Annotated in this window: 52 protein-coding genes and 1 tRNA gene (1 of these 53 only partly in view); 33 read left to right on the forward strand and 20 right to left on the reverse strand. The window is 65.3% G+C overall.

Annotation, left to right across the window (positions count from 1 at the left end; translation table 11 throughout):
* From HV798_RS23020 to HV798_RS23050, 7 genes are all read left to right on the forward strand, one after another.
* Nucleotides 1-478, forward strand: a 478-nt coding sequence (locus tag HV798_RS23020; RefSeq protein ID WP_281360915.1) for a DNA polymerase III subunit gamma/tau C-terminal domain-containing protein, incomplete at its 5' end; no start/stop codon positions are given.
* A 46-nt stretch (nt 479-524) separates the two neighbouring features.
* Nucleotides 525-851 carry a YbaB/EbfC family nucleoid-associated protein gene (locus tag HV798_RS23025; RefSeq protein ID WP_025137446.1) on the forward strand — a complete coding sequence of 109 codons (327 nt, stop codon included), beginning with the start codon at nt 525-527 and terminating at the stop codon, nt 849-851.
* Between the two features lie 67 nt (nt 852-918).
* Nucleotides 919-1,527 (forward strand): recombination mediator RecR, encoded by a 609-nt coding sequence (gene recR / locus HV798_RS23030; protein WP_006385499.1) that lies wholly within the window; start codon nt 919-921, stop codon nt 1,525-1,527.
* A 154-nt stretch (nt 1,528-1,681) separates the two neighbouring features.
* Entirely contained in the window at nt 1,682-2,971 is a 1,290-nt protein-coding gene (locus tag HV798_RS23035) for a CaiB/BaiF CoA transferase family protein (RefSeq protein ID WP_175194355.1), read from the forward strand.
* Entirely contained in the window at nt 2,952-3,992 is a 1,041-nt protein-coding gene (locus HV798_RS23040; protein ID WP_025137449.1) for an ABC transporter substrate-binding protein, read from the forward strand. Before HV798_RS23035 ends, HV798_RS23040 begins: the two co-directional genes overlap by 20 nt.
* Entirely contained in the window at nt 3,985-4,794 is an 810-nt protein-coding gene (locus HV798_RS23045; RefSeq protein WP_175194357.1) for an ABC transporter ATP-binding protein, read from the forward strand. Before HV798_RS23040 ends, HV798_RS23045 begins: the two co-directional genes overlap by 8 nt.
* A gap of 3 nt (nt 4,795-4,797) precedes the next feature.
* Complete coding sequence (locus HV798_RS23050; RefSeq protein ID WP_175194359.1) at nt 4,798-5,592, forward strand: ABC transporter permease; 795 nt, start codon at nt 4,798-4,800, stop codon at nt 5,590-5,592.
* Between the two features lie 102 nt (nt 5,593-5,694).
* Here the strand turns inward: HV798_RS23050 and HV798_RS23055 are convergent, their stop codons facing one another.
* From HV798_RS23055 to HV798_RS23070, 4 genes are read right to left on the reverse strand one after another with little or no spacing between them, the layout of a single operon-like run.
* Complete coding sequence (locus HV798_RS23055; protein WP_175216578.1) at nt 5,695-6,264, reverse strand: biliverdin-producing heme oxygenase; 570 nt, start codon at nt 6,262-6,264, stop codon at nt 5,695-5,697.
* A 19-nt stretch (nt 6,265-6,283) separates the two neighbouring features.
* Entirely contained in the window at nt 6,284-6,931 is a 648-nt protein-coding gene (locus tag HV798_RS23060; protein ID WP_175194360.1) for a hypothetical protein, read from the reverse strand.
* Nucleotides 6,932-6,939: 8 nt separating this feature from the next.
* Complete coding sequence (locus tag HV798_RS23065) at nt 6,940-7,305, reverse strand: response regulator (RefSeq protein WP_025139581.1); 366 nt, start codon at nt 7,303-7,305, stop codon at nt 6,940-6,942.
* Nucleotides 7,302-9,515: an ATP-binding protein gene (locus HV798_RS23070; protein ID WP_175194362.1), complete on the reverse strand. Its 2,214-nt coding sequence runs from the start codon at nt 9,513-9,515 to the stop codon at nt 7,302-7,304. Before HV798_RS23070 ends, HV798_RS23065 begins: the two co-directional genes overlap by 4 nt.
* 146 nt (nt 9,516-9,661) lie before the next feature.
* On the opposite strand from HV798_RS23070, the gene HV798_RS23075 reads away from it, so the two are divergent.
* A complete protein-coding gene (locus HV798_RS23075) occupies nt 9,662-10,189 on the forward strand; it encodes a carboxymuconolactone decarboxylase family protein (protein WP_025139579.1) in 528 nt (175 codons plus the stop codon).
* A 47-nt stretch (nt 10,190-10,236) separates the two neighbouring features.
* Here the strand turns inward: HV798_RS23075 and tal are convergent, their stop codons facing one another.
* The gene (tal, locus tag HV798_RS23080; RefSeq protein ID WP_175194363.1) at nt 10,237-11,190 is read right to left on the reverse strand and encodes a transaldolase; all 954 of its coding nucleotides are present in this window, start codon (nt 11,188-11,190) and stop codon (nt 10,237-10,239) included.
* 165 nt (nt 11,191-11,355) lie between these two features.
* On the opposite strand from tal, the gene carA reads away from it, so the two are divergent.
* From carA to HV798_RS23100, 4 genes are all read left to right on the forward strand, one after another.
* Nucleotides 11,356-12,510 (forward strand): glutamine-hydrolyzing carbamoyl-phosphate synthase small subunit, encoded by a 1,155-nt coding sequence (gene carA, locus HV798_RS23085; RefSeq protein WP_175194365.1) that lies wholly within the window; start codon nt 11,356-11,358, stop codon nt 12,508-12,510.
* A gap of 10 nt (nt 12,511-12,520) precedes the next feature.
* A complete protein-coding gene (carB, locus tag HV798_RS23090; protein WP_175194374.1) occupies nt 12,521-15,763 on the forward strand; it encodes a carbamoyl-phosphate synthase large subunit in 3,243 nt (1,080 codons plus the stop codon).
* 53 nt (nt 15,764-15,816) lie between these two features.
* Nucleotides 15,817-16,713 carry a lipid A hydroxylase LpxO gene (gene lpxO / locus HV798_RS23095; RefSeq protein WP_175194382.1) on the forward strand — a complete coding sequence of 299 codons (897 nt, stop codon included), beginning with the start codon at nt 15,817-15,819 and terminating at the stop codon, nt 16,711-16,713.
* 86 nt (nt 16,714-16,799) lie between these two features.
* Complete coding sequence (locus tag HV798_RS23100; RefSeq protein WP_175194384.1) at nt 16,800-17,576, forward strand: SDR family oxidoreductase; 777 nt, start codon at nt 16,800-16,802, stop codon at nt 17,574-17,576.
* A 46-nt stretch (nt 17,577-17,622) separates the two neighbouring features.
* Here the strand turns inward: HV798_RS23100 and HV798_RS23105 are convergent, their stop codons facing one another.
* The 6 genes from HV798_RS23105 to HV798_RS23130 form a co-directional block, all read right to left on the reverse strand.
* Nucleotides 17,623-18,267, reverse strand: a complete 645-nt coding sequence (locus tag HV798_RS23105) for a histidine phosphatase family protein (RefSeq protein WP_175194385.1) — start codon at nt 18,265-18,267, stop codon at nt 17,623-17,625.
* Nucleotides 18,268-18,306: 39 nt separating this feature from the next.
* Nucleotides 18,307-19,215, reverse strand: a complete 909-nt coding sequence (locus HV798_RS23110) for a LysR family transcriptional regulator (RefSeq protein WP_175194387.1) — start codon at nt 19,213-19,215, stop codon at nt 18,307-18,309.
* Between the two features lie 24 nt (nt 19,216-19,239).
* Nucleotides 19,240-20,325, reverse strand: a complete 1,086-nt coding sequence (locus HV798_RS23115) for an ABC transporter ATP-binding protein (protein ID WP_175194389.1) — start codon at nt 20,323-20,325, stop codon at nt 19,240-19,242.
* Between the two features lie 16 nt (nt 20,326-20,341).
* Nucleotides 20,342-22,048: an ABC transporter permease gene (locus HV798_RS23120; RefSeq protein WP_175194391.1), complete on the reverse strand. Its 1,707-nt coding sequence runs from the start codon at nt 22,046-22,048 to the stop codon at nt 20,342-20,344.
* A gap of 107 nt (nt 22,049-22,155) precedes the next feature.
* A complete protein-coding gene (locus tag HV798_RS23125; protein WP_175194392.1) occupies nt 22,156-23,481 on the reverse strand; it encodes an ABC transporter substrate-binding protein in 1,326 nt (441 codons plus the stop codon).
* Nucleotides 23,482-23,636: 155 nt separating this feature from the next.
* Nucleotides 23,637-24,065 (reverse strand): hypothetical protein, encoded by a 429-nt coding sequence (locus HV798_RS23130; protein ID WP_175194394.1) that lies wholly within the window; start codon nt 24,063-24,065, stop codon nt 23,637-23,639.
* Nucleotides 24,066-24,196: 131 nt separating this feature from the next.
* Here HV798_RS23130 and HV798_RS23135 point away from each other — a divergent pair, with 131 nt between their 5' ends.
* On the forward strand, nt 24,197-25,513 hold the full coding sequence (locus HV798_RS23135; RefSeq protein ID WP_025139568.1) for a solute carrier family 23 protein: 1,317 nt from the start codon (nt 24,197-24,199) through the stop codon (nt 25,511-25,513).
* Between the two features lie 99 nt (nt 25,514-25,612).
* On the opposite strand, the gene HV798_RS23140 is transcribed toward HV798_RS23135, so the two are convergent.
* On the reverse strand, nt 25,613-27,232 hold the full coding sequence (locus HV798_RS23140) for a methyl-accepting chemotaxis protein (protein WP_175194396.1): 1,620 nt from the start codon (nt 27,230-27,232) through the stop codon (nt 25,613-25,615).
* 677 nt (nt 27,233-27,909) lie between these two features.
* On the opposite strand from HV798_RS23140, the gene greA reads away from it, so the two are divergent.
* The gene (gene greA / locus HV798_RS23145; RefSeq protein WP_025139566.1) at nt 27,910-28,386 is read left to right on the forward strand and encodes a transcription elongation factor GreA; all 477 of its coding nucleotides are present in this window, start codon (nt 27,910-27,912) and stop codon (nt 28,384-28,386) included.
* A gap of 131 nt (nt 28,387-28,517) precedes the next feature.
* On the opposite strand, the gene HV798_RS23150 is transcribed toward greA, so the two are convergent.
* Nucleotides 28,518-29,129 (reverse strand): YhbY family RNA-binding protein, encoded by a 612-nt coding sequence (locus tag HV798_RS23150; protein WP_175194398.1) that lies wholly within the window; start codon nt 29,127-29,129, stop codon nt 28,518-28,520.
* An 18-nt stretch (nt 29,130-29,147) separates the two neighbouring features.
* Here HV798_RS23150 and HV798_RS23155 point away from each other — a divergent pair, with 18 nt between their 5' ends.
* The 5 genes from HV798_RS23155 to HV798_RS23175 all read left to right on the forward strand — a co-directional run bounded on the left by HV798_RS23155 (nt 29,148) and on the right by HV798_RS23175 (nt 35,131).
* Nucleotides 29,148-29,780 (forward strand): RlmE family RNA methyltransferase, encoded by a 633-nt coding sequence (locus HV798_RS23155; protein ID WP_025139564.1) that lies wholly within the window; start codon nt 29,148-29,150, stop codon nt 29,778-29,780.
* Nucleotides 29,781-30,008: 228 nt separating this feature from the next.
* Nucleotides 30,009-31,907 carry an ATP-dependent zinc metalloprotease FtsH gene (gene ftsH, locus HV798_RS23160; RefSeq protein ID WP_175216579.1) on the forward strand — a complete coding sequence of 633 codons (1,899 nt, stop codon included), beginning with the start codon at nt 30,009-30,011 and terminating at the stop codon, nt 31,905-31,907.
* A gap of 18 nt (nt 31,908-31,925) precedes the next feature.
* On the forward strand, nt 31,926-32,771 hold the full coding sequence (gene folP, locus HV798_RS23165; RefSeq protein WP_175194402.1) for a dihydropteroate synthase: 846 nt from the start codon (nt 31,926-31,928) through the stop codon (nt 32,769-32,771).
* Entirely contained in the window at nt 32,768-34,111 is a 1,344-nt protein-coding gene (gene glmM, locus HV798_RS23170) for a phosphoglucosamine mutase (RefSeq protein WP_175194404.1), read from the forward strand. Before folP ends, glmM begins: the two co-directional genes overlap by 4 nt.
* Nucleotides 34,112-34,327: 216 nt before the next feature.
* The gene (locus HV798_RS23175) at nt 34,328-35,131 is read left to right on the forward strand and encodes a GNAT family N-acetyltransferase (protein WP_175194406.1); all 804 of its coding nucleotides are present in this window, start codon (nt 34,328-34,330) and stop codon (nt 35,129-35,131) included.
* Between the two features lie 183 nt (nt 35,132-35,314).
* Here HV798_RS23175 and ppx read toward each other — a convergent pair whose 3' ends face one another.
* Nucleotides 35,315-36,802: an exopolyphosphatase gene (gene ppx, locus HV798_RS23180; RefSeq protein ID WP_025139559.1), complete on the reverse strand. Its 1,488-nt coding sequence runs from the start codon at nt 36,800-36,802 to the stop codon at nt 35,315-35,317.
* A 221-nt stretch (nt 36,803-37,023) separates the two neighbouring features.
* Between ppx and ppk1 the strand changes: the two genes are divergently transcribed.
* The 5 genes from ppk1 to pstB all read left to right on the forward strand — a co-directional run bounded on the left by ppk1 (nt 37,024) and on the right by pstB (nt 43,341).
* A complete protein-coding gene (ppk1, locus tag HV798_RS23185; RefSeq protein ID WP_175194408.1) occupies nt 37,024-39,099 on the forward strand; it encodes a polyphosphate kinase 1 in 2,076 nt (691 codons plus the stop codon).
* 343 nt (nt 39,100-39,442) lie between these two features.
* Nucleotides 39,443-40,483, forward strand: coding sequence for a phosphate ABC transporter substrate-binding protein PstS (gene pstS / locus HV798_RS23190; protein ID WP_175194410.1), 1,041 nt, complete (start codon nt 39,443-39,445; stop codon nt 40,481-40,483).
* 136 nt (nt 40,484-40,619) lie between these two features.
* Nucleotides 40,620-41,636, forward strand: coding sequence for a phosphate ABC transporter permease subunit PstC (pstC, locus tag HV798_RS23195; protein WP_175194411.1), 1,017 nt, complete (start codon nt 40,620-40,622; stop codon nt 41,634-41,636).
* Nucleotides 41,637-41,662: 26 nt separating this feature from the next.
* Nucleotides 41,663-42,517: a phosphate ABC transporter permease PstA gene (pstA, locus tag HV798_RS23200; protein WP_175194414.1), complete on the forward strand. Its 855-nt coding sequence runs from the start codon at nt 41,663-41,665 to the stop codon at nt 42,515-42,517.
* A gap of 47 nt (nt 42,518-42,564) precedes the next feature.
* Entirely contained in the window at nt 42,565-43,341 is a 777-nt protein-coding gene (pstB, locus tag HV798_RS23205) for a phosphate ABC transporter ATP-binding protein PstB (protein WP_006221056.1), read from the forward strand.
* A 69-nt stretch (nt 43,342-43,410) separates the two neighbouring features.
* Here the strand turns inward: pstB and HV798_RS23210 are convergent, their stop codons facing one another.
* The gene (locus tag HV798_RS23210; RefSeq protein WP_175194416.1) at nt 43,411-44,766 is read right to left on the reverse strand and encodes an MFS transporter; all 1,356 of its coding nucleotides are present in this window, start codon (nt 44,764-44,766) and stop codon (nt 43,411-43,413) included.
* A gap of 155 nt (nt 44,767-44,921) precedes the next feature.
* On the opposite strand from HV798_RS23210, the gene HV798_RS23215 reads away from it, so the two are divergent.
* Nucleotides 44,922-44,998: transfer RNA gene (locus HV798_RS23215), tRNA-Pro, on the forward strand.
* A 110-nt stretch (nt 44,999-45,108) separates the two neighbouring features.
* Here the strand turns inward: HV798_RS23215 and argE are convergent.
* The 4 genes from argE to HV798_RS23235 all read right to left on the reverse strand — a co-directional run bounded on the left by argE (nt 45,109) and on the right by HV798_RS23235 (nt 48,513).
* Nucleotides 45,109-46,296, reverse strand: coding sequence for an acetylornithine deacetylase (gene argE / locus HV798_RS23220; protein ID WP_175194455.1), 1,188 nt, complete (start codon nt 46,294-46,296; stop codon nt 45,109-45,111).
* A 47-nt stretch (nt 46,297-46,343) separates the two neighbouring features.
* Nucleotides 46,344-47,312 (reverse strand): LysR substrate-binding domain-containing protein, encoded by a 969-nt coding sequence (locus HV798_RS23225; protein ID WP_025139552.1) that lies wholly within the window; start codon nt 47,310-47,312, stop codon nt 46,344-46,346.
* A 95-nt stretch (nt 47,313-47,407) separates the two neighbouring features.
* Nucleotides 47,408-48,079: a DUF1028 domain-containing protein gene (locus HV798_RS23230; protein ID WP_175194457.1), complete on the reverse strand. Its 672-nt coding sequence runs from the start codon at nt 48,077-48,079 to the stop codon at nt 47,408-47,410.
* A 20-nt stretch (nt 48,080-48,099) separates the two neighbouring features.
* Entirely contained in the window at nt 48,100-48,513 is a 414-nt protein-coding gene (locus HV798_RS23235; RefSeq protein ID WP_175194459.1) for a RidA family protein, read from the reverse strand.
* 269 nt (nt 48,514-48,782) lie between these two features.
* Here HV798_RS23235 and HV798_RS23240 point away from each other — a divergent pair, with 269 nt between their 5' ends.
* The 8 genes from HV798_RS23240 (at nt 48,783) to HV798_RS23275 (ending at nt 55,557) form a co-directional block, all read left to right on the forward strand.
* A complete protein-coding gene (locus HV798_RS23240; RefSeq protein ID WP_175194461.1) occupies nt 48,783-49,580 on the forward strand; it encodes a maleate cis-trans isomerase family protein in 798 nt (265 codons plus the stop codon).
* A gap of 42 nt (nt 49,581-49,622) precedes the next feature.
* Nucleotides 49,623-50,414 (forward strand): transporter substrate-binding domain-containing protein, encoded by a 792-nt coding sequence (locus tag HV798_RS23245; protein WP_025139548.1) that lies wholly within the window; start codon nt 49,623-49,625, stop codon nt 50,412-50,414.
* A 124-nt stretch (nt 50,415-50,538) separates the two neighbouring features.
* Nucleotides 50,539-51,252: an ABC transporter permease gene (locus tag HV798_RS23250; protein WP_175194463.1), complete on the forward strand. Its 714-nt coding sequence runs from the start codon at nt 50,539-50,541 to the stop codon at nt 51,250-51,252.
* The gene (locus HV798_RS23255) at nt 51,242-51,931 is read left to right on the forward strand and encodes an ABC transporter permease (RefSeq protein WP_175194464.1); all 690 of its coding nucleotides are present in this window, start codon (nt 51,242-51,244) and stop codon (nt 51,929-51,931) included. The genes HV798_RS23250 and HV798_RS23255 overlap by 11 nt, the downstream gene beginning before the upstream one ends.
* A 38-nt stretch (nt 51,932-51,969) precedes the next feature.
* Entirely contained in the window at nt 51,970-52,755 is a 786-nt protein-coding gene (locus HV798_RS23260) for an amino acid ABC transporter ATP-binding protein (RefSeq protein ID WP_175194467.1), read from the forward strand.
* 25 nt (nt 52,756-52,780) lie between these two features.
* Nucleotides 52,781-53,806 carry an ABC transporter substrate-binding protein gene (locus HV798_RS23265; RefSeq protein ID WP_175194469.1) on the forward strand — a complete coding sequence of 342 codons (1,026 nt, stop codon included), beginning with the start codon at nt 52,781-52,783 and terminating at the stop codon, nt 53,804-53,806.
* Nucleotides 53,807-53,879: 73 nt separating this feature from the next.
* Entirely contained in the window at nt 53,880-54,734 is an 855-nt protein-coding gene (locus HV798_RS23270; RefSeq protein WP_175194471.1) for an ABC transporter permease, read from the forward strand.
* A 1-nt stretch (nt 54,735) separates the two neighbouring features.
* A complete protein-coding gene (locus HV798_RS23275; RefSeq protein WP_175194473.1) occupies nt 54,736-55,557 on the forward strand; it encodes an ABC transporter permease in 822 nt (273 codons plus the stop codon).
* A gap of 43 nt (nt 55,558-55,600) precedes the next feature.
* On the opposite strand, the gene HV798_RS23280 is transcribed toward HV798_RS23275, so the two are convergent.
* Nucleotides 55,601-56,277: the 3' portion of a 2-hydroxyacid dehydrogenase gene (locus tag HV798_RS23280; protein ID WP_175194475.1), read on the reverse strand. 283 nt of this gene lie beyond the right edge of the window; 677 of the gene's 960 nt are visible here — the last part of the coding sequence; its start codon lies beyond the right edge, outside the window — the gene reads right to left on this strand; the stop codon is at nt 55,601-55,603.

Below are 56,277 nucleotides of genomic sequence, written 5' to 3' on the forward strand. Positions count from 1 at the left end.
CCCCGTGCCGTCGCCCGCGCCCGCCCGGCGTGACGGCGCCGCCCCGGCGCGCAAGCGCCAGGCGCGCGCCCGCATCACCGACATGACCTCTGCCGCCTGGCCCGAGCTGGCCGCGCGCCTGCCTGTGACCGGGCTGGCCGCCGAACTGGCCCGCCAAAGCGAATGGGCCGGCGTGCAGGGCGATGCCGTCATCCTGCGCGTGGCGGTCAGGACGCTGGCCGAAAGCGAAAGCCGCGTGCGCCTGCAGACCGTGCTGTGCGAACATTTCGGCCAGGGCATCCGCCTGGACGTGGACGTTGGCGCCGTTGGCGAAGCCACGGCCCACGCCGTGGCCCAGGCCGAGCGCGCGGCGCGCCAGCAGGCCGCCGAAGACGCGGTCGCCGTCGACCCGTTCGTGCAGGCGTTGCTGTCCGATTTCGGCGGTTATGTCGTGGCCGGCTCGATCCGCCACGTCGATCCCCCTTCCGCCGCCGCCTGAGGCGCCGGCAAATCCCCTTATTCCCCTCGTTCAAGGAAACTCGATCATGATGAAAGGACAACTGGCCGGCCTGATGCGCCAGGCGCAGCAGATGCAGGAAAACATGAAGAAGGCGCAAGACGCCCTGGCCGAGATCCAGGTCGAAGGCGCCGCGGGCGGCGGCCTGGTCAAGGTCACCATGTCCTGCCGTCACGACGTCAAACGCGTCGAGATCGATCCCTCGCTGCTGGCCGACGACAAGGACATGCTCGAAGACCTGGTTGCCGCTGCGTTCAACGACGCGCTGCGCAAGGCCGAAGCCACCTCCCAGGAAAAGATGGCGTCCGTCACCGCCGGCATGCCGCTGCCCCCGGGCATGAAGCTGCCGTTCTGATCGAACGCCCAGGCCGGCGCCGCACCCCGCGGCGCGGCCATTGCCGCCCGCAAGATTTCGCCGCGCCATGGATCCACTACTGCCCGAACCCGAACCGCTCGTCTCGCTGATCGAGGCCCTGCGGCGCCTGCCTGGCGTGGGCGTGCGCTCGGCCCGGCGCATGGCCTATCACCTGCTGCAGCACGACCCCCAGGGGGCCGACATGCTGGGGCGGGCGTTGGCCGGCGCGGTGCGCGACCTGCGTCATTGCTCGCGTTGCAACAGCTTCGCCGAAGAAGACGTGTGCGCCACCTGCGCCAATCCCAAGCGCGATCCTTCCCTGCTGTGCATCGTCGAGACGCCGGCCGACCAGAACATGATCGAGTCCAGCCACGGCTACCGTGGCCTGTACTACGTGCTGATGGGCCGGGTCGCGCCGCTGGAAGGCATCGGGCCGCGCGAACTGGATTTCGACCGCGTCATCCGGCGGGCCACCGACGGAGTGGTGCAAGAGGTCATCCTGGCCACCAACTTCACGGCCGAAGGCGAGACCACCGCGCATTTCCTGGGTGAAGCCCTGGGCGAGCGCGGCCTGCGCGTGACGCGCCTGGCGCGCGGCGTGCCCGCGGGCAGTGAACTTGAATACGTCGACGCCGGCACCATCGCCTGGGCGCTGATGGAACGCAAGACCACCTGAATTCCCTGCGCAGCCCTGGCTGCGCGCGCGTTGCGCCGTCCATGGGGCGCGCACTTTCCTTGGGGCGGCGGGGCGGGGCAGGGTATCCTGTACCGCTCGCAAAATCGATCCGCGGCGCACGTACGGCGCGGACCCCACGAGGAAGACACCCATCATGTCAGCCCTGACCGGACTGAAGGTCCTGGAACTCGGCACGCTCATCGCCGGGCCGTTCGCGGCGCGCATCTTCGGCGAATTCGGTGCCGACGTCATCAAGGTCGAAACCCCGCACGGCCCCGACGGCACGGGCGGCGGCGACCCCATCCGCAGCTGGCGCCACCTGCACGAAGGCAATTCACTGTGGTGGACGGTACAGGCCCGCAACAAGCAATCCATCGCGCTCAACCTGAAGCACCCCGACGCCCGCGAGATCGCCCGCAAGCTGGCGCTGGACGCCGACGTCGTGGTCGAGAACTACCGCCCCGGCGTGCTGGAAAAATGGGGCTTGGGCTTCGAGCAGCTGCGCGCCATCAACCCCGCCCTGATCATGGTGCGCCTGTCCGGCTATGGCCAGACCGGCCCGATGAAAGACCAGCCGGGCTTCGGCGCCATCGGCGAATCCATGGGCGGGCTGCGCTACGTGTCGGGCCATCCCGACCGGCCGCCGCTGCGCGTGGGCATCTCGATCGGCGATTCGATCGCGGCGCTGCACGGCGTGATCGGCGCGATGATGGCGCTGCGCCATCGCGATGCCACCGGCGGCCGCTGGAATGGCCAGACGGGCGAGGCCTGCCGCGCCGGCCAGGGCCAGATGGTCGACGTGGCGCTGTACGAGGCCGTCTTCAACATGATGGAAAGCCTGGTGCCCGAGTACGACGTGGCCGGCGTGGTGCGCGAACGCACCGGCGGCGCGCTGCCCGGCATCGTGCCGTCCAACACCTACACGACCCACGATGGCCAGAACGTCGTCATCGCCGGCAATGGCGACGCGATCTTTCATCGCTTGATGCGGGCCATCGGCCGCGACGACCTGGCCACGGACCCGGACCTGGTCCGCAACGATGGCCGCGCCCGCCGGGTGGACGAGATCGACGGCGCCATCCAGGCCTGGTGCGGCGGCCGCGATATTGACGACGCGCTGAACACCCTGAAGGCGGCCGACGTGCCGGTCGGCAAGATCTACAGCGTGGCCGACATGTTCACCGATCCGCAGTTCCTGGCGCGGCGCATGATCGAGCAGCATCAGTTCGCCGACGGCCGTCCGGTCAAGCTGCCGGCGGTGGTGCCCAAGCTTTCCGAGACCCCCGGCGGCACCCGCTGGATAGGCCCCGAATTAGGGGAACATACCGAGGAAGTCCTGAAATCGCTGGGGTATGATTCAGCGGCTATCGACAAGCTGGCGCAGACTGGCGCTATCGGTAGACCTGATCCCAAGGAGACAACACATGTCAGTCACACGCCGTGATTTGCTCAAGATGGCCGGCGCCGCCGGCGTCATGGGCATGGCCCCCGCCATCGTGCGCGCCCAGAAGCTGGAGAAGACCAAGGTCCAGATCGCCGTGGGCGGCAAACCCCTGATCTACTACCTCCCGCTGTCCATCGCCGAGGCCCGTGGCTACTTCAAGGACGAAGGCCTGGACGTGTCGATCGCCGACTTTGCCGGCGGCTCCAAGGCCCTGCAGGCGGTCGTGGGCGGCAGCGCCGACGTGGTGTCGGGCGCATTCGAGCACACGCTGGCCATGCAGTCCAAGGGCCAGTTCTACCGCGCTTTCGTGCTGCAAGGCCGCGCGCCGATGATCGGCGTGGGCGTGTCCAAGAAGAACATGCCCAACTACAAGGGCCCGGCCGACCTGAAAGGCAAGAAGATCGGCGTGACCGCGCCGGGCTCGTCCACCAACATGGTGGTCAGCTTCTTCCTGGCCAAGCACGGCCTGAAGGCCTCCGACGTGTCCATCATCGGCGTGGGCGCCGGCGCAGGAGCCGTCACGGCGCTGCGCAGCGGCCAGATCGACGCCATCTCCAACACCGACCCCGTGGTGTCGATGCTGGAAATGCCGGGCGACATCCAGATCATCGTCGACACGCGCACGCTCAAGGACACCCAGGACATCTTCGGCGGCAACATGCCGGCCGGCTGCCTGTATGCGCCGCAGGCGTTCATCGACGCCAACCCGAACACCGTCCAGGCATTGACCAACGCCCTGGTGCGCGCCGACAAATGGATCCAGAAGGCCGGTCCCGACGAGATCGCCAAGGTCGTGCCCGAAACCTATCTGCTGGGTGATCCGGCCGTCTACAAGGCCGCCATCGGCAAGAGCCTGGAAGGCCTGTCGCCCGACGGCCTGATCCCCGAAGACGGCGCCGCCACGGCGCTCAAGGCCCTGGCCGCCTACCAGGCGGACTTCGACGGCGCCAAGATCGACGCCTCCAAGGTCTGGACCAACGACTTCGCGCGCCGCGCCAACGAGAAATACCCCAATGGCTGAAGCCGCGCTTTCGCTGGAAAACATCAGCTGCACCTTTGTCTCCCGCGACGACCGCTCGCAGCGCTACACCGCCGTCAGCGACACGACCCTGGCCATCGCGCCAGGCGAGTTCGTGTCGGTGGTGGGTCCCACGGGCTGCGGCAAGTCCACCTTGCTCAACGTCAGCGCCGGCCTGCTGGCGCCGTCGTCGGGCCAGGTGAAAGTGTTCGGCCAGCCGCTGTCCGGCATCAATTCACGGGCCGGCTACATGTTCCAGGGCGAGGCCCTGCTGCCGTGGCGCAGCGCGCTGGACAACGTGGTGGCCGGGCTGGACTTTGCCGGCGTGCCGCGCGCCGAAGCCCAGGAACGCGGCCGCGAATGGATGCGCCGCGTGGGCCTGGGCGGCTTCGAGGGCCGCTATCCGCACCAGATGTCCGGCGGCATGCGCAAACGCGCCATGCTGGCCCAGACCTTGATCCGCGACCCCGACATCATCCTGATGGACGAGCCGTTTTCCGCGCTCGACATCCAGACGCGCCAACTGATGGAAAACGAGGTGCTGGACCTGTGGATGGCCAAGCGCAAGGCCGTGCTGTTCATCACGCACGACCTGGACGAAGCCATCGCCATGAGCGACCGCGTCGTGGTGCTGTCGGCCGGGCCGGGCACGCACCCCATCGGCGAATTCGCGATCGATCTGCCGCGTCCGCGCGATGTGGCCGAAGTGCGCAACAACCTGCGCTTCGTCGAATTGCACGCGGCCATCTGGGCCGTGCTGCGCGAAGAAGTGCTCAAGGGCTATGCCCAACAGAAGCGGGCCTGACCTATGTCCAAGTCGTTCAAACCCGGTTCCGCCAGCCTGCGCTTCTGGCAGTTGCTGCTGCTGGTCATCATCCTGGGCGTCTGGCATATCGCCTCGCGCGATTCCAAGGTCGCCTTCTTCTTCGGTGAACCCCTGAAGGTCTGGGGCCGCATCTGGGCGTGGTTCGTCACCAATGCCGACATCTACACCCACCTGTGGGTCACGTTGACCGAAACGGTGCTGGCGTTCTTCATCGGCACCATCGCGGGCCTGGCTTTCGGCCTCTGGCTGGGCCTGTCGCCGCGCGCCAGCGCCATCCTGGACCCTTACATCAAGGCGGCCAACTCGATGCCGCGCGTGATCCTGGCGCCGATCTTCGGCATGTGGTTCGGGCTGGGCATCTGGTCCAAGGTCGCGCTGGCCGTGACGCTGGTGTTCTTCATCGTCTTCTTCAACGTCTACCAGGGCGTGCGTGAAGTCAGCCCGACCCTGCTGGACAATGCCCGCATGCTCGGCGCGCGCCAGCGCCAGCTGCTGCGCCACGTGTACCTGCCGTCGGCCACCAGCTGGGTGTTCTCCAGCTTGCATACCTCGGTGGGCCTGGCCTTCGTGGGCGCGGTGGTGGGCGAATACCTGGGCTCGGCCAGCGGCGTGGGCTACCTGATCCTGCAGGCCGAAGGCACGTTCGACGTCAATACCGTGTTCGCCGGCATCGTGGTCCTGACAGCGTTCGCGCTGGTGCTGGACTATATCGTCGGCATCGGTGAAAAGCGGCTGATGAAGTGGCAGCCGAAGTCAGGCGAAACCGAAAAGCTCTGATCTGCCGCATGACGCGACGCCCATGAAAAAGCCCGGCCTGGCCGGGCTTTTTCATGGGCGTCGCGCGGATGTGGCGGGCCCCTTCAGGAACTGACGGGCGCGCTAGGCTTGCAACGCCCGCTGGCTGCGCAGCCACGCGGTCAGGCTGTCGAATGCGTCTTGCGCGCCTTGCAGCGCGCGCGCCTCGTGCCCCTGGGCCGCGCTGTCCAGATGCTGCAGAAAGCCTTTCCACAGCGCACCGACCTCGTCGCCATAGCCGCGCAGGTAGCTCAGCGGCAGGGGCGGGGTGATGTCTTCCAGCCGCTTGGCCAGGAAGCGTCCGCCCAGTTGCGAGCCTTCCACCACGTAGGCCACGCCCAGTGCATAGGCGTCGGCCTGCTCTGGCGCCGGGGCGTCGGCGCAGTGCGCCACCGGCGCCGCGTCACCGGCCGCTTGCAGGTCGGCGCGGATCAGGGCGCTTTTGCCCGCACGGGCCGAGGCCCGCAATTGCTCGGGCCATTGCAGCCGCCACAGGCGCTGTTCGACCGGTTCCAGCCAGCCCAGCAGGGCTCGCAAGTAGTTCAGGTAATGGGCGCGGCTGACGTCGCCATCGGCCAAGGCCAGGCCTTGGTCCAGGGTTTCGTGGCGTTCGCGGGTGCCGTCCCGCAGGACCTGGTGTACGGGGGAGATCATGCGAAGCTCCTTTGAGTTGTCAACAGGCGGTCGGGGCGGCCGGCAGGTGCAGCGACCAGCGCTGCGGCTGGCGCTCCAGGCGCCACCCCGAGGCCTCGGCCAACAGCGCGATGTCTTGCGCGTCGAACAGTTGCGGGGTCGCGGGCGCCTGGGACGCCGCTGAAAAATCCGCATGCCAGACGTCCGTGGCAGAGGCATCCAGCACCAGCTCAGCCCCTTCAGGCAGCCATGGCAGCATGCACAGCAGCCAGGCCATCACCAGGTAGCGCGAGGTGAACGCCGGCAGTTCGATCGCGGCGGCCTCGTCGGGCCAGCGCACCTGGCGCTTGGACCACATCAGCTGCGAAAACAGCAGCTTGCGGCATTGGCGCAGCAGCGCGTTGGCCGGTAGCCGTGCGCCGTTATCGACCAGCCATTGGTCCAGGTCGCGCACCACATTGACGCTGTCTTCGAGCATGTGCTGCAGGTCGCCGGCCAGCCGTTGGCAGCGCTGCTGCAGGGCGTCGGCGCTGGCGCCTTCCGGCGTCTGGCGCAGCATGGCCACGGCCAGCGTGGCGTTGGACAGCGGCGCCAGCGTCTCGTGCCGCAGGACGGGAAAGATCTGCGCCAGCACCTTGAAACGCACGCCATCGGCGGCCAGGGCCTGGGCTGGGATATCGGCGTGCATCGGCGGCCTCAATCCGCCTGCCGCAGCACGCTCAGCAGCGCGTCGGGATCAGCGGGCTTTTCGATCCAGCCATTGAACAGGCGCGTGGCGTCTTCGTGGCGTTCGTGGCGGGCCAGGCCGCTCAGGGCATAGATGCGGGTCGACGCGCTGCGCTCGCGCAGCCGGCGGGCCAGTTCGTAGCCGTCCATGTCGGGCAGCAGGATATCGACCAGCACCGCCTGCGGGTCGAAGGCGGCGACTTGCGCCAGGGCATCTTCGCCGTTGACGGCGCAGCGGGTCTCCAGGCCGGACAGCGCCAGGAATTCGGCCAGCAGTTCTGAGCCCATTTCGTTGTCGTCGACCAGCAGGACGCGTAGCGAGCGCGCTTCGTTCAAATCATGTCTCCAGGATGCGGGGTTGCGGGCGGCGCTTCAGCGCCGCGCGGCAGGATAACAGTGAAAACCACCAGGCCGTCATGGCAGCCGACGGCAATTTCACCATCGTGGTCGCGGACCACCTGTTCGGCAATATACAACCCCAGCCCCAGGCCATTGCGATTGCGCGAATGGCCCATGGATTCCGGCTTGAAGGGCGAGAACAGATGCGCCATGACCTCGTCCGGAATGGGGGCGCCATGGTTCGCCACGGTCAGTTCGATGGTCTCGCCGTCCAGGCGCGCCGTGACGCGGATCGGCATGCGCGGCGCGCCGTGCTGGCGCGCGTTGCTCATCAGGTTGGTGATCACCTGGGCGATGCGGTCGGTATCGGCCATCAGGGTCAGGCCGGGCTGCACGACGGGTTCGATGAGCAGGCCGGGGTAGGCCTGGCGCTTTTCCTCGATCAGGCCATTGATCAGTTCGGACAGGCAGCATTCGCGCTTTTCGATGCCCAGCCCCATGCCGGCCTGCAAGCGCGACAGGTCCAGCACCTGCGAGATCAGGCGCTGCATCCGGCCGCTGGAATAGCGGATGCGCTCGCCCATGCGGGCACCCGAGTCCGTTTTCGACAGCAGCGTGGCCGCCATGGAAATGGATTGCAGCGGATCGCGCAGGTCGTGGCCCAGCATTGCCAGCAGCGCGGTGCGGGCGCGGTCCACGTCGGCGGCGCGGCTGGTGGCGATATGGGAAAGCTCGTCGCGCAGGTTGTCGGCCGCTTCCAGTTCGGCGGGCAGCCAGGGCGCGCTGGTGTCGCGCGTGACTTCGCGCCACGCTTCGAACGAACCGCGCGGCGTCAGGCGCGGGCCCAGGTTGCCGACGGCATACTGTTTTTCGGGCTTGCCGCCCCACACCACGGTTTCGATCTGCTCTTTGCGCAGCCAGATCAGCCAACCGTTGTTCATGGGGTCGAACTTGCAGGCCAGGAGGCCCGCGTACGGCACCAGGTCGGTCTGCAGGTCGGGATAGTCGCGCGCGATGTTGCTGGTGTGCACCAGCCGCTGGCCGCTCTGGTCCAGTGCGCACAGGATGCCGGCCAGTTCGCCGCGCGGCGCGATGCCGCCGAACACTGTCACGCTGTTGCCCCACAGGCACAGCGCGGCGTCGTTGGGGAGCAGCGCGGCAGGGGAATCGGGGCCACCGGACAGGGCCAGATGCACGTTTTCGGACGCCGATACCCGTTCGGCCAACCGGCTGACCAGCGCGGCGCTGCGGCGCGCCTGTTCGGCGCGCTCGCTGCCTTCGATATTGGCCAGCGCGGCCGACAGCACCTGTGCCAGCGCCTCGCACGCCAGGCGGGCGGGGTAGGGAATCTGGCGCGGCGAATGATGATGGCAGGCGATCATGCCCCACAGCTTGCCGCCGATCACCAGCGACAGGCTCATCGAGGCGCGCACGCCCATGTTCGCCATGTATTCAAGATGAATCGGCGACACGCTGCGCAGCACCGAAAAGCTCATGTCCAGCGGCGGCTCGTCATGGCGATCCTCGCCCAGCACGCGCACCGGCTGGTACTGCGCATCGGCAATCTGGCGCAGCGTATTCACCGTATACAGGCGGCGCGCCTGGGCGGGAATGTCGCCTGCCGGATAGCGCCGCCCCACCCAGTCTTCCAGGGTGGGGTCGCCGCGCCGCTCGGCCACGATCTCGCCGCTGTCGTCCGGATGGAAACGGTAGGCCATGACGCGGTCAAAGCCGGTGGCGCGTTGCACTTCCTGCACCGTGCGGTCCAGGAGGCCGGCAATGTCGCGCTGCAGGCGGATGCGTTCGATGCCGCGGTAGATGCGCGCGGGGTCGGCGATACCGGTGTCGTCGCCGCGGCGTTCCAGTTCAAGCAGCGTCAGGCCATCCGCGTTGCGGTGGGCAATGACGTCATAGGTGTGCTCATCCAACGCCAGCGTCAGCGGGTCGAAGACCGGGTCGGCGCTGTCCAGCCATACCGACAGGTAGTGTTCCAGCCCCGGCGGCAAGGCGCCGGGTTCGCAGCGGTAGCCCAGCGCCAGCGGCGTGCCCAGCACCTGCGGCGCGGTTTCGCTCGCGTAGCGCAACACGCCCGCAGCATCGAACGCGAGCAACGCGCCCAGGGGCTGAATGGCGCCCGGTACGTGGATCGGTTCGCTGTCGCAGTTTGCGAGCGTGACAGGGGGGTGGGACTGGGTGGGCGCATTCATTCTAGGCTTGTCCTGGAGGCGCGCAATGTGCTGTCATTATGTCAAAGTTCTTGCGAATGTGTGCATTTGCTGCGTCTCGGTTTTTTGGCGCGCGAAGGCCTTACGCTCTTTGGCGCCAACCGGCCCTAATCCTCTACGGAGTTTTCATGGCGCGTCTTCCCTACGCCGACCTGTCCCACCCCGAAGCGCAGCCCCTGGTGGACCGTATCGTTGCCGAGCGCGGCAGCGTGCTGCACCTGTACCAGATGCTGCTGCACAGCCCGGCCGTGGCCGGGGGCTGGCTCAACTACCTGACGTCCATCCGGCAATTATCCTCGCTGCCGGGCGACATTCGCGAGCTTGTGATCATGCGGGTGGCGAGTGTCAACGGCGCGCCCTACGAAGCCGACCAGCACGCGCCGATCGCCCTGAAGGAAGGCCTGTCGCAAGCCCAGCTGGACGCTTTGCCCGATTGGGAGGCATCCACGTTGTTCAGCGAACGCGAACGCGCGGTGCTGGCCTATACCGACGCCATGACGCGCCAGGTGCAGGTGCCGGAACCGGTGTTCCAGGCGGCGCGCGCCGCAATGGGTTCGGACAAGCTGACGGTTGAACTGACGGCCACCGTGGCCGCCTACAACATGGTGTCGCGCTTTCTGGAAGCGCTGCAAGTGCACTCGCACGACCACCGCTGAAAACCGTCCGGGGGGCGGCACGCCGCCCCCCGGACCGGTCAGGAAAGTCAGCCGCGCTGGGCTTCGATCAGCGCGTCCAGCTTGATGGCGTCGGCCACGAACGCGCGAATGCCCTCGGACAGCTTGTCGCTGGCCATGGCGTCGTCGTTCAGCTGCGTGCGAAAGGCCACTTCGTCCGAGGCGATGCGGGCGATGTCGCCGCTGGCGGCATCGGCGCGCAATTGCGCCGGGGCATCGCCTTCGGTGGCGGCCAGCTGGGTCAGCAGTTCGGGGCTGATGGTCAGGAGATCGCAGCCCGACAGCGCCAGGATCTGGCCCACGTTGCGAAAGCTGGCGCCCATGATCTCGGTGGCGATGCCGAAACGCTTGTAGTACTGGTAGATGCGGGTCACCGACTGCACGCCGGGGTCGCGCGCGCCGGCGTGGTCGGCTTCGACCCAGGCGGCGCCGGCGGCCTTTTTGTGCCAGTCGTAGATGCGGCCCACGAAGGGCGAAATCAGCTGCACATTGGCGTCGGCGCAGGCCACGGCCTGCGGCAGCGAAAACAGCAGGGTCAGGTTGCAGCGCACGCCCTCGGCCTGCAGCGCGCGGGCGGCCTGGATGCCTTCCCAGGTGGACGCGATCTTGATCAGCACGCGTTCACGCGGCACGCCGGCGGCTTCGTACAGGGCGATCAGGCCACGGGCGCGTTCGATGGTGGCGCGGGTGTCGAACGACAGGCGCGCGTCGACCTCGGTCGAGACCCGGCCGGGCACGATGTTCAGGATGGCGCGGCCGAACGCGACCAGCAGGCGGTCCATCAGCTCGGCGGTGGGGGCGCCGCGGTGGTCGCGGGCGGTTTTTTCCAGCAGCGGGCGGTAGGCGTCCTGCTGCACGGCCTTAAGAATCAGGGACGGATTGGTGGTGGCGTCGGTGGGACGCAGCGCCTTCATCGCTTCGAAATCCCCGGTGTCGGCGACAACGGTGGTGTGATTGCGCAGGGCGTCAAGTTGGCTGGACATGGACAAAACGGCTCACAACGTCAGGGTTGAAGGTGCTTTAGCGTATCACTGCCGACGGTCCAAATCTTCGATCCTGGCCTTATTTGGCGCGGTTTTCCGGGGAAAACGGCCGCTCAAGGTATAATTCGAAGGTTTGATTATCGATTCATAAAACCGGGGTTTACTGTGCTGCCGCAACTTTTTCCCGAGGGGATCAACCGCTTCCCTCCTGCAATTCTGGCTCTGGCGGACGGTACCATTTTTCGAGGCGTGTCGATCGGTGCGCCTGGGCATACCGTTGCCGAAGTGGTGTTCAACACCGCGATGACCGGGTACCAGGAAATTCTCACCGATCCCAGCTATAGCGGCCAGATCGTCACGCTGACCTATCCGCACATCGGCAATACCGGCATCAATGCCGAAGACGTCGAAGCGAATCGCGTCTACGCCGCCGGCCTGGTGGTCCGCGACTGTCCCGCCCGCGTGTCGAACTTCCGTTCCACGCAATCGCTGCCCGAGTACCTGTCTGCCCAGGGCATCGTTGCCATTTCCGGCATCGACACCCGCAAGCTGACCCGCATCCTGCGTGAAAAGGGCGCCCAGGGCGCCTGCATCTTCGTTGGCACCGACGCCGACCGCGCTGTCGAACTGGCCCGCGGCTTTGCCGGCATGGCCGGCCAGGACCTGGCCAAGGTCGTGTCCATCAAGTCCAACACCACCTGGACCGAAGGCACCTGGCAACTGGGCGAAGGCTACACCCAGCCCGACCAGTCCAAGTTCCACGTCGTCGCCTACGACTTCGGCATCAAGTCCAACATCCTGCGCCTGCTGGCCGATCGCGGCTGCCGCCTGACGCTGGTGCCGGCCCAGACCAGCGCCGAAGAAGTGCTCAAGCTCAACCCCGACGGCGTGTTCCTGTCCAACGGCCCCGGCGACCCCGAGCCCTGCGACTACGCCATCGACGCCACGCGCGTGTTCCTGGACAAGAAGCTGCCGGTATTCGGCATCTGCCTGGGCCACCAGATCATGGGCCTGGCCGTGGGCGGCAAGACGCTCAAGATGAAGACCGGCCACCACGGGGCCAACCACCCGGTGCAGGACCTGGCCTCCAAGCGCGTCTTCATCACCAGCCAGAACCACGGTTTCGCGGTCGACGCGGCCAGCCTGCCGGCCAACGCGCGCGTCACGCACGTGTCGCTGTTCGACGGCACGCTGCAGGGCTTCGAGCTCACCGACCGTCCGGCCTTCTGCTTCCAGGGCCACCCCGAAGCCAGTCCCGGTCCGCACGACATCCTGGAGCTCTTCGACAAGTTCATCAGCCTGATGTCCGGCCAAAAGTAAAGATTGCATCATGCCCAAGCGTACAGACCTAAAAAGCATTCTCATCATCGGCGCCGGCCCCATCATCATCGGGCAGGCCTGCGAATTCGACTATTCCGGCGCGCAAGCGTGCAAGGCGCTCAAGGCCGAGGGTTACCGCACCATCCTGGTGAACAGCAACCCCGCCACGATCATGACCGACCCGGAAACGGCCGACGTCACCTACATCGAGCCCATCACCTGGCAAGCCGTCGAAAAGATCATCGAGCGTGAAAAGCCCGATGCGCTGCTGCCCACCATGGGCGGCCAGACCGCGCTGAACTGCGCGCTCGACCTGGCCCACCACGGCGTGCTGAAAAAGCACAACGTCGAACTGATCGGCGCCAACGAGCACGCCATCGAAAAGGCCGAAGACCGCCAGAAGTTCAAGCAGGCCATGACCGACATCGGCCTGGAGTCGGCCAAGTCGGGCGTCGCCCACACGATGGACGAAGCCTGGGAAGTGCAGCGCCGCATCGCGTCCGAAGTCGGCACCTCGGGTTTCCCGGCCGTCATCCGCCCCAGCTTCACCATGGGCGGTTCGGGCGGCGGCATTGCCTACAACGCCGAAGAATTCGAAACCATCTGCCGTCGCGGCCTCGAAGCCTCGCCCACCAGCGAACTGCTCATCGAAGAATCGCTGCTGGGCTGGAAGGAATTCGAGATGGAAGTGGTCCGCGACAAGGCGGACAACTGCATCATCGTCTGCTCCATCGAAAACCTGGACCCCATGGGCGTGCACACCGGTGACTCGATCACCGTGGCGCCGGCCCAGACGCTGACCGACAAGGAATACCAGATCATGCGTAATGCATCGATCGCGGTATTGCGCGAGATCGGCGTGGACACCGGCGGCTCGAACGTGCAGTTCGCGGTCAACCCCCGCGATGGCCGCATGATCGTCATCGAGATGAACCCGCGCGTGTCGCGTTCGTCGGCGCTGGCCTCCAAGGCCACCGGCTTTCCCATCGCCAAGGTCGCTGCGCGCCTGGCCGTGGGCTACACGCTGGACGAGCTCAAGAACGAAATCACCGGCGGCGCCACGCCCGCCTCGTTCGAACCGTCGATCGACTACGTGGTCACCAAGGTGCCGCGTTTCGCCTTCGAGAAATTCCCCACCGCCGACGCCCGCCTGACCACCCAGATGAAGTCCGTGGGTGAAGTCATGGCCATCGGCCGCACCTTCCAGGAATCGTTCCAGAAAGCGCTGCGCGGCCTGGAAGTCGGCGTCGACGGCCTGAACCAGAAAACCACCGACCGCGAAAAGCTGCAGGTCGAGCTGGGCGAGCCCGGTCCGGAACGCATCTGGTACGTGGGCGACGCCTTCGCCCAGGGCTTCACGCTCGACGAAGTGCACGCCATCACGCACATCGACCCCTGGTTCCTGTCGCAGATCAAGGAAATCGTCGACATCGAGCTCGCGCTCGAGCAGAAGACGCTGGCCGATCTGGACTACGCCACCCTGTGGGAACTGAAGCGCCGCGGTTTCTCCGACCGCCGCCTGGCGTTCCTGCTGGATTCGGCCGAATCCGAAGTGCGCAAGCTGCGCCACCAACTGAACGTGCGTCCGGTCTACAAGCGCGTGGACACCTGCGCCGCTGAATTCGCCACCCGTACCGCCTACATGTACTCCACGTACGAGGAAGAGTGCGAATCCGCCCCCACCGATCGCAAGAAGATCGTGGTGCTGGGCGGTGGCCCGAACCGCATCGGCCAGGGCATCGAATTCGACTACTGCTGCGTGCATGCCGCGCTGGCGCTGCGCGAAGACGGGTACGAGACCATCATGGTCAACTGCAACCCGGAAACCGTGTCCACCGACTACGACACGTCCGACCGCCTGTACTTCGAACCCCTGACGCTCGAAGACGTGCTGGAAATCGTCCACAAGGAAAACCCGGTCGGCATGATCGTCCAGTACGGCGGCCAGACCCCGCTGAAGCTGGCGCGCGCCCTGGAAGCCAACGGCGTGCCCATCATCGGCACCAGCCCTGAATCCATCGACGTCGCCGAAGACCGCGAGCGCTTCCAGAAGCTGCTCAACAAGCTCGGCCTGCGTCAGCCGCCCAACCGCACGGCCCGCACCGAAGGCGAGGCCCTGGCCCACGCCACCGAAATCGGCTACCCGCTGGTGGTGCGTCCCAGCTATGTGCTGGGCGGCCGCGCGATGGAAATCGTGCACGAGCAGCAAGACCTCGAACGCTACATGCGTGAGGCCGTGAAGGTCAGCAATGACTCGCCGGTGCTGCTGGACCGCTTCCTGAACAACGCCACCGAAGTCGACGTCGACTGCCTGGCCGATGGCGAAACCGTCTTCATCGGCGGCGTCATGGAACACATCGAGCAAGCCGGCGTGCACTCGGGCGACTCCGCCTGCAGCCTGCCGCCTTACTCGCTGTCGGCCGACGTCATCGCCGAGATCAAGCGCCAGACCACCATGATGGCCAAGGCCCTGAACGTCAGCGGCCTGATGAACGTGCAGTTCGCCATCCAGGGCGGCGACGTCTACGTGCTGGAAGTGAACCCGCGCGCCTCGCGTACGGTGCCTTACGTGTCCAAGGCCACCGGCCTGCAACTGGCCAAGATCGCCGCGCGCGCCATGGCCGGCCAGACGCTGGCGGCCCAGGGCATCACCAAGGAAGTCGTGCCGCCTTACTTCTCGGTCAAGGAAGCCGTCTTCCCGTTCGTGAAGTTCCCGGGCGTGGACACCATCCTGGGTCCGGAAATGAAGTCGACCGGCGAAGTGATGGGCGTGGGCATGAGCTTCGGCGAAGCCTTCGTGAAGTCGCAGCTGGCCGCGGGCGTGCGCCTGCCGGAATCCGGCACGGTGTTCATCAGCGTGAAGAACCAGGACAAGCCCCGCGCCGTCGAAGTGGCGCGCGGCCTGCACGCCCTGGGCTTCAAGCTGGTCGCCACGCGCGGCACGGCGGCCGAGATCGAAGCGGCCGGCATTCCCGTGCAGCGCGTGAACAAGGTCACCGAAGGCCGTCCGCACATCGTCGACATGGTCAAGAACGGCGAAATCTCGCTGGTCATCAACACCGTCGAAGAACGTCGCAACGCCATCGTCGACTCGCGCACCATCCGTACCCAATCGCTCGCTGCCCGCGTGACCTTCTTCACCACCATCGCTGGCGCCCGCGCCGCGGTCGAAGGCATGCAGTACTTGCGCCAAGGTCTGGGCCTGCAGGTTTACCCCTTGCAGGAACTGCACGCGTCTTTAACTGACAAATAATGCTTGGGCGCGCAGAGGGCGCGCTGCAAGTGAAGTAAGGTGAGGGCAAAAGAATGAAATGGTTCATTCTGGCGTTATTCATTGTGTGCGCCACGGTAGTTCACTACCGTGGTCGTGTCAGGCACCGGTTCTCGCGGCAGGCGTTGGATCACTCCACGTTCACGGCGCCGCTGAACTGCTTCATGTACGCGTTCTCCAGCGTGCCCAACCAGCCCTATCTCGATCTGGACCAGTTTCCAGAGCTGAAGGTCTTGTTGGAACGCTGCGACGAAATCCGGGCAGAGGCCGTCAACCTGTATGGCGACGGCCACATCAAGGCCTCGGACAAATACAACGACGCGGGCTTCAATTCCTTCTTCAAGACCGGCTGGAAGCGTTTCTACCTGAAATGGTATGACGCAGACCATCCGTCGGCCCAGGCCCTCTGTCCGGTCACGACCCAGCTGCTGGCAGGCATTCCCACCATCAAGGCGGCGATGTTCGCCTCGTTGCCCCCGGGCAGCCGCCTGCCGCGGCACCGCGACCCTTACGCCGGTTCGTTGCGTTTCCACATGGGCCTGATCACGCCGAACAGCCCCGACTGCTATATCAACGTCGACGGCCAGGAATACCACTGGCGCGATGGCCAGGCGGTGGTGTTCGACGAAACGTTCATCCATTACGCCGAAAACAAGACCGACCAGAACCGCATCATCCTGTTCGCGGACGTCGAGCGCCCCATGCGTTACCGCTGGGCGCAGGCGTTCAATCGGGTGGTGGGCGGGTTTCTGTTGCGTGCTGCAGCGGCGCCCAACCAGGAAGGCGACGCCACCGGCGGCATCAACCGCATCTTTGGCGTGGTGTACGCGGTGCGGCGCTTCGGCAAGGCGCTCAAGAAAAAGAGCAAGCCGCTGTACTACCTGTCCAAGTGGGCGTTGGTGGCGGCGATCTTCGCGCTGATCTTCCTGTAATCCCCGGCGCCGGCCTTCCTGTAGGATATCGGGCGGCCCTCCCTGGCGGGAGGCGCCGCCTTTTTTCATCCGACCCAGGCGAATCCATGGACAGAGTCTTCATTACCGGCGCCAGCAGCGGCTTGGGCCGAGCCCTGGCCCAGCAATACGCCGCAGCCGGCGCCACGCTGGGCCTGCTGGGGCGGCGCGAAGACGCGCTGCGTGAGCTGGCCGACAGTCTGCCGGGCCAGCACCGCTGGTATGCCGTGGACGTGCTCGATCGCCCGGCGCTGCATGCCGCCGCACAGGATTTCATTGCTTTCTGCCAGGGGCGGGTGGATGTGGTCATTGCCAGCGCCGGCATCAGCGCGGGCACGCTGACCGGCCACACCGAAGACTTTGATGTCTTCAAGGCCATCGTCGACACCAACCTGCTCGCCACGGTGGCTACCTTCGAACCCTTCGTGGAATCGATGCGGGCTGCCGGCAGCGGGCGGCTGGTGGGTATCGCCAGCGTGGCGGGCGTGCGCGGCCTGCCTGGGGCGGGCGCCTACAGCGCCTCCAAGTCTGCGGTGGTGACCTACTGCGAAAGCCTGCGGCTGGAACTGGCGGGCGACGGCATTCGCGTCGTCACCATCGCGCCGGGCTACATCCGCACGGCGATGACCGCGCACAATCCGTATTCCATGCCGTTCCTGATGGATGCCGACGCCTTTGCGCGGCGCGCGCAGGCGGCCATCGGGCGCGGCACGTCGTACACGGTGATTCCCTGGCAGATGGGCGTGGTGGCCAAGCTGATGCGCTTGTTGCCCAATGCCGTCTACGACCGCCTGGCGCGCAACGCGCCGCGCAAACCGCGCAAGGCGGACAAGGCGGGGCAGTAGGGGAGTTTGCGGGCCAGGCCGCGCGAGGCGGCCAGGCCCCAGGGCATCACGGCACGACGTCGTCGCCGACTTCGGCGGCCACGTGGCCCACGTCGCCCCAATCCAGCACCTGCCATTGGCGGCCCTCTACGCCGACCCGGTTGATGCTGACATTGAGCAGCGCGGCGTCGCGCGGCGCATTCAGCGGCACGCCGCTGGCATGGCGCCAGATGATGTCCAGCACACCGCCGTGCGTGAACATCAGGATGCGCTCGCCGTCGTGGCGGCTGGCAATGTCATCCACGGTGGAGATCACGCGCGACTGGAACTGGCCCAGCGTTTCGCCGCCGTCCAGCGGGCGCAGCGGATCGCGGCTTTTCCAGGCGGCAGCGGCTTCGGGCGCCAGCACGTCGATGCGGTCGTGATCCAGGCCTTCCAGCACGCCAAAGCCGCGCTCGCGGATGCCGGGCTCGACGCGCACGCGCAGGTCCAGTTGCTCGGACACCGGCACGGCGGTGGCGTGGGCGCGTTGCAGATCGCTGCTGTAGATGGCGTGGATCGGCGTGTGGCGGGCTTCTTCGCGCAGGCGCGCCGCCAGCAGGCTGGCCTGGTTGCGGCCGAATTCGTTCAGCGGGATGTCTTTCCAGCCTTGCAGGCGGCGTTCGCGGTTCCAGTCGGTTTCGCCGTGGCGGATGAACCAGATTTCAGTCATTGCAATATCGATACGGTGGGGAAAGGGCGCGGGCCCGGCTCAAAGCGGGTCGGGCGCGATCGGCGCGCGCGGCTTCCAGATGGCTTGAATGACCGAGCTTAACGCGACCAGCGCGGGCTCGCTAGCGCGTTCGTAGGGCAGGATGAAGCCCAGCATGGCGTCGGCGCGCGCCTGGCCCCAGACGATGAAGTCGTTCGAGGCCGCACCGGCCAGCGCGGTTTCCTCGCGCAGCAGCGCGCAGCCGGCGCCCGCCCGCACCAGCGCTTCCAGGTTGGCCTGGTCGTCGTGCTGCATGGCCACGCGCGGCGACAGGCCGTGGCGTTCGAACATGTCGCGCAGCAGCAGGTGGGTATGGCTGCCGGCCGGGCCGTCCAGCCACGGCAACTGTGCCACTTCGCGCCAGCCGCCGCGCTTGAGCACCGCGGCCTGTTCCTTGGGCAGCGCGATGCGGTAGCGCACGCTGCGCAGCGGCTGCCACAGCACCCCGCGCGGCGGGTGCGCGGCAATCGTCAGCGCCGCCGGCAAGCGGCCGGTGCTGACCTGTTCGGCAAGCGTGGCGGTGGGCAGGGTCTGCGTCTTCAGTTCGATCAGCGGCAGCCGCTGGGCAATCGCCGAGGCCAGTTCCCCCAGCCGCAGGAAGTCGGGCTTTTCGCTGGGCACGCCCAGTTCGACCACGCCCTGCAGGCTGCCCTGCAACTGCTGCGCTTCGGACTTGAACTGCGCGCCCAGCACCAGCAGCGATTCTGCCGTGGGCAGCAGCATTTCGCCGGCCTTGGCCAGCGCCAGCCGCCCGCCGCTGCGATCGAACAGGGCAACGCCCAGGCTTTGTTCCAGGGCCTTGATCTGCCCGGTGACGGCGGGCTGGGTCAGCGACAGGGCTTCGGCGGCCTTGGTCAGGTTGCCCAGCCGGGCCACCGTGACGAAGGCGCGTATCTGATAGATTTCCATGGCGCCTTTGTAGGGGAACCGGCGTCAGGCGGCAAGCAGCCGCACTTGGGTCGGCTCCAGCCCGATCGACACCGGCGCCCCCACCGGAAACGGCGACAGTCCTGCCAGGTGCGACTGGTCGGCCGTCAGGCGCTGTTCGCCCACCTGCACCTGGTAACGGGTGAATTCGCCCAGGAACTCGCTGCTTTCCACCACGCCCGGCAGCCACACGTAGCGTGCATCGCCCAGCCCGTCGGCCATTTCGATCTGCACCGTGTGCGGCCGGAAGCTCGCCGCCAGGCGCTGCGCCGTGGGGGCTTCGGCCGCCAGCGGCAGATGCAGGTCGCCCACGCCTTCCACCGCCAGCACCACGCTGCCGCTGGTGCGCTCGCGCACATTGCCTTCCAGCACGTTCATGGTGCCCACGAAGTTGGCCACGAAGCGGTTCACCGGATAGTCGAACAACGTGCTGGGCGCGCCGATCTGCTGCACCACGCCATGGTCCAGCACGGCCATGCGGTCGGCGGTGGTCATCGCCTCTTCCTGGTCGTGCGTCACGAAGATGGTGGTGATACCCAGTCGCCGTTGCAGGCTGAGCAGGTCCTGGCGCATCTGCACGCGCAGCTTCTTGTCCAGGTTCGACAGGGGCTCGTCCAGCAGCAGCACTTGCGGTTCGATCACGATGGTGCGGGCCAGCGCCACGCGCTGCTGCTGGCCGCCGGACAGCTGGTTGGGCCGGCGGCGGGCGTACTGCGACAGGCCCACCAGTTCCAGCGCGGCCTCGACCTTGGCGCGAATCTGGTCGCGCGGCAGCTTGCGTTCGACCAGGCCGAACGCCACGTTGTCCCACACGGTCATGTGCGGCCACAGGGCATAGTTCTGGAACACCATGCCGATGTTGCGATTCCAGGGCGGGATGCCGCTGATGTCCTTGCCGTCGACCAGCAACTGGCCGGCGTTCTGGCGGTTGAAGCCCGCGATCAGGCGCAGCAGGGTCGATTTGCCCGACCCCGACGGCCCCAGCAGGGCGAAGAACTCGCCGGGTTCGATGCTGATGTTGACGTCCTTGAGCACTTCCGTCTTGCCGTACGACAGGCGGATATTGCGGCATTCAACGCTGACTTTCTTCATGTTGTTTCCCCTTGGTTCAAGCCTCGTCGCCGCGCGCCGGACGCTGGCGCGCCTGGGCGCGTTCCACCAGCAGGTGCGAGACATACGTGCCGACGGCCACGGCCACCACCGCCAGCACCCCCAGCGCGGCCCCGGGCCCTCGGCCCGCCGCGCTCTGCATGTACAGATAGATGCCGTAGCTCATCGGCGCCTGGCTGTCCTTGGTGACCAGCATGATGGTGGCCGACAGCTCGACTGCCGCCGTCACGAAGCTGGTCACGAAGCCGGCCAGCATGCCGCCGGCCATCAGCGGCACGACCACCCGGCGGATGGTGCGCATGCGGGTCGCGCCCATGGATTGCGCGGCCTCTTCCAGCGACACGTTGATCTGCTGCAGCGAGGCCACGCAGGAGCGCAGCGCATACGGCAGCCGCCGCACCGAGTACGCGATCATGATGATGATCCACGACGAGGTCAGCAGCGTGCCGGTGCCGGGAATCTCCACGCCGCGGAACGTGCGCAGCAAGCCGATCGCCAGCACGATGCCGGGAATCGCCAGCGCGGCGGAGGCCAGGAAATCCAGCCACTGGCGGGCCGGCAGGCGGGTGCGCAGCATCAGGTAGGCGATGGCGGTGCCCAGGATCACGTCCACGCCCGCGGCCAGGCCGCAATACAGCAGCGTGTTGGCGATCATGCCCTGCGACTCGCTGAACACGGCGGCGTAGTGCGCCAGCGTGTAGCCGTCGGGCAGCGGCGCGAAGCTCCAGACGCTGGCCAGCGACAGCAGCAGCACCCCCATGTGCGGCGACAGCACCAGCAGCAGCACCAGCGCGATCCAGCCATAGGCCAGCGTGCTCTCCAGCGGCCGAAGCTTGCGCTTCTGGATCGAATTGCCGCCCTTTTGCAGCGTGGAATAGTCGCGGCCCTTGAGCACCCGCGCCGACAGCCACAGCGCCAGGATCGAAAACGCGATCATGATCACGCTGATCACATAGCCCAGCGGATCTTCCAGGCCCACCTGGGTGATGCGCAGATAGGCCTGCGGCGCCAGCATGTTGGTGGTGCCCAGCACCAGGGGCGTGCCCAGGTCATCGAACACCTTCACGAACACCAGCGACGTGCCTGCCACGTAACCGGGCAGCGCCAGCGGGAAGATCACGCGGCGAAACAGCCGGAATCCGCGCGCCCCCAGGTTGAAGGCCGCTTCTTCCATGGCGCCGTCGATGTTGCGCAGCGCCACCACCAGGTTCATCAGGATGAACGGGAAGTAGTGCAGGGCCTCGACGAAGATCACGCCGTTCAGCCCGTCCATGAACGGGATGGTGAAGCCGAACCAATCGTTCAGCAGCAGGTTCACGCTGCCCGAGCGGCCGAAGATCAGCTGCATGGCCACGGCGCCCACGAAGGGCGGCATGATCAGCGGCAACACGCCCAGTGTCTGGATGATGAGCGCGCCGCGAAAGTCGAAGCGCACCGTGAAATACGCCAGCGGCACCGCGATCAGCGAGGCCAGCAGGGCGGACCAGCCCGCGACGTAGAGGCTGTTGAAGAAGGCCTCGCGCATCAGAGGCTGGTTGAAGAAGGCGCCGAAATGGCCCGTGGTGAAGCTGCCGTCCGCATTGACGAACGCCGTGTAGAACACGGTGCCCACCGGCACGGCCAGGAACAGCGCCAGGAAACCCAGCACCAGAAGCGCGGCCAGCACGGGGCCGGCGGGCAGGCGGGTATGGCCCGGAAGATTCATCGAGATTCCCGTTGTGGTTGAAGACAGGCGGTGCCCGCCGGCCTGCGGCAAGGGCCGGGCCGGCGGTCACGCAGGCGGGGCGAGCCCCCCGCCCGGCAGGTCCTGCGTTACAGCGCTGCCGCTTCCCGCGCCAGCTTCACGGCCTGCTCATAATTGCTTTTGGCCGTGCCGTTCCATTCGCCTTCCAACTGTGTGATCTGCTGGTTGACCGCCGCGTCCTTCTTGTTGCCGCTGAAGATCTTCAGGAAGGCGGGGTCGGCGGCTTTGTTGCCATCGACAAGCGGGGCCCACGCCAGCTTGCGCGCCTGTGCCAACAGTTCGGCCGGCTTGCCGCTCTTGGCCTTCTCGCCCAGCTTGGCCTCGGCGTCGTAGATCGCCTTGGTGGCCGCCTGCAATTCCTTCAGTCGGAACGTGACGGTCTGGTCATACAGCGACTGCACCACGTAGTAGCGCGTCTGCGACAGGTCGGCGTTGAACTGGACCTTGCTGCGTCGCGCGATCTCGGCCGGGTCCGGATAGCCTTGCGGCACCTTGCCGGCCAGCGCCGAATACGGCAGCACGGGCAGGCGCGAGATCTTGGGTTCCAGCAGCAGTTCCTGGCCAGCCTGGCTCAGCGTGAAGGCGATGAACTTCTTGCCTTCCTCGGTGTTCTTGGCGCCATCGATCAGCGCGATGTTGGCCGGCACGATGGCCGTTTCCGATGGGTAGACGAATTCCACGGGGAACTTCGAATACTTGCTCGACAGGCCGAAGAAGTCGATGACCGGGCCCGCGCCGAACTGGCCATTGTTGACGCCGTCCGGCACGCCGAACGAACGCTCGGTGACCGCGCTGCTGTTGCCCGACATGCGCAGCAGGGTGTTCCAGCCGTCGTCCCAGCCTTCACCTTGCAGGATGGTTTCCACGGTCAGGTGCATGGTGCCCGAGCGCGACGGCGACGTGATGCCGACGTGGCCGAACCACTGCGGCGCCAAGAGGTCCTTCCATTCGACCGGCGCGGGAATGTTGTGGGCCTTGATGTAGCGCGTGTTGTAGACGATGCCGTAGCCGGCCAGCGCCTGCCCCAGGTACATGCCGCCCGGGTCGTTGATGGGGTAGTTGCCGATCTTGTCCGGCACGTCCTTGTTGGCTACGTCCGATGACTTGGCCAGCAGCTTGTCGCGGCCCAGCACCTCGAACGCGTCGGGGGCGCTGGCCCAGAACACCTCGGGGCGTTGGCCGGCCGGCGTTTCGCGCACGTAGGCGATGCCGGACACGGTGTTCTTGTTCAGGATTTCCAGCGTGATGCCCGGGTTGGCTTTCTCGAACGCGGTCTTGTAGGCCTGGGTCAGGTCTTTCGGGAACGAGGTGATGACCGTGACGGTGCCCGCCAGGGCCGGCGCCGCGCAGGCGGCCAGCAGCGCCCCTGCAAGGGCTGTGCGCATTGCATGCATGGTTTGTCTCCGTGGTTTTTTGATTTGTCCGGAGACCTTAAAGGCTGCGCCCGCCACGCGTCCAATCAGAAATTTTGATGCGCGTCATCAGCCGCGGCGTCGCGTACCGCAATGCCGGGGCAGGCAAAAGGGGCGGGGGGCACGCCCGCAGGCGCTTACGCGCGCGTAGCTGCGCGGGCTGCGGTCTGTGCCGCCTTGGCCTGCAGTTCCATGACTTTCTGGATCTGGCCCATGATCTGCATGGCCTGGGAGTTCAGCGCCTGCAGCTGGGTCGCCTTCTGTTCGGCGGAGGCGTTGCTGGCGCGCACGCGCTCGATCTGTTCCATGATCCGCTTGAGCTGGCGTTGCAGCTCCTTGATCTGGCGCGTGTAGGTGTCGTCGTTGTCGGAGGACTCTGTCTCCTTGGACTGACCCACTTTCATGGCGCCGGCATTCGATACCCGGACTTTGCCGTCGGGCGTCACGGTGACGCCCTGGCTGTCATCCTTGGCATCCTTGGCTTCCTTGTTGGCCTGAATCTTCTGCGCCCACAGGTCGGCGATGCTGCCGATGCGCGAGGTGCCGCCGATGGAATTGATGGCCATGAGGATCTCCAGGAGGAAGAATGACTGGGGTTTCCACTAATACGGCATTCTGACCGGGAACTTAAGTTGCCGCCCGTTCCCGCCCCCCTTTACACTGGCGCCCGCTCACACCAATCACCCCCGGGGAATCCATGTCCAATTCCTATTTTCCGCGCTGGCGCCTGGCCGACGACGCCGAGCCCGGTGTCATCATCGCGCCCGATGAACGGCTCTCCTGGCCCAAGAACGTGGCCATGGGGGCGCAGCACGTGGTGGCGATGTTCGGCTCCACCGTGCTGGCGCCGCTGCTCATGGGCTTCGATCCCAACGTCGCCATCCTGATGTCGGGCATCGGCACCCTGATCTTCTTCCTGTTCGTCGGCGGCCGGGTGCCCAGCTACCTGGGGTCCAGCTTCGCCTTCATCGGCGGCGTGATCGCCGTGACCGGCTACGCTGGCGGCGGCGCCAATGCCAATATCGGCGTGGCGCTGGGCGCCATCATCGCCTGCGGCCTGGCCTACACGCTGATCGGCGTCATCGTCTGGATCGTCAACGCCCGCGCGGGCGGCGGCGCCAACTGGATCGATACCTTGATGCCGCCGGTCGTGACCGGCGCGGTGGTCGCGGTGATCGGCCTGAACCTGGCACCCATCGCCGCCAAGGGCGCCATGGGCGCCTCGGGCTTTGACAGCGTCATGGCGATTGTCACCATCGTGTGCGTGGGCGGCATCGCCGTCTACACCAAGGGCATGGTGCAGCGCCTGCTGATCCTGGTCGGCCTGATCCTGGCCTGCGTGGTGTACGCCATCTGCGCCAATGGCCTGAACCTGGGCAAGCCCATCGACTTTTCCGCCGTGTACGCCGCGGCCTGGTTCGGGCTGCCGCATTTCGCGGCACCGGTCTTCAAGGCCGAGGCGATGGGCCTGATCGTGCCGGTCGCCATCATCCTGGTCGCCGAGAACCTGGGCCACGTCAAGGCGGTCAGCGCCATGACCGGCCAGGACCTGGATCGCTACCTGGGCCGCGCCTTCGTCGGCGACGGCGTGGCCACCATGGTGTCGGGTGCGGTGGGCGGCACCGGCGTCACCACCTACGCCGAGAACATCGGCGTAATGGCGGTCACTCGCATCTATTCGACGCTGGTGTTCGTCATCGCGGCCCTGATCGCCATCGTGCTGGGCTTCTCGCCCAAGTTCGGCGCCTTGATCCAGACCATCCCGGCTCCCGTGCTGGGCGGCATGTCCGTCGTGGTGTTCGGCCTGATCGCCATCGCCGGGGCTCGTATCTGGGTCGTGAATCAGGTCGACTTCAGCGACAACCGCAACCTGATCGTGGCCGCCGTCACGCTGGTGCTGGGTGCGGGCGACTTCACCGTCAAGCTGGGCAACTTCACGCTGGGCGGCATCGGTACCGCCACCTTCGGCGCGATCATCCTGTACGCGTTGCTGCGCCGCAAGAAACAGGGGTAGGGCGGCAGGCCCGGACCCGGCGACGGGTAGCCGGCACGGGCCAGGGGGGGCTGCTGGCAGGCCCGGGCCGGCATAGCGCCCGCCCAGGCCCACGCTGTGTCACGGCCGCGATAGCCGCGAGGCCGGCGCCCGGCCCGTCACCCGTACCGGCGCCGCCTCGATCACCTGGCCCGACTGGGTCTTGAACACCGCGGTGGCCTCCGACAGGCGCCGCGCCTGGTCTTCCATCGCCGACGCCGCCGCCGAGGCCTCTTCCACCAGCGCGGCGTTCTGCTGCGTCACCTCGTCCATCTGCGACACCGCCAGGGTGACTTGGTCGATGCCGCCGGCCTGCTCGGCCGACGCTGCCGAGATCTCGCCCATGATGTCGGCCACCCGCTGCACCGAGGTCACGATTTCCTCCATCGTCTGGCCGGCGGCCGACACCTGCGCCGATCCTGCCGCGACCGTGTCGACCGAGGTCTCGATCAAGGCCTTGATCTCCTTGGCCGCCTGCGCCGCGCGCTGGGCCAGCGTGCGCACTTCGCCAGCCACCACCGCGAAGCCCTTGCCCTGTTCGCCCGCCCGCGCCGCTTCCACGGCGGCGTTGAGCGCCAGGATGTTGGTCTGGAAGGCGATGCCGTCGATCACCGAAACGATGTCGGCGATGCGGCGCGAGCTGTCGGAAATGCCCTGCATCGTGGCCACCACCTGGCCCACGCTATGACCGCCGCGTTGCGCCACTTCCATGCTCACCGCGGCCAATTGGTTGGCCTGGGCGGCGTTCTCGGCGTTCTGCTTGACCGTGGCGGCCAGCTGTTCCATGGTGGCCGCCGTTTCCTCCAGCGCCGCCGCCTGCTCTTCGGTGCGGCTGGACAGGTTGGCGTTGCCCGCGGCAATCTCGGCCGCGCCGACGTTGATTTCCTCGACGCCCTGGCGCACCGTCGTCACCGTTCGGGTCAGCCCGTCCTGCATCCGCCTGACCGCCGAAAACAGCAGTCCGATCTCGTTGTTCGAGCGGGCGTCCACGCGCTGGGTCAGGTCGCCCGCGGCAATGCGGTCGAAGTGGCGGCCCGCGTCCTGCAACGGCAGCAGCACGCCGCGGCGGATGAAGGCCCAGCACAGCACGGCCAGCAGCACGGCCACCGACAGCAGCACGATGGACGACACCCTGGCCGTCGTATACGTGTTCTGCGAGCGGTCCAGCACCCCGTCGCTGCGTTCCTGCACCCGCGCCAGGAAAACCTGCATGTCCTTGGCGAAATCCGTGTCCGACTGCCGCACGGCGCTTTCGCCTTGCTGGTAGCGGGCGACCGAACGTTCCTTCAGCGCCGAATCCAGCTCCTGCAGCGCCGCCGCGTAGGTGTTGAAGCGGCCTTGCAGCACCAGGGCCAGTTCCTGGCCGCGTTCGCTCTTGGGTACTGCCATGTAGCGGGTGAAGCGCTCGCGTGCCAGCTGCAGCTGTTCGGCGGCGGTCGCTTCGGCCGCTGCGGCCTGGTCGTTGGCACCCGCCTGCAGGTCGGCAATCCCGGCGCCCAGCGCCAGGCGGGTCCGCAGCAGGGCGCCATTGGCCTCGTACAACGGGTCGACCTGGTGCACGGCCACATTATTCAGGTCCTCGATTTCCCGCACGCTGCTTTCGGCATTCATCCAGCTCAGGCCGCAAGCCAGCGCCAGGGTCACGACGAAGCAGGCCAGCACCAGCATCATTCCCGTACGGACTTTCAGTTTTTCCAGCATGAGAGCTCCCGTTCTTGAACGCGCTCCACCGCCGGCGCGGGCCCCAAGCCCATGGGCGCTGCGGTAGAGGGGCAAACGTCGAGCCGGATGACTGCGATGCGTCCGCCCAATCTGCAACACGCACAATCGATCGATACACGCGGCGGCCGCATTATGTTTTTTGGCCGCAGCGCCCCTCGGGTCTGAATAAGGAAAATCGCCGGTTGATTCCGACTTGTATTTAATTGTTATTAATGGGCCGATTTGTCGGTTATACCTTTTTTATTGAATACAACAGGGCGTTTTTACAGAAACCCGGGGGCGTCCCGATATCCGGGTTATCGGTGAGTATCTTTTATGCAACGGCGGGACGCGGCGATGTTCCGGCGGGGCAGGGGGCGGCTTGTCGGGGACGGGTCGAAAACAAGACCGTTTTGAGAAACGACGGGTTTTAGCGGGTTACAGCGGCGAAATGCGCCGAAAACGACGGTTTCTCCGGTGGCTTGCAATTCCCGTGGACTTTGACCACAATATGGCCTTGATTGCCCCGGTTCCGACCCGAGCCGGGGTTTTGTTTTGGTCGCAGCTTGCCGCATCCGCCTGGCGAGCCGACCGGACGCCTACTGCGTCAGGTCCAAGACCTTCACACCGAGAACGCTCCGTCGGGGGCGTTTTCTACTTTTGTTTGGGAAACGACAATGTCTGCCATTCCTTTGACCGTGCGCGGGGCCGAGCGCTTGCAAGAAGAGCTCCAGCGGCTGAAAACCGTGGAACGTCCCGCCGTCATCAACGCTATCGCTGAAGCGCGCGCGCAGGGCGATCTGTCGGAAAATGCCGAATACGATGCGGCTCGCGAGCGCCAAGGTTTTATCGAGGGCCGGATTGCCGAACTTGAAGGCACGCTTTCCAATGCCCACCTGATCGACCCGTCCTCCCTCGAGGCCGAAGGCCGCGCCGTGTTTGGCGCTACCGTCGACATCGAAGACCTGGATTCGGGCGACCGTGTGACGTACCAGATCGTCGGCGACGTCGAAGCCGACATCAAGTCGAACCTGATCTCCGTGTCGAGCCCCGTGGCCCGCGCACTGATCGGCAAGAGCGAAGGCGATGTGGTCGAGGTCAAGGCCCCGGCTGGCGTTCGCGAATATGAAGTCCTGGGCGTGCGTTACATCTGACGCCTGCCAATAGCGGTAACATCAGCAAAACACCATAGCCAGAACGTAGCGTTCGTCAGGATTTCCGCGGCAACAAGGCGGAACGCTATGGTGGACCGGGCGCGTAAAGCGCCCGTTTTTGTGCCCGGGTTCTATCTTTTGGGCGACGACTTGCGGCTGGTGCCGCTGCGAGCCCCGGCCCGCAGGCTGAGCGCGCTGCCGGCGCGGCGCGGAATGCCGTGACCGCTCGAGGCCGTCTTCTTGTTGCTGGGACGCATCGGCTTGCCGTTCTTGTTCAGCTGGTCCTGGGGCACGAAGCGGGTCTTGGCCTGCTTGGGCTCTTCGGTTTCGGAACGGCGCGGACGCTTGGCCAAGGTCTTGCCTTCGGCGGCCAGCTTCTTGGGCGTATGCGGCTCGGAAGCGCGGCGCTTGGTCGAGGCAGGGCGTTCCGGTTCCATGGCGGCCAGCGCGGCGGGCTTGATATTGCCGGCCAGCGGGCGGAAAAGAATCAGGGTCTTGCCCAGGTGGTGCACGGGGGCGCAGGACAGCGTGTCGCAGATGGTCGACAGCATGGCATCGCGAGCCTCGCGGTCGTCGCCGCCGGCGCGGACCTTGATCAGGCCGTGGGAAGCGAGTGCCAGATCGATTTCCTTGAGCACGGCTTCAGTCAGGCCATTGTCGCCAATCAGGACGACGGGGCGCAAAGGGTGAGCGGCGGACCGAAGGTCGCTGCGCTCACGAGAGGTAAGTTCTAATATAGGCATGCGTGGAATTGTACGGTAATGGCCAAGAATAAATTCTCTAAAGACTGGATTCACCAGCACATCAACGATCCCTATGTGAAGATGGCGCAACAGAAGGGCTACCGGGCCCGCGCCGCCTTCAAACTGATCGAGATCCTCGACACCGAGAAACTGATGCGCCGGGGCGACCTGGTCATCGACCTGGGCTCGGCCCCGGGCAGCTGGTCCCAGGTGGCGCGCGAGCGCCTGGCCGGGCCCGGCGGCGTCGTGGACGGACGCATCATCGCGCTCGACATGCTGCCCATGGAGCCCGTGGCGGGCGTCGAATTCATCCAGGGCGACTTCCGCGAAGATGACATTTTGAAACAGTTGGAAGACATGGTCGGATCGCGCGCGGTAGACCTTGTAATTTCCGACATGGCCCCCAACTTGTCAGGCGTGGGTATCGCCGACGCCGCGCGCATCCAGCATGTGTGCGAGTTGGCGATGGAATTTTCGCTCGCCCATCTCAAGCCCAACGGGGCGCTGATCGTCAAGGCTTTCCACGGAACTGGCTTCTCGCAGATCGTGCAAAGCTTCAAGCAGCACTTCAAGCGGGTGGTCGAGCGCAAGCCGAAGGCGTCGCGGGACAAGTCCTCCGAAACCTTTCTGGTGGCCCGCGATCTGAAATAACCCATGCCGGGGCCTCGCGTCCCGGTCAGAAGAAACCCCCCGGTCGGCCACGGCCGGCCTGCCGAGACAACGACCAGCAAAATCACGAATCAGACGTAATTTAGAGGCCCCGGCTGTTCCCAGGACGCAACCCGGTCCAACAGGGTAGAATGGGCTATTGACATACTTGTGACTGTGCCATATGCGGGTGCGCGGTCGCCGGTCGGAATCGAAAGCAGGAGATCGACCTTGAATAATTCATTTTCGAAAGTCGCCGTCTGGATGGTGATAGCCCTGGTGCTATTCACGGTCTTCAAGCAGTTCGACGGACGCGCGCAGACCCAGGACGGCGTGACCTACACGCAGTTCATGGACGACGCCAAGGCGGGACGTATCCGCAAGGTGGACGTGCAAGGCGGCCCTGGCGGCGACGTGCTGTACGTCACCCCGGACGCGGGCCGTGCCTACACCCTGACCTCGCCGGGCGACCTCTGGATGGTCTCCGATCTGCTCAAGTACGGCGTGCAGGTCTCGGGCAAGCCGCGCGAAGAGCAATCGCTGCTGATGAGCATCTTCGTGTCCTGGTTCCCCATGCTGCTGCTGATCGGCGTGTGGGTGTTCTTCATGCGCCAGATGCAGGGCGGCGGCAGGGGCGGTGCGTTCAGCTTCGGCAAGTCGCGCGCCCGCATGCTCGACGAAAACACCAACCAGATCACCTTCGCCGATGTGGCGGGCTGCGATGAAGCCAAGGAAGACGTCCAGGAACTGGTCGACTTCCTGCGCGACCCCAGCAAGTTCCAGAAGCTGGGCGGTCGTATTCCGCGCGGCGTGCTGATGGTCGGCTCGCCCGGTACCGGTAAAACGCTGCTGGCCAAGGCCATCGCCGGCGAAGCCAAGGTGCCGTTCTTCAGCATTTCGGGTTCGGACTTCGTTGAAATGTTCGTCGGCGTGGGCGCGGCCCGCGTGCGCGACATGTTCGAAAACGCCAAGAAGCACGCGCCTTGCATCATCTTCATCGACGAAATCGATGCGGTGGGTCGCCAGCGCGGCGCCGGCCTGGGTGGCGGCAACGACGAACGCGAACAGACCCTGAACCAGATGCTGGTGGAAATGGACGGCTTCGAATCCGGCCAGGGCGTCATCGTGATCGCTGCCACCAACCGTCCCGACGTGCTCGACCCGGCGCTGCTGCGTCCGGGCCGCTTTGACCGTCAGGTCGTGGTGCCGCTGCCCGATATCCGTGGCCGCGAGCAGATCCTGAAGGTCCACATGCGCAAGGTGCCGCTGTCGCCCAACGTCGACGCGACCATCCTGGCGCGCGGTTGCCCTGGCTTCTCGGGCGCCGACCTGGCCAACCTGGTCAACGAAGCCGCGCTGTTCGCCGCTCGCCGCAATGGCCGCACGGTGGATATGTCCGACTTCGAAAAGGCCAAGGACAAGATCATCATGGGCGCCGAGCGCCGCTCGATCGTCATGCCCGAAGAGGAACGCAAGAACACCGCGTACCACGAGTCCGGCCATGCGATCGTTGCCCGCCTGCTGCCCAAGACCGACCCGGTCCACAAGGTCACCATCATCCCGCGCGGCCGTGCGCTGGGCGTGACCATGCAGTTGCCGGAAACCGACCGCTACAGCATGGACAAGAGCCGTCTGCTCTCGACCATCGCCGTGCTGTTCGGCGGCCGTATCGCCGAAGAACTCTTCATGGACCAGATGACCACCGGCGCCTCGAATGACTTCGAACGTGCCACGGCCATCGCCCGCGACATCGTCACGCGCTACGGCATGACCGACGAACTGGGCCCCATGGTCTACGCCGAGAACGAAGGCGAAGTCTTCCTGGGCCGCAGCGTCACCAAGACCACGCACATGTCCGAAGCCACCATGCAGAAGGTGGATTCCGAGATCCGCCGCATCATCGACGAGCAATACGGCGTGGCGCGCAAGATCCTGGAAGAAAACCGCGACAAGGTCGAAGTCATGACTGCCGCGCTGCTCGAATGGGAAACCATCGACGCCGACCAGATCAACGACATCATCGAGGGCCGCCCCCCGCGTCCCCCGAAGACGCCGCAGGGCCCGTCGGATACGCCCGACACGCCCCCGAGCGGCCTGGCAGCAGGCGGCAATACGGCGGCTGCAGTCTGAGGTCTTCCGTCCTGAGTTATGGCAAATAACTTTCTTTGCGGGCGCTTCGAGTTTGATCTCGAGCGCCCGCTTGTCATGGGTATCGTCAATGTCACGCCGGACTCGTTTTCCGACGGCGGCCAGCATGACGATACCGATTCCGCCGTCGCCCACGCGCGCCAGCTCATCGACGAAGGCGCCCAGATCCTCGATCTGGGCGGCGAGTCCACGCGCCCCGGCGCCGACCCGGTTTCGGTGGCCGACGAACTGGACCGCTTGCTGCCGGTGATCGAGGCGTTGCGCGACTGCGGCGTGCCCTTGTCCATCGACACCTTCAAGCCCGAGGTCATGCGCGCCACGCTGGATGCCGGCGCCGACATGATCAACGACATCTACGGTTTTCGGCAGCCTGGCGCCATCGAGGCGGTAGCGCAATCGCGCTGCGGCCTGTGCGTCATGCACATGAAAGGCGAGCCTCGCACCATGCAGGCAACGCCGCCCGAATATTCAGACCTGATCGGCGAGATCGGGCTCTTCCTGGGAGCGCGCGCCCAGAAACTGCGCGCCGCCTGGGTCGACCCCCGTCGCATCGTGCTGGACCCGGGCTTCGGGTTCGGCAAGACCGCCGACCAGAACTTTCAACTGCTGCGCCGGCTGTCCAGCTTGCGCAGCGGCGGTTATCCATTGCTGATCGGCTTGTCGCGCAAGACCATGATCGGCCAGGCCACTGGCCGGCCGGTCGGCGACAGGCTGCCCGGCAGCATTGCCGCTGCCCTGGCCTGTGTGGCCCGTGGCGCGTCCATCGTGCGAGTGCACGATGTGGCGGCCACGGTCGACGCGCTCAAGGTATGGCAGGCGGCTGAACAAGGAGCTATCACTTCATGATCCGACGCAAGTATTTTGGTACCGATGGGGTTCGCGGCGAAGTCGGCGGACCGGTGATCAACGCGGAATTCGCGTTGCGCCTGGGTTACGCCGCCGGCCGTGTGCTGGCGCGCGAACACGCGGGGCGCGGCGGCAGCCGCCCGCAGGTCGTGATCGGCAAAGACACCCGCATTTCCGGCTACATGCTGGAATCGGCCCTGGAAGCCGGTCTGTCGGCGGCCGGCATCGACGTGCTGTTGGCGGGCCCGATCCCGACCCCGGCCGTGGCCTACCTGACGCGCGCATTGCGCCTGGTCGCGGGCATCGTGATCAGCGCTTCGCACAATCCCTACCAGGACAACGGCATCAAATTCTTCTCGGCGCAGGGCATGAAACTGCCCGACGAGATCGAAGCCGCGATCGAGGTCGCGCTGGACGAGCCGCTGGGCTGCGTCAGCTCCGAAGGGCTGGGGCGCGCCCGCCGCATGTCGGACGCCCAGGGCCGCTATATCGAATTCTGCAAGAGCACGTTCCCCAACGACCTCGACCTGAACGGCATGACGATCGTGGTGGATGCCGCCCATGGCGCCGCCTACAACATCGCGCCGCACGTCTTTCGAGAGCTGGGCGCCGAGGTGCATGCCATCGGCGTGCATCCGGATGGCTTCAACATCAACAAGGGCGTTGGCGCGCTGCATCCCGAGTTGCTGGCCAAGGAAGTGAAGACGCGCGGCGCCCAGGTCGGCATCGCGCTGGACGGCGATGCCGACCGGCTGCAGATGGTGGATGGCGAAGGCCGCATCTACAACGGCGATGAATTGCTCTATGCCATCCTGCGCGAGCGCATGCAGCGCGGCAAGGTCGACGGCGTGGTCGGCACGCTGATGACCAACTTCGGTTTCGAGCGTGAGCTGAACCGCCTGGGCGTGGGCTTCGAGCGCGCCAATGTGGGCGACCGCTACGTGCTGGAACAGATGCAGGCGCGCGGCTGGCTGTATGGCGGCGAAAGCTCCGGCCACCTGTTGTGCCTGGATTGCCACTCCACCGGCGACGGCATCGTGGCGGCCTTGCAGGTGCTGACCGCGCTGCGCCGCAACCAGGTGTCGATGGCCGATTGGGTGAAAGACCTGCGCATGTACCCGCAGAAGATGATCAACGTGCCGATCACCCCGGGCCAGGACTGGAAGACGCATCCGGGCCTGAGCGCGGCGCGCAAGGCCGTCGAGGCCGAATTGGCGGGCCGCGGCCGCATCCTCATCCGCGCCTCGGGCACCGAACCCAAGCTGCGCCTGATGGTCGAAGCCGAGGACGAGGTCCTGGCCGTGACGTCTGCTGAAAAGCTGGCGGCCAGCCTGGGATAAGCTTTTTTTTGCGTGGATCGAACATGGCCATTCATCGTTTTGCGATGAATGGCCATTGTTTGTGAATATTGCGTATTGCTTTGTAAAGAATTGTCGAGCTTTGCAGGAATTGGGCCGCATTGCTCCGATCTAAACTTCATAGTCACGTAACATATTGGTCAAGTCTTTGACATACAGGGCGTCCAAACTGACCGGACTCTCTAGGAGCTTCGCGCAATGCTGGAACTAGCACGCATCAACCCAAGCCGTAATGCCGCCGAACCGTGGACGGGACCTGCCGCCAGGGTGCTGGTGGTCGGCCTGGCGCGCACGGCCGAGGAAATCGAACAAATCCAGCGCCTGCGCTACGACGTCTTCACCGAAGACATGGGCGCGGTCTTCCCTGATGCCCAGGACGGGATCGAGCACGATCGCTTCGACCCCTTTTGTGAGCACCTGATGGTTCGCGAACTCGACACCGGCCGTGTCGTGGGCACCTACCGCATCCTGACGCCTGAAAAGGCGCGCGAAGCGGGCGGTTACTACTCGCAATCCGAATTCGACCTGTCCGGCTTGGGCGCGATCCGCGACGAGCTGGTGGAAGTGGGGCGCTCGTGCACCCACGCCGACTACCGCAATGGCGCGGTCATCATGCTGCTGTGGTCCGGCCTGGCGGAATACCTGCGCCGGGGCGGCTACCAATACGTGTTGGGCTGCGCCAGCGTCAGCCTGCGCGACGACGGCGTGACCGCCGCCGAAGTCTGGCGCACCATTTCCAAGCATCTGCCCAAAGAGGGCCAGCCGCATGTGACGCCGCTGCACCGCTACCCGGTGGAAAAGCTCAACAGCACGCTGCCGGCCCGTGTGCCGCCGCTGATCAAGGGCTACCTGAAGCTGGGCGCCACGGTGTGCGGCGAACCCGCCTGGGACCCCGATTTCAACGCCGCCGATTTCCCGGTGCTGTTGAAGATGGACGGCATGGACGAGCGCTACCGCCGCCATTTCGGCCTGGATCAACCCGTCGCCAACGGCCAGCGCTGATCATGCGCCGCTTGTTCCGCCGTATGAAGATCAAACTGATACGGCGGGCCACGCGGCCTTTCCGTCTGGAACTCAAGCAACTGGAACGGCAGACGGATCTGTTGCCGTTCTAGCCCGCTCGAGTGTTGAACCACACGATCTTGAGCCAAACGACGCGGGGCCTGCCCCGCGTCGTCGTTTGCCTCAGAATTCCAGCAGTTCGAACGAGAACCCTACCTTCGACCACTCGGCTTCTTCCGCGCGCAGCGTGAAGTCGCTGAGCGGATGCTGCGCGAGCCAATCGCGGTTCACGCGCACCACGATCGAGTCGTTGCGCATCGAGGCCGTGAGGGGCAGGGGCTCGATTTCGCCGCGGCGGCGAAACAGCAGCACTGCCAGGCGCAGGCTCAGGATGGCCATCCACTGGGCGCGGGTGCGCACCAGGGGTTCCAGCTTGCTCAGCTTGCCCTGGTGGCCCAGCGCCAGCAGTGCCAGCAATTGCTGGTCAGCGCGCGAGAAGCCGGGCATGTCGGCGTTTTCCAGCACGTAGGCGGTGTGCTTGTGATACGCGTTGTGGGCGATCGACAGGCCGACTTCGTGCAGGTCCGCCGCCCAGCCCAGCGCCACGCGCAGTTCGGTGCGCTCCGGGCCTTCGGGCATCATCGCGTCGAACAGACTGAGCGCGGCATGGTGCACGCGGCGGGCCTGGTTGACGTCGACGTGGTAGCGCTTCATGAACTGGCGCACCGATTCGTCGCGCTTGTCGTGTTCGTCGTCGCGGCCCAGCAAGTCGTACAGCACGCCCAGGCGCAGGGCGCCGTCGCCGGTGTGCATGACGTCGATACCCAGTTCGTCGAACAGGGCGCTCATGATGGCCAGGCCGCCGGGCAGCACGTCGGCGCGCTCGACCTTGATGCCGGGCAGTTCGGACGGGATCACCCGGCCGGCGCGCACGATGCGGTCTTTGAGCTTGGTCAGGCCGGCGCGGGTGATGCCGCGGTCGGACAGGCCGCCTTCGGTCAGGATGGCGAACAGCGCCTTGGCGGTGCCGGACGAGCCATAGGCTTCTTTCCAGCCCGTCTTGCGGTACTGCTTGGCAATGACTTCGATTTCGCGGCGGGCGGCCAGTTCGGCCAGCTTCATCTGGTGGGCATCGACGATGCCGTCCGAGAAGAACTGGCGGCTGTAGCTGACGCAGCCCATGTACAGCGACGACATCAGGCCGGGCTCGTGGCCCTTGCCGATGATGACTTCGGTGGAACCGCCGCCGATGTCGATCACCAGGCGCTTGTTGGGCGAAGGGGGCAGGGTGTGGACCACGCCCGAGAAGATCAGGCGGGCCTCTTCGCGGCCGGCGATGACTTCGATGGGAAAGCCCAGTGCGGCTTCGGCGCGGGGCAGGAAGTCGCGGGTGTTGCGCGCCACGCGGAAGGTGTTGGTGGCCACGGCCCGCACCCGGTTCGGGTGGAAGCTGCGCAGACGGTCGCCGAAACGTTCCAGCACGGCGATGGCCCGCTCGATGGCGTCGTCGCCCAGGCGCTTTTCGGCGTCCAGGCCGGCAGCGAGCCGGACGGTTTCCTTGAGGCGGTCGATCTGATAAATCTGGGGCGTACCGTCCTGCTGAACGATGCGTCCGATGGAGAGGCGGAAGCTGTTGGACCCGAGGTCCACGGCGGCCAGAAGTTGATCCATGCGGCTCGTCAATATTGGCTTTGAGGTGGCCTGATTATAGATACCCCATGTGACAGCGCCGTCGGCTGCGGGTTTTCGCTTATGGAACAAATGGTTGGCAGCGAAAGGAGGGTACGCCATGTGTCCCGGATTTGTCGTACGCTACGCATTTGGCGTTGTGTCATAGAACCGTCACCCTTTTGCAGTAAAACTCCACGCTCTCCCTACGTATGGAATCCGGTATGACCACACGCCCGCCCGCCGAGCCCTTGCTCCTGAATCGCGAGTTGTCGCTGCTCAAATTCAACGAACGCGTGCTGGCGATGGCGGAAAATCCCAAGACGCCCTTGTTGGAAAGGCTGCGCTACGTCTGCATCGTCAGCTCGAACCTGGATGAATTCTTCGAAATCCGGATTTCCAGCCTGAAAGAGCAGCAGCGCCAGTCGCCCAACCTGGTGGGCCCGGACGGCATGACGCCGGACCAGGCGTTCGAGAACGTCCAGCAGGCGGTGCACGAGCTGGTGGGGCGGCAGTACGCTCTGCTCAATGACGAGATCCTGCCGGCCATGCAGGCCGAGGGCATTGCGCTGCACCATGCATCGGAATGGAACCCGCAGCAGCAGGAATGGGCGCGCGAGGTCTTCAACCGCGACGTGATGCCGCTGCTGACCCCCATCGGGCTGGACCCGGCGCATCCGTTCCCGCGCGTCTACAACAAGAGCCTGAATTTCATCGTGTCGCTGTCCGGCGCCGACGCCTTCGGCCGCCAGGCATCCATCGCCGTGGTGCAGGCGCCGCGCGCGCTGCCGCGCCTGATCAAGATGCCGCCCGAGCTGTCCGGCCACCCCGAGGGCTACATTCTTCTGACGTCGTTGCTGCGCGCCTTTGTCGGCGAGCTGTTCCCGGGCCTGGAAATGCTGGGCTGCTACCAGTGGCGGGTGACGCGCAACAGCGACCTGTTCGTGGACGAGGAAGAAGTCACCAACCTGCGCCATGCCTTGCAAGGTGAGCTCTCGCAGCGCAACTTCGGCGCCGCGGTGCGGCTGGAAATCGACAAGCTCACGCCGGTGGAACTGGAAACCTTCCTGCAGCGCGAGTTCTCGCTCAAGGCGGAAGACACCTACCGCGTGCCCGGCCCGGTCAACCTGTCGCGCCTGATGCAGCTGTGCAACTCGCCCGACCGCCCCGACCTGCTGTTCCCCGACTACCGCGCGCCGTTGCCGGCGCCGTTCGACCGGGTTGGCGACAAGCCGTCCGACCTGTTCGAGGCCGTGGCCGAGCAAGACCGCCTGCTGCATCACCCGTACCAGTCGTTCCAGCCCGTCATCGACTTCCTGACCGCCGCCGCGCTGGACCCGGACGTGATGGCCATCAAGCAGACCATCTACCGTACCGGCGAGGATTCCGAGCTGATGAAGATCCTGCTGGCCGCCGCGCGCGCCGGCAAGGAAGTGACGGTGGTGGTGGAATTGATGGCCCGCTTTGACGAGCAGACCAACATCAATTGGGCCTCCAAGCTCGAAGAGGTGGGCGCCCACGTGGTGTACGGCGTGGTGGCGCACAAGACGCACGCCAAGATGGCCGTCGTGCTGCGGCGTGAAAAGGGCCGCCTGCGCCGCTACGCCCACCTGGGTACGGGCAATTACCATCCGCGCACCGCTCGGCTGTACACCGACTTCGGCCTGCTGACGGCCGACCCCAAGCTGTGCGAGGACATGGACAAGGTCTTTGCGCAACTGACCGGCCTGGGGGCGCGCCGCTCGCTCAAGGCGCTGATGCAGTCGCCATTCACCATGCATGACGGCATGGTGGCGCTGATCCGCGCCGAGGCCCGTGCCGCCAAGGCGGGCAAGCGCTCGCGCATCATGGCCAAGATGAACTCGCTGCTCGAAGAGCAGATCATCGAAGAACTGTACAAGGCCAGCCAGGCCGGCGTGAAGATCGACCTGATCGTGCGCGGCGTCTGCGCCCTGCGTGCCGGCGTGCCGGGGCTGTCGGAGAACATCCGGGTGCGCTCCATCGTGGGCCGCTTCCTGGAACACTCGCGCGTGTTCTATTTCTACGCCGAGGGCGCCGAGACCGTGTACCTGTCGTCGGCCGACTGGATGGACCGCAATTTCTTCCGCCGCGTCGAAATCGCCTTCCCGATCTACGACAAGTCGCTCAAGAAGCGCGTCATCGACGAAGCCTTCACCTTTGCCCTGCGCGACAACCAGCTGGCCTGGCAACAGCAGGCCGACGGTGACTACGTCCGCGTCAAGAGCCGCCGCGAGCCGTTCAACCTGCACCAGTACCTGATGCAGAAGCTGGGCGTGTAGCCCAGGCCTGAGCCGGGCAGGGGGACGGATATCCGTCCCCCAATCCTTGGGGCAGGGGGGGGCTTCCGGCCCCACCAATCTTCACCCCAATCAATCCGCCCCCCAATTTCCCCGCAAGCAAAAACCCGCGTTCGAGGCAGGCGCTCCCAGAGCCAGGCCGCGCGGATCCGGCTACGCCGGTCCGCCACCGGCGCCCCCCTGGGGGGGAAGCGCGCAGCGCTCCGGGGGGGGAATGTGACTGTCACTATCTTGTCACGTTGGGCTTCTAACATGCGAGGGTCGCTGAAAGACAGGCAGTAGAAAGCCTGCCAAGACTCCTCTAACGAGCACAGAAGGAACCAAGATGTTCAAACGTGTCTTCAAACAAGTTTCCCTGGGTGTCGCTCTGAGCGCCGCCGTGTTTGCCGTCCAGGCCGCCGATGTGACCGGCGCCGGCGCATCGTTCCCGTACCCGGTCTACGCCAAGTGGGCGTCGGACTACAAGGCCGCCACCAACAACGCGGTCAACTACCAGTCGATCGGTTCGGGCGGCGGCCAGCAACAGATCATCGCCAAGACCGTCGATTTCGGCGCCTCGGACGATCCCATGAAGGCGGCTGACCTGGAAAAGAACGGCCTGCTGCAGTTCCCGGCCGTCATCGGCGGCACGGTGGCCGTGGTGAACGTCGACGGCATCGCTCCGGGCAAGCTGAAGCTGTCGGGCAAGGTCCTGGCTGAAATCTTCCTGGGCAAGGTCAAGAAGTGGGACGACGCCGCCATCAAGGCGCTGAACCCCGACCTGAAGCTGCCGTCGGCCGACATCATCGTCGTGCACCGTTCGGACGGCTCGGGCACCACCTTCGGCTGGACCAACTACCTGTCCAAGGTGTCGCCGGAGTGGAAGGAACAAGTCGGTGAAGGCAAGGCCGTCAAGTGGCCCGTGGGTCAAGGCGGCAAGGGCAACGAAGGCGTCGCCGCCTACGTCGGCCAGCTGAAGAACTCGATCGGCTACGTGGAATACGCCTACGCCAAGCAGAACAAGCTGGCCTGGACGCAGCTGCAGAACAAGGACGGCAAGTTCGTCCAGCCGGAACAGAAGGCCTTCGCCGCTGCCGCCGCCAACGCCGACTGGAAGAGCGCGCCTGGCATGGGCGTGGTGCTGACCGACGAACCGGGCGCCGATTCCTGGCCCGTGACCGCCGCGACGTTCATCCTGGTCCACAAGTCGCAAGACAAGCCCGCCCAAGGCAAGGCTGTCCTGGAATTCTTCGACTGGGCCTTCAAGAACGGCGCCAAGTCGGCTGAAGCCCTGGACTACGTGCCGCTGCCGGAAGCCGTGACCAAGGAAATCCGCGCTGCCTGGGGCGAAGTCAAGAGCGCCGACGGCAAGGCTGTCTGGAAGTAAATGGATGATGGGCGCGGCGGCCTGGCCCCGCGCCCGCATCGGTCCGCCGCCCCGGTTTCCTGCTGGTTGGAAACCGGGGCGGATCTCCCGGGCCCTCTCGTAGTTTCTCCCAAGGTTTCCTAAGGAAAGTCCATCCATGAGCGCGGTAATGGATAATAGTGTGCCGCTTTCGCCCAGCGTGGCGGACTCCGTGACTACCGGCACGCCTTCGCCTATGAAGCAAAATAAAAACGCGCTGATGGATGCGCTGTTCAAGAACCTGACCCGCCTGTTCGCCTTCCTGGTGTTCATCCTGCTGGCGGCGATTCTTATTTCCCTGATCTACGGCAGCCGTGAATCGCTGGCCAAGTATGGCCTGTCGTTCCTGTGGCTGAACGACTGGGACCCGGTCAAGCAAAACTACGGCGCGGTGGTGCCCATCATCGGCACGCTGCTGACGTCGGCCATCGCCCTGATCATTGCCGTGCCGGTCTCGTTCGGCATTGCCATCTTCCTGACCGAACTGTCGCCCACCTGGCTGCGCCGCCCCTTGGGCACCGCCGTCGAAATGCTGGCCGCCATCCCGTCGATCATCTACGGCATGTGGGGCCTGTTCGTCTTCGTGCCGGTGTTCCAGCAATACGTGCAGCCTTTCCTGATTGCCACGCTGGGCAGCGTGCCGATCATCGGCGGCATGTTCGCCGGGCCGCCGTTCGGCATCGGCATCTTCACCGCCGGGCTGATCCTGTCGATCATGATCATCCCGTTCATCGCGGCGGTGATGCGTGACGTGTTCGAACTGGTGCCGGCCATGCTGAAGGAATCGGCCTACGGCCTGGGCAGCACGACCTGGGAAGTGATGTGGCGCGTGGTGCTGCCGTTCACCAAGTCGGGCGTCATCGGCGGCATCATGCTGGGCCTGGGGCGCGCCTTGGGTGAGACCATGGCGGTGACCTTCGTGATCGGCAACGCCTTCAAGTGGTCCGGCTCGCTGTTCTCGCCGGGCAACTCGATCGCCTCGGCGCTGGCCAATGAATTCAACGAAGCGGGCGGCATCCAGAAGTCGGCGCTGCTGGAACTGGGCCTGATCCTGTTCCTGATCACGACGATCGTGCTGGCCCTGGCCAAGATGCTGCTGGTTCGCCTGTCTGCCGGCGAAGGCAAGAAAACCTGACCCGCCGCGAGCCCAAGGAAAAGAACATGGCTGTATCCGTACTCAATATGCAGAACGGCGTGTATCGCCGGCGCCGCGTGGTCAACCGCATCATGCTGACCATCTCGCTGGGCACGCTGGTGTTCGGGCTGTTCTGGCTGTTCTGGATCATCCTGACGCTGCTGACGAAGGGCGCCCCGGCGCTGTCGTACACCCTCTTCACCGAGATCACGCCGCCGCCGGGGCAAACCGGCGGCCTGATCAACGCCATCTTCGGCAGCGTGATGATGGCTGGCGTGGGCACGCTGATCGGTACGCCCGTCGGCATCCTGGCCGGCACGTACCTGGCCGAATACGGCCAGCGCGGCTGGCTGGCGCCGGCCACGCGCTTCCTGAACGACGTGCTGCTGTCGGCGCCGTCGATCATCATCGGTCTGTTCATCTACGCCGTTTACGTGGCGCAGGTGGGCCACTACTCGGGCTGGGCCGGCGCCATCGCGCTGTCGATCCTGGTGATTCCGGTGGTGGTGCGCACGACCGACAACATGCTGCTGCTGGTGCCCAACAGCCTGCGCGAGGCCGCGGCCGCGCTGGGCTGCCCCAAGTGGCGCATGATCACGCTGGTCTGCTATCGCGCTGCCAAGACCGGCATCATCACCGGCGTGCTGCTGGCGATTGCCCGCATCTCGGGTGAAACCGCGCCGCTGCTGTTCACGGCGCTGTCGAACCAGTTCATGTCGACCAACATGAACGGCCCGATGGCCAACCTGCCGGTCGTGATCTACCAATACGCCGCCAGCCCCTTCAAGGACTGGAACGACCTGGCCTGGGCCGGGGCTACCCTGATTACGCTGCTGGTGCTGGGCATCAACATCCTCGCCCGCAACATGTTCCGCAAGTAAAGATCGCTTTGCCGGCGCGCCAGGCGCGCCGGACCTAGGGAAACCAAATGGAAAACACCGCTACCGCCGTCAAGAACAAGATCGAGGTCAAGAACCTGAACTTCTACTACGGCAAGTTCCATGCGATCCGCAATGTGAACATGTCGATCCAGGAGAAGAAGGTCACCGCCTTCATCGGCCCGTCGGGCTGCGGCAAGTCGACGCTGCTGCGTACCTTCAACCGCATGTTCGAGCTGTACCCGGGCCAGCGCGCCGAGGGCGAAATCATCCTGGACGGCGAAAACCTGCTGACCGCCAAGACCGATATTTCGCTGATCCGCGCCAAGGTCGGCATGGTGTTCCAGAAGCCCACGCCGTTCCCCATGAGCATCTACGACAACATCGCCTTCGGCGTGCGTCTGTTCGAACGCCTGTCCAAGGGCGAGATGGACGAGCGCGTGGAATGGGCGCTGAGCAAGGCCGCGCTCTGGAACGAAGTGAAGGACAAGCTGCACCAAAGCGGCAACAGCCTGTCGGGCGGCCAGCAACAGCGTCTGTGCATCGCCCGCGGCGTGGCCATCAAGCCGGAAGTGCTGCTGCTGGACGAACCGTGTTCGGCGCTGGACCCGATCTCGACTGCCAAGATCGAAGAGCTGATCGCCGAACTCAAGAACGACTACACCGTCGTCATCGTGACCCACAACATGCAGCAGGCCGCGCGCTGCTCGGACTACACGGCTTACATGTACCTGGGTGAGCTGATGGAATTCGGCCAGACCGACCAGATCTTCGTGAAGCCGTCGCGCAAGGAAACCGAAGACTACATCACCGGCCGTTTCGGCTGAGGCAGGCCCGGCCAAGTCGGCTGGGACATCGACGGCGCGCCCGCAAGGCGCGCCGTTGTCGTTTGTGGCTTACGAGCGTTGCTGCTGCAGGGCCTGCGATGCCGGCGCCTGTTGCGCCTGCGGCCCGCCCGCGTAGCGGCCGGGGATCAGGATCACGAACACCGCCGCCAGCACGGCCGCGCAAGAGAAGGCAATGAAGTTCCACGCCAGCGGCAATTGCAGGCTGGCGAGGTAGCCGCCGACGATGGGGCCGCTCATCGCGCCGATGCGGGCGAACGACAGCGCCCAGCCGGTGGCCGCGCCGCGCGCGTGCGCCGGGTAGTAGCCGGCCAGGTAGCCCGTCAGGATCAGCGAAGACGAAATGCTGCCCACACCGGCCAGCGCCACCCACAGGTAGTTCACGACCAACGGGTTGTTGTAGGTCAGGCAGTAGATGCCGACAGCGCCCACCAGGAAGAACAGCGCCACGATCTTGCGCGGTTCGGTCTTGTCGGCAAACTGCCCCAGCACCAGGCCGCCAATGGCGGACGCCAGGCTGAACACCAGCAGGAACGACAGGCTGGAACCCAGGTCGTAGCCGTTCTTGCGCATGATCTGCGGCAGCCAGGTGTTCAGGCCATAGACCAGCATCATGCCCAGGAACAGCGCGCCCCAGAAGCACAGGGTGGCGCGCAGGTGGCGCGGCGAGAACACCGCCGCCATCACATCGCGCCAGGTGGCTTTCTCGCCCGCGACTTCGCGGGGGCGGAACGGCTCGAGCGACACGATACCCAGGCGATCGGCCATCGCGCGGGCGCCGGCTTCGTCACCCTTGGCCAGCAGGTATTCCAGCGACTCGGGCAGCCAGCGCGCCAGCAGCGGCACCAGCAGCAGCGGCGCCGCACCCACCAGGATCACCGAGCGCCAGCCCCAGTGCTGCAGCAGCGCCATGGCCACCGCGGCCGAACACAGGATGCCCAGCGAATAGCCCGAGTACATGACCCCATAGTTGAAGCCGCGCCTGGCGGGCGGTGAATATTCAATGGTCAGCGCCGCCGCCACCGGAATCACGCCGCCCAGCCCCAGCCCGCCGATGAAGCGGAACGTGGCGAACCAGGTGGGCGTGGGCGCCCAGGCCGCCCCGATCATCGTCAGCGAAAACAGCGTGACGCAGGCCAGCAGCATGCGCCGGCGGCCCAGCAGGTCGGACAGCGTGCCCACCGCGAACGAGCCCACGAACATCCCGGCCAGCGCGTAGCTGCCCAGCATGCCCAGCTGGATCGGCGTCAGGTTCCAGCTCTTGTCGTCGGCCAGCGCGGGCAGCACCGCGCCCATTACCCCGACGTCGTAGCCTTCGAACAGGATCGCCAGCCAGCAGACGAACAGCACGGTATAGGTGGTCCGCGCGGGCGCGGCCCAGGCGGATGGAGCAGAGGCGGTGGCCATGATTTTCCCGATGAGATTGTCGTTATGGATCTGAATTTAATTTATGCTTCAACTATATAGGTGTCAATCAGGGCTTGCGCGCGAAAGCGGCCTTCCGGGAAGCGGGAAGGGCGCCGTTTCGGCGTGCCTGCCGTATCTGGTATAGTTGCCACCCTCGGGGCGTAGCGCAGCCTGGTAGCGCATCTGCTTTGGGAGCAGAGGGTCGTGAGTTCGAATCCCACCGCCCCGACCAGTAAAAACAAAGGGTTAGCTCATTTTTGGTGAGCTAACCCTTTTCGTTTTCTGGCGCATGCGTCTTCAGACAGACGCCTCAGCGCAGATCTTTGGCGTGCATCCGGGGGCCTAGCGGCCCGCCGGCGCCATCAGATACCGCGTCAGCTTCTCCATCATCGCGTCGCAGGCCTGTAGCTGGGACAGTTCGACGTATTCATCCGCCTTGTGCGCCACGTCGATGCTGCCCGGCCCGCAGATCAGCACCGCCGTCTGCCCCCACAACTGCTGGAACAGCCCGCCTTCGGTGCCGAACGCGGCCTTGGTGAGCGGGGTGTCCGGCGGTAACCACGAGGCCAGCAGCGCCACGCCTGCGGAGTCCTCCGGGGTGGCAAGTCCGGGATAGCTGTTGACCGTCGTGACGCGGGGCGGCTCGGCATCGGGCAGGGCGCCCGCGGCACGCATCTTTGTCTGAGTGAGCGCCAGCACCCGCTCCAGAATCTGGTTCGGGTCGTCCTGCGCGACGTTGCGGATCTCGAAATTGACTTCGCATTCCGCGGGCACGATGTTCAGCGCCGTGCCGCCCTTGATGGTGCCCGCATGCACGGTCGTGTAGGGCACTTCGTAGCCAGGTTCGCGCGGCCCGTGTTCGGCCAGGTCATGCTGCACGTCGCGCAGGGCGCTGATCAGGTCGCTGGCCGTATGGATGGCATTGACGTAATGCGGCGCCAGCCCCGAGTGGCCCGCCTGGCCGCAGCACAAGGCCCGGTAGGCCGCCTTGCCCTTGTTGCCGGTGCCGATTTTCATCAGCGTCGGCTCGCCCACCACGCAGAGCAGCGGGGCGGGTTGCATGCGTTCCAGCGCGCGCAGCAGATGGCGCACGCCCACGCAGCCAATTTCCTCGTCGAACGACAGCGCCAGATGCAGGGGCCGCGCAAGCGGCTGGCGGGCCGCGCGGATCATGGCCATCACGGCGCAGGCGACAAAGCCCTTCATGTCCGCGCTGCCCCGACCATAGATGCGCCCGTCGCGTTCGGTGGCCTCGAAGGGCGGCGAGGTCCACGGCTGGCCCGTCACGGGCACCACGTCGGTATGGCCCGAGAGCACGATGCCGGGCGCGTCCAGGGGGCCGACGGAGGCGAACAGATTGCTGCGCCGGGCGTCCTGCGGGTCCGCCACCCGCGTGGACGCGATGCCCGCCTGCGCCAGCAACGCCTGCACGCGTTCGATGAGCGCGATGTTGGGCGTCAGCGTGACGGATTCAAACGCGATCAGTTCGCGCAATAGGTCTGGACTGTTGTCCGGAGTCGGTGTGCTCATGGCATGGACCTGCAGGGTTGCGGGCGACGCGCGGGCGTGCCGTCCGTTCAGTTGTTTTCAGGAGGCGGCACATAGGGGTCGAAGAAGCTGCCTTCGCTCATGCCGGGTATGTATTGATCCGAGATATAGGCGCGGCAGCGCTGCATGAAGACTTCGGTCAGCCGTGACGGTTTCATCGGCTTGTAGGTCGTCAACCCAAGCAACATGGGGCGGTGTTCGCCCACCAGGCGCAGCCGCACCAGCCGCTTGCCATCCAGGGCTTGTGTGGATTTCGGCCGCACGTTGAACAGCGCATAGCCGATGCCGTTGGCGACCATGGACCGCACCACTTCTTCCGAGCGCGAACGCGCCACGATGTTCGGCTCCAGGCCGAATTTCGCGAATAGCGACATGAAGTAATCGCGGCTCAAGGGCAGGTCCAGCAGCACCATGGGCAAGCGCGCCAGCTCTTCGAGCGTCACCGCGATCTGCTGCGACAGCGGATGCAGTTCGCTCACCACCACGTGCGGGGGCAGGCGCGCCAGCGCTTCGAACGAGATTTCGTCGCCCAGCCTCAGGTCGTAACTGAGCGCAACGTCGATCTCCAGGGTATGCAGCTTGTCGATCAGCAACTGCTGGTCGCCTTCGACCATGTGCAGGTCGACTTTGTCGAAGGCGCGCGAGAAGCCGAAGATCACTTCCGGCGCGATCATGGCCGTGAGCGACTGGAAGCAGCCCACGCGCAAGGTGCCCTGGATGGTATTGCTGGAGACCGACGCGATCTTGTAGAGGCGTGAGGCGCGCTCGAGCAGGTCTTCGCATTCGCTCATGACCTGTTGGCCGAGCACCGTCAGGGCCAGGCCCTTGGACGGATGCCGGACGAACAGCTGCACATCCAGCTCGGTTTCGACATGGGCGATGGCAGCCGAAATCGACGGCGCCGAAATGTGGATCTGGCTGGATGCCGCGGCGATGCTGCCGTGTTTGGCCGTGGCGACGAAGTACTCCATCTGGCGCAGCGAAATGCGATTGAGCATAGTCCGATGTGAGAAAGAAAAGTGTCTCCACTATGCCCGCACAGCGGGCCTGGCGCTCCTCGGGTTTTCTCGCACTCGCCGTTTGCCACAGCCTGTCACAGATTGCCTGGCACGCCGAAACTCGGTGCGGCGCGCGGATCCCTGGCGCGGGTGATGTAATCCTGGATCTGCGGCTCGTAGACCTTCCAGGCCTCGTACAGGGTTTCAACAGGGCATTGCTCCACCCAGTCCATGCGCAGGTCGACGATAGGCCAATCCAGATCCGCCACCACCAGCAGTCCGGCCGAATGCACCGGCCCCTCTTCGCCGCCGGCTGCCTGACCGGCCAGCATGGCCTGCATCAGGCGTTCGGCCAGCGAACCCGTCGTCTTCTCGAAGGCCGAGAGCATGGCGGCGGGCACGTCCAGCGACGCCAGCATATTGCCGGCGCACGCGGCGTGCTCGCCCTTCGCGCTGGCCAGGCGGCCCAGCGCATTCGAGCCGGTGAAGATGGCCGGCGCTTGCGTGGCGTCGATGGCCATCAACTGCCGGTAGCTGATGAAAGGGCGCTCGGCCAGCGATTGCAGCGCACGCTCGGGCGAGTGGCCCTGGCTCATCGCGTCAAGGATGAGCGGCCCCAGCGCGGGGTCGGTGATGTTCTGGCTGACTGCCGCACCCACGCCAGCGCGTGCGCGCACGCATCGCGCCGCGACGGCGGGAGACGACGATGAGACGGCCGCGCCGAACTGGCCGGTGGCCGGGCAACGGGCAATGATGGAAAAAGTCATGACCTGGGCCTCCTGGGGCGTCAATCCGGAATAACGGCAGTCGCGTCGATTTCCACCAACCATTCGGGCCGCGCCAATGCCGACACCACGATACCGGTGGACACGGGGAACACGCCCTTGAGCCACTTGCCGACCACCAGATAGACCGCCTCGCGATAACGGGGATCGATGATGTAGATCGTGATCTTGCAGATGTCCTGCAGCTCGCCGCCGGCTTCCCGGAGCAGCATGTCGATGTTCTTCATCGCCTGCTCCGCCTGGCCCGAGGCATCGCCGATGCACACGCTCTCGGACGTGTCCAGGTTCTGGCCGATCTGCCCGCGCAGGAAGACGGTGCTGCCACGCGCGACGACGGCCTGGCACAGATCGTTGTCGAGTTTCTGTTCCGGGTAGGTGGCCTTGGTATTGAAAGTGCGTATGCGCTTGTGCTTCATGGCTCGTATCTTTATTAGGGTTTATCCGGGGCCCCGCGTCTGCCTGGCAAGCGGCATCGCATAAGACCGTGACCTGCCCGCTGATGGTCGGCCCAAGCGGGGCGGCAGCCTATTTGTTTTTTCCGGCGTCCCGTCTCGGAAATCCTGACGCGGGCGGCCATCAGGAAAATCTATCCACGCCAACGGAAAAGGCGACTTGGTCGCTCGGATCGCGTCTCTCATCATTGGTTTTCGCTGGCCGAAGCCACCTTTCCTTGCAGGGAATCCGGATGACCATTGCCTCAACGCTCCTACCCGCCGCCTATCCCCGCTTTCGCTACGACGGGTCCGGCGACCTTGCCCGCATCGGGCTGATCTACATCGCCTCCAGCGTCGTGATGGAAGAAGAAATGTGGGCCATGTCCGGACCGGGGGTTTCCACCCATACCGCGCGCATCAAGCTGCCCAAGGTCACCGTCCAGGGCATCGAGGAAATGATGAACGCCCCGGAACTGGAGCAGGCTGCGCGGCTGGCGGGCGCGGCCCCCATCGACGTGCTGCTGTTCGGCGGCACCAGCGCTTCGTTTCTTCACGGCACCGCCTACGACCAGGCGCTTATCCAGAAGCTGCGGCAATGGGTGCCGGGGCCGAAGATCACCACGGCGTCCACCGCCACGCTCGCGGCCTTGAAGAAGGTGAAAGCGGGCAAGGTGGCGCTGGCCACGCCCTATCTGCCGGAAATCCACGAGCGCGCCATCCGCTTTCTGCAGGAAAACGGCCACGAGGTCGTCAGGAGCGCCTGCCTGGGCATTTCGGATGACCACGCGCTGGCCGAGGTCTCGCTCGAGAAGGTCTATGACCACGTGATCTCGGTCGACCACCCGGACGCGACGGCCATCTTCGTGTCGTGCACCAATTTCAGGACCGTCGGCGCCATCGAGGCGCTGGAGCAGAAACTCGGCAAACCGGTGATCTCGGCCATCCAGGCCTCGTTCTGGCATTGCCTGGACCTCACCGGCGCGGCAGGCGCCAAACCCGGCTACGGGTCGCTGTTCAACGCCAACCTGACCAAGGCCGACACGATGTAAGCACTTCGCCACGGCGGATCACCAATAAACAAGGGGAAAAAGATGCATCTGCACAAAACCATCACGGCGCTGACACTCGCAAGCGCCTCGTTATTCGTCCTGGCGCCGGCGCATGCCGAAAAGCTGGTGCTTGGCAACGAGGGAAGCTATCCCCCGTTCAGCATGGTCGACCCGTCGGGTCGCCTGACGGGCTTCGAACCCGACCTGGCGCGCGAGATGTGCAAACGGATGAAGGTCGATTGCGAAATCGTCGTCATGGACTTCAAGGCCCTGATTCCGGCGCTGCTGCAGAAGAAGCTGGATGCCGTGGTCAGCCAGACCAAGCCGCTGCCCGAACGCAAGGAAAAGGTGCTGTTCGGCCGCGCGGTGCTGTTCAATCCGGACTCCTACGTGGTGCCCGAGGCAAAGAACTACACCTTCACGCCCGAGGGACTGAAGGGCGTACGGATCGGCCTGCAACGCGGTTCGGCGCAGGCCAAATACGTGTCCGAGACGTTCGGCAACGCCGTGCAGATCGTGTTCTACGACAACCCCGACCAGATCCGGCTCGATCTCGCCAACGGGCGGCTGGACATGAGCCTGGGCCCCAAGATCAGCTGGACCAACGAGTTCCTGTCCAAACCCCAGGGCAAGGGCTGGAAATTCGCGGGCGGCGACTTGTGGACCGGCGGCGGCGAAGCCGGATCGAGCTGGATCGCCCGCAAGGACAGCGGCGAGCTGCTCAACCGCATGAACGCCACGCTGGAAACCATCATCAAGGACTGCACCTTCACCAAGCTGCGCAAACCCTATATGGAAGTGGAACTGCTGCCCGAGGAAGCGGCCTGCCGCTAGCCCTGTCCGCGCACCCCGCCTGAGCCGCCCGGCACGAGGCCGGCGGACCGGGCGGCACGTTTCGCACGCTTGCCAGGGTCTGTGCCTGGCGCCTTTCAATGTGACCAGGCTTTAGGAATACCTCATGCCTTCGATGGGTTTCGTGCTGCAACTCGCGACCGGCGCGATGATGACGATCCAGGTCGCCGTCTGCGCCTATCTGCTGGCGCTTGTGATCGGGACGTTCTTTGCCCTGATCACGCTGCGGCCGACGCTGCTGGCCAGAGTCATCTGGATCCCGTATGCCTCCATCTTCACCGGCGTGCCTTCGCTGCTGGTGGGCTTCCTGTTCTATTACGGCGGCTCGCAGATCGTCGCCGGCCTGCTTGCGCCGTTCGGCATCGGGCAGCGCGTCGAGATCACACCATTCATGGCGGCGGTGGCGGCGCTGGGCATGGTCTACGGCGCCTACCTGGCCGACCTGATACGCAGTGCCATCCAGAACGTGCCTCACGGACAGTTTGAGGCCGCGCGCGTGCTGCTGGTGCCGCGCAGCGCCATCTGGCTGAAGATCATCCTGCCGCAGATGCTGCGCCTGGCCTTGCCTGGCATGACCAATATGTGGATCGTCGTGCTCAAGGACACCGCGCTCATTTCGCTGATCGGCCTGAAGGAAATCATGGCCTACGCCAAGCTGGCCTCCGGCGTGACCAAGGAGCCCTTCGTCTACTACCTGCTGGCGGCGTTCTTCTTCCTCATGATGACCTGGCTGACCTACTACGTGGCCCGCCGCGTCGAAACGTGGGCCGCGCGGGGCTTTCATCCCGTCGTGACCCAGGGAGCGTCGCATGCACTTTGACTTCCAGGTGGCCTGGGACAGCCTGCCCAAACTGCTGGCCGGCGCCGGCACCACGTTCGCCGTGTTGCTGCCGGTGCTGGTCATCGGCCTGCTGCTGGCGCTGCCGGTTGCCCTGGCGAGCTTTCGGCCGGGCCCGCGCGCCGTCTTCGCCAGCAGCTATATCGGTTTCTTTCGCGGCGTTCCCAGCCTGGTGCTGCTGTACCTGATCTACAGCGGACTGCCGCAGTTCTCTTTTGTGCGCGACACCTTCCTGTGGGACATATTCTCCAGCGCCTACGTCTGCGCCTGGCTGGGCCTGGCGTTGACGCACTCGGGCTTCATGGCCGAGATCATTCGCGGCGGGCTGGCGGCGATTCCCAAGGGCACCATCGAAGCCGCGCAGACCCTGGGTCTGAAGCCCGCGCAGATCCTGTTCCGCCTGCGGCTGCCGCTGATGGCGCGCTATGTGCTGCGCGCCTATCAGAACGAGCTGCTCATCATGGTGAAAAGCACGGCCGCCGTCAGCGCCATCACGCTGGTCGACCTGACCGCCGCCGCCAACACCGTGTTCGACTACACCTATGACCCGTTCACGCCCCTGATCACGGCGGCGGCCATCTACTGGTGCATCACCAACTGCATACGTCTTGGATTCTCGATCGCGGATCGCAAGTTGAACCGCTACCTCGTCAGAGTCTGAACCGCCCCGGCCGACCGTCCATCAGAGCGCGAACCACCATGACTGCCATCCTGTCCCGCATCACGCCGCCGTTGTCCACCGTCCGCTCCGAATGCGCGCCCGCGGTGTCCATCTCGGGATTGAACAAGTTCTACGGCACGTTTCACGCCTTGCGGGACATCCACCTTGAGGTGGCCAGCGGTGAAATCGTCATTCTGTGCGGCCCATCGGGGTCGGGAAAGTCCTCGCTCATTCGCTGCATCAACCATCTGGAACAGCACGACTCGGGCGACATTCACGTCAATGGCACCGCGCTGACCCGGCGCCCGGAAAGCGTGGAGCAAGTCCGGCGCCAGCTGGGCATGGTGTTCCAGAGCTTCAATCTCTTTCCGCACATGACGGTGCTGGAAAACTGCACCTTTGCGCTGAAGATCGCCTTGAAGACGCCGGCCGGCGAGGCCGAGCAGACGGCACGGGAATACCTCGCCAAGGTCAATGTGATCGAACAGGCCGGCAAGTATCCGATCCAGCTTTCCGGCGGCCAGCAGCAGCGCGTGGCGATTGCGCGCGCGCTCTGCCTGCGGCCACGCATCATGCTGTTCGACGAACCGACATCGGCGCTGGATCCGGAATCGGTCGGTTCCGTACTGCGCATCATGGAAGACCTGGCCCATACAGGCATCACCATGATCTGCGTCACCCACGAGATCGGCTTTGCCCGCAGGGTGGCCGACCGCTGTGTGTTCATGGAGCGAGGCGAAATCATCGAGACCGCGCCCACCGAACAATTCTTTGCCTCGCCCAGGAACGAGCGGTTGAAGAATTTCCTGGAGCAGGTTCTGTAGTCAATAACATGGACAAGGGGTTGTCATGATCAAGAAACTCATTTGCGCGGGCATGCTTGCCGGCGCGGCTCTCGCCGGCACGGCGCACGCGCAGGATGCCCTGGTGGTGAGCACCTGGGGCGGCAGCTTCCGGGACCTTATCGACGAGACCATCGGCCGCGAGTTCACGCGGCAGACGGGGGTGCCGGTGAAGTACATCACGGGCGGCACCATCGACCGCCTTAACAAGGCCAAGCTCGCCACCAAACCGGAAAGCGACATCACGTTCACCACATCTCACATCGGCTGGCTGTACGTCAATGCCGGCCTGTACGAGAAGCTGGACCTGAGCAAGATCCCCAATTACGCGCACCTGGTCGAGCGCGCCAAGATCAGTCCGTACCATATCGGCAGCTGGGCATATGTGTACACCATCGGCTACCGCCCCGACCTGGTGCCCGCCGGCATCACCTTCAACAGCTGGAACGATCTCTGGAATCCGGCGCTGAAAGGCAAGCTGTCCGCACCCGATTTCGACCCCAGCCATATCATCGATATTTCGGCGTTGCTTTCGGGCGGCGACGCGAGCACATGGGAAAAAGGGCAAGACAAGCTCAAGGCTCTGAAACCCAACTTCAAGGCCTTCTACACCAACGATGCCAACAGCCAGCAACTGATCGCCGCCGGCGAGACGCCCGTGCAGATCGTGCTGTCCATGAACGCCTACTACATGATCGGCCAGGGCGTGCCGATCAAGGTGGCGATGCCCAAGGAAGGCGCGGTGCTGGGGGTGGATACCATGGGCATCATGAAAGGCAGCACCAAGATCGACCTGGCGCACAAGTTCATGAACATCGCGCTTTCGCCGGATGTGCAGGCCAAGATCGTGGCCGCCAAGAAGGCCAGCCCCGTCATCGACGATGCCAAGGTCTCGCCCGAAGACGCCGCGCTGCCGGGCGTGTTCACGACCAAACAGCAATGGGATACCCAGGCCATCGTCATCGACGACAAGCTGCGCGCCGAAAAGACTGCCGAATGGCGCAAGTGGTTCACCGAGAACATCATGAACTGATCGTCGCCGGCGCCGCGGCCTTTCCGGCCGCGGCGCCGCCACGCTTTCACCGTACACGAAGGATGGGTCCACCATGGATGCGCGTTCCAATCTGAGGGGATGGCTGATATCCCCGGCCAGCTTCATCGCGCTGTGCATCTGCGTCGCCATGGCGGCCGTGCTGCAGTACAGCTTGCGTACTTTCATTCCCGGCTCGCTGGATGTCGGCGGCCTGACGCTGACGAACTTCTCGGGCATGGGCAAGCAGATCTACGTCGATGCCTTTGTCAACACGTTGCGCCTGAGCGTGGAGACCACGGTCTTCTCCCTGCTCGTCGCCTACCCGTTGGCATACGCCCTGGTCAGGGTGCGAAACCGCTATATCAAGTCTTTCATCCTGATCGTCTCCATCACGCCGCTATTCCTGGGCGAGATCGTGCGCACCTATTCCTGGATCATCGTGCTGGGCAGCACGGGCTTCATCAATTCGATGTTGCTCAAGCTGGGCCTGATCGATACGCCGCTTACGCTGATGTTCAGCCATCTGGGCGTACTGGTGGCGCTGGTGCATGTGACCGTTCCCGTGGTCGTGCTGATGCTGGCCACCGCCATCTCGCACATCGACCGCGACTACGAGAAAGCGGCCGAAAGCCTGGGCGCGGGGCCGGTGCGCACCTTTCTGACCATCACACTGCCGTTGTCCATGCCCGGCATCCTGGCCAGCATCACGACCTCGTTCGCCTGGACGTTCAGCGCCTTCGCCACGCCGCAGATGATCGGCGGCGGCCGCGTGCCGACGGTCTCGACACTGGTCTACCAGCTGGGGTTTTCATCGATGAACTTTCCCCTGGCGGCCAGCCTGAGCGTCATGGGCCTGGGCCTGACGGCGATTGCGCTGATGCTGCTCGGCCGCGTCACGCGCCGTCTCAAGGTCATTGGAGGACACTGACATGAGCCTGCGCAAATCCCTGCCCCTGTGGCTGCGTATCGGCGCGCCCGTGCTGATCACGCTCATCCTCGCTTTCGTACTGCTGCCGGTCGTGGTGGTGGTGCTGGCTTCCTTCAATGAAAAAGCCTTGCTTACGTTTCCACCGCAGGCCTGGTCCTGGCGCTGGTTCGAGCGGGTCTTCACCTATTCGGACTTCCGTGACGGCTTTCGCGCCAGCATGGTGGTCACGTTCTGGTCGTCGCTGCTGGCGCTGGTCATCGGCACCGGGCTGGCGATTGCCGTCAAGCGCATGGCGTTTCCCGGCAAGCACATCCTGCAGGCCATCCTGCTGTCGCCGCTGGTGATTCCCCACTTCACGGTGGGATTGGGCCTGTTGATCCTGGTGGCGCAGCTGAACATCGATCGCGGTTACGGCATCGTGATCCTGTGCCACGTCATCCTCGTCCTGCCGTTCGTGCTGCGCAGCGTGTATGTCTCGATGGAGAACCTGGACGTACGCCTGGAGCAGAGCGCCGCCAGCCTGGGCGCGTCGCCCGTGCGGGTGTTGTTCACGATCACCGTGCCGCTGCTGGCGCCGGGCCTGTTCGGCGGCTGGCTGTTCGCGGCCATCATGTCGTTCAGCGAATTCACTGCGTCGCTGTTCGTGACCACCCAGAGCACGCAGACTTTGCCCGTGACCATGTACAACTATGTACGCGAGTTCGCCGACCCGACGCTGGCCGCGCTGTCGGTGGTCTATATCGTGGTGACGGCTACCTTGCTGATCTTCGCCAATCGCTTCCTGGGATTGGGCAGAATCCTGAATATCGAGGATAACCACTAGAGCCTGTCAACAGGCCCTGGCCCACGGGCCAGGGCCGTGCCTGTCAATAGCCTCGTGCGGCATCCACCCGATTGACGGGCGGCAAGCCCTGGCTGACACGCAGTACGTTGTCGGCGATCTGTTCGGCGGCCGAGGCCGGAATGGCCACCGATGCCAGGTGGGGCGTGATCAGCACGTTTTCCATGGCCCAGAGCGGGTCGCCGGGCGGTAGCGGCTCGCGCTCGAAGACGTCCAGCGTCGCGCCGCCCAGATGGCCGCTGCGCAGCAGGTCGGTCAACGCAGCCTGGTCCACCAGCGCGCCTCGGGCCACATTGATCAGGGCCGCGCCGCGCGGCAGGCGCAGCAGGCGTTCTCGATCCAGCAAGCCATGGGTTTCGGGAGTGAGCGGAAGCATCACCACCAGGATGTCGGCGCGCGACAGCACGGTATCCAGCGACGCCATGCCGGCATGGCATTCGATGCCTTCGATGCGGCGCGGGCTGCGCGACCAACCCAGCACCGTCAGCCCCTGGCGGGACAGTTCCCGTGCCGCACAGGCGCCCAGCTCGCCCAGGCCCAGCACGGCCACGCGCACCGTTTCCGGCGAGCGGGGGTGCCGATAGGCCCATTCGCCCCGGCGCTGCGCGGCTTCGAAATACGGAATGTCGCGGGCATAACGCAGGGCGGCAAACAGTACATACCCCGCCATCATGCGGGCCATGTTGGGATCGGTGATGCGGG

Origin of the sequence: Achromobacter deleyi (assembly GCF_902859705.1) — a bacterium.
In the GTDB taxonomy this organism is placed as follows: Bacteria; Pseudomonadota; Gammaproteobacteria; order Burkholderiales; family Burkholderiaceae_B; genus Achromobacter; species Achromobacter deleyi.

What these genes read in the sequence shown, in the direction of transcription:
- HV798_RS23025 (WP_025137446.1), top strand. Translation starts at nt 525, where the DNA reads ATGATGAAAGGACAACTGGCCGGCCTGATGCGCCAGGCGCAGCAGATG.
- recR (WP_006385499.1), top strand. Translation starts at nt 919, where the DNA reads ATGGATCCACTACTGCCCGAACCCGAACCGCTCGTCTCGCTGATCGAG.
- HV798_RS23035 (WP_175194355.1), top strand. Translation starts at nt 1,682, where the DNA reads ATGTCAGCCCTGACCGGACTGAAGGTCCTGGAACTCGGCACGCTCATC.
- HV798_RS23040 (WP_025137449.1), top strand. Translation starts at nt 2,952, where the DNA reads ATGTCAGTCACACGCCGTGATTTGCTCAAGATGGCCGGCGCCGCCGGC.
- HV798_RS23045 (WP_175194357.1), top strand. Translation starts at nt 3,985, where the DNA reads ATGGCTGAAGCCGCGCTTTCGCTGGAAAACATCAGCTGCACCTTTGTC.
- HV798_RS23050 (WP_175194359.1), top strand. Translation starts at nt 4,798, where the DNA reads ATGTCCAAGTCGTTCAAACCCGGTTCCGCCAGCCTGCGCTTCTGGCAG.
- HV798_RS23055 (WP_175216578.1), bottom strand. Translation starts at nt 6,264, where the DNA reads ATGATCTCCCCCGTACACCAGGTCCTGCGGGACGGCACCCGCGAACGC.
- HV798_RS23060 (WP_175194360.1), bottom strand. Translation starts at nt 6,931, where the DNA reads ATGCACGCCGATATCCCAGCCCAGGCCCTGGCCGCCGATGGCGTGCGT.
- HV798_RS23070 (WP_175194362.1), bottom strand. Translation starts at nt 9,515, where the DNA reads ATGAATGCGCCCACCCAGTCCCACCCCCCTGTCACGCTCGCAAACTGC.
- HV798_RS23075 (WP_025139579.1), top strand. Translation starts at nt 9,662, where the DNA reads ATGGCGCGTCTTCCCTACGCCGACCTGTCCCACCCCGAAGCGCAGCCC.
- tal (WP_175194363.1), bottom strand. Translation starts at nt 11,190, where the DNA reads ATGTCCAGCCAACTTGACGCCCTGCGCAATCACACCACCGTTGTCGCC.
- carB (WP_175194374.1), top strand. Translation starts at nt 12,521, where the DNA reads ATGCCCAAGCGTACAGACCTAAAAAGCATTCTCATCATCGGCGCCGGC.
- lpxO (WP_175194382.1), top strand. Translation starts at nt 15,817, where the DNA reads ATGAAATGGTTCATTCTGGCGTTATTCATTGTGTGCGCCACGGTAGTT.
- HV798_RS23100 (WP_175194384.1), top strand. Translation starts at nt 16,800, where the DNA reads ATGGACAGAGTCTTCATTACCGGCGCCAGCAGCGGCTTGGGCCGAGCC.
- HV798_RS23105 (WP_175194385.1), bottom strand. Translation starts at nt 18,267, where the DNA reads ATGACTGAAATCTGGTTCATCCGCCACGGCGAAACCGACTGGAACCGC.
- HV798_RS23110 (WP_175194387.1), bottom strand. Translation starts at nt 19,215, where the DNA reads ATGGAAATCTATCAGATACGCGCCTTCGTCACGGTGGCCCGGCTGGGC.
- HV798_RS23115 (WP_175194389.1), bottom strand. Translation starts at nt 20,325, where the DNA reads ATGAAGAAAGTCAGCGTTGAATGCCGCAATATCCGCCTGTCGTACGGC.
- HV798_RS23120 (WP_175194391.1), bottom strand. Translation starts at nt 22,048, where the DNA reads ATGAATCTTCCGGGCCATACCCGCCTGCCCGCCGGCCCCGTGCTGGCC.
- HV798_RS23125 (WP_175194392.1), bottom strand. Translation starts at nt 23,481, where the DNA reads ATGCATGCAATGCGCACAGCCCTTGCAGGGGCGCTGCTGGCCGCCTGC.
- HV798_RS23130 (WP_175194394.1), bottom strand. Translation starts at nt 24,065, where the DNA reads ATGGCCATCAATTCCATCGGCGGCACCTCGCGCATCGGCAGCATCGCC.
- HV798_RS23135 (WP_025139568.1), top strand. Translation starts at nt 24,197, where the DNA reads ATGTCCAATTCCTATTTTCCGCGCTGGCGCCTGGCCGACGACGCCGAG.
- HV798_RS23140 (WP_175194396.1), bottom strand. Translation starts at nt 27,232, where the DNA reads ATGCTGGAAAAACTGAAAGTCCGTACGGGAATGATGCTGGTGCTGGCC.
- greA (WP_025139566.1), top strand. Translation starts at nt 27,910, where the DNA reads ATGTCTGCCATTCCTTTGACCGTGCGCGGGGCCGAGCGCTTGCAAGAA.
- HV798_RS23150 (WP_175194398.1), bottom strand. Translation starts at nt 29,129, where the DNA reads ATGCCTATATTAGAACTTACCTCTCGTGAGCGCAGCGACCTTCGGTCC.
- HV798_RS23155 (WP_025139564.1), top strand. Translation starts at nt 29,148, where the DNA reads ATGGCCAAGAATAAATTCTCTAAAGACTGGATTCACCAGCACATCAAC.
- folP (WP_175194402.1), top strand. Translation starts at nt 31,926, where the DNA reads ATGGCAAATAACTTTCTTTGCGGGCGCTTCGAGTTTGATCTCGAGCGC.
- glmM (WP_175194404.1), top strand. Translation starts at nt 32,768, where the DNA reads ATGATCCGACGCAAGTATTTTGGTACCGATGGGGTTCGCGGCGAAGTC.
- HV798_RS23175 (WP_175194406.1), top strand. Translation starts at nt 34,328, where the DNA reads ATGCTGGAACTAGCACGCATCAACCCAAGCCGTAATGCCGCCGAACCG.
- ppx (WP_025139559.1), bottom strand. Translation starts at nt 36,802, where the DNA reads ATGGATCAACTTCTGGCCGCCGTGGACCTCGGGTCCAACAGCTTCCGC.
- ppk1 (WP_175194408.1), top strand. Translation starts at nt 37,024, where the DNA reads ATGACCACACGCCCGCCCGCCGAGCCCTTGCTCCTGAATCGCGAGTTG.
- pstS (WP_175194410.1), top strand. Translation starts at nt 39,443, where the DNA reads ATGTTCAAACGTGTCTTCAAACAAGTTTCCCTGGGTGTCGCTCTGAGC.
- pstC (WP_175194411.1), top strand. Translation starts at nt 40,620, where the DNA reads ATGAGCGCGGTAATGGATAATAGTGTGCCGCTTTCGCCCAGCGTGGCG.
- pstA (WP_175194414.1), top strand. Translation starts at nt 41,663, where the DNA reads ATGGCTGTATCCGTACTCAATATGCAGAACGGCGTGTATCGCCGGCGC.
- pstB (WP_006221056.1), top strand. Translation starts at nt 42,565, where the DNA reads ATGGAAAACACCGCTACCGCCGTCAAGAACAAGATCGAGGTCAAGAAC.
- HV798_RS23210 (WP_175194416.1), bottom strand. Translation starts at nt 44,766, where the DNA reads ATGGCCACCGCCTCTGCTCCATCCGCCTGGGCCGCGCCCGCGCGGACC.
- argE (WP_175194455.1), bottom strand. Translation starts at nt 46,296, where the DNA reads ATGAGCACACCGACTCCGGACAACAGTCCAGACCTATTGCGCGAACTG.
- HV798_RS23225 (WP_025139552.1), bottom strand. Translation starts at nt 47,312, where the DNA reads ATGCTCAATCGCATTTCGCTGCGCCAGATGGAGTACTTCGTCGCCACG.
- HV798_RS23230 (WP_175194457.1), bottom strand. Translation starts at nt 48,079, where the DNA reads ATGACTTTTTCCATCATTGCCCGTTGCCCGGCCACCGGCCAGTTCGGC.
- HV798_RS23235 (WP_175194459.1), bottom strand. Translation starts at nt 48,513, where the DNA reads ATGAAGCACAAGCGCATACGCACTTTCAATACCAAGGCCACCTACCCG.
- HV798_RS23240 (WP_175194461.1), top strand. Translation starts at nt 48,783, where the DNA reads ATGACCATTGCCTCAACGCTCCTACCCGCCGCCTATCCCCGCTTTCGC.
- HV798_RS23245 (WP_025139548.1), top strand. Translation starts at nt 49,623, where the DNA reads ATGCATCTGCACAAAACCATCACGGCGCTGACACTCGCAAGCGCCTCG.
- HV798_RS23250 (WP_175194463.1), top strand. Translation starts at nt 50,539, where the DNA reads ATGCCTTCGATGGGTTTCGTGCTGCAACTCGCGACCGGCGCGATGATG.
- HV798_RS23255 (WP_175194464.1), top strand. Translation starts at nt 51,242, where the DNA reads ATGCACTTTGACTTCCAGGTGGCCTGGGACAGCCTGCCCAAACTGCTG.
- HV798_RS23260 (WP_175194467.1), top strand. Translation starts at nt 51,970, where the DNA reads ATGACTGCCATCCTGTCCCGCATCACGCCGCCGTTGTCCACCGTCCGC.
- HV798_RS23265 (WP_175194469.1), top strand. Translation starts at nt 52,781, where the DNA reads ATGATCAAGAAACTCATTTGCGCGGGCATGCTTGCCGGCGCGGCTCTC.
- HV798_RS23270 (WP_175194471.1), top strand. Translation starts at nt 53,880, where the DNA reads ATGGATGCGCGTTCCAATCTGAGGGGATGGCTGATATCCCCGGCCAGC.
- HV798_RS23275 (WP_175194473.1), top strand. Translation starts at nt 54,736, where the DNA reads ATGAGCCTGCGCAAATCCCTGCCCCTGTGGCTGCGTATCGGCGCGCCC.